This is a genomic window from Robertmurraya sp. (genome assembly GCF_036676585.1).
Taxonomy (GTDB): Bacteria; Bacillota; Bacilli; order Bacillales; family Cytobacillaceae; genus Robertmurraya_A.
This window is the reverse complement of sequence record NZ_JAKFCQ010000076.1, coordinates 1-47035: the sequence shown is the minus strand read 5'-3', so window position 1 is coordinate 47035 and position 47035 is coordinate 1. Positions and strand designations below refer to the sequence as shown.

Annotated in this window: 44 protein-coding genes and 1 riboswitch; of the genes, 11 read left to right on the top strand and 33 right to left on the bottom strand. The window is 38.2% G+C overall.

All coding sequences use genetic code 11. The features are described 5' to 3' along the window. Nucleotides 1-178 precede the first annotated feature (178 nt). Nucleotides 179-3205 (top strand): efflux RND transporter permease subunit, encoded by a 3027-nt coding sequence (locus ACGLXV_RS10935; RefSeq protein ID WP_391558608.1) that lies wholly within the window; start codon nucleotides 179-181, stop codon nucleotides 3203-3205. Nucleotides 3206-3245: 40 nt separating this feature from the next. Here the strand turns inward: ACGLXV_RS10935 and ACGLXV_RS10930 are convergent, their stop codons facing one another. From ACGLXV_RS10930 to thrS, 10 genes are all read right to left on the bottom strand, one after another. After that, entirely contained in the window at nucleotides 3246-5354 is a 2109-nt protein-coding gene (locus ACGLXV_RS10930; protein WP_391558607.1) for an MMPL family transporter, read from the bottom strand. A gap of 108 nt (nucleotides 5355-5462) precedes the next feature. Continuing rightward, the gene (locus tag ACGLXV_RS10925) at nucleotides 5463-6038 is read right to left on the bottom strand and encodes a TetR/AcrR family transcriptional regulator (RefSeq protein ID WP_119706961.1); all 576 of its coding nucleotides are present in this window, start codon (nucleotides 6036-6038) and stop codon (nucleotides 5463-5465) included. Between the two features lie 97 nt (nucleotides 6039-6135). After that, nucleotides 6136-6513 (bottom strand): hypothetical protein, encoded by a 378-nt coding sequence (locus ACGLXV_RS10920; RefSeq protein WP_391558606.1) that lies wholly within the window; start codon nucleotides 6511-6513, stop codon nucleotides 6136-6138. 132 nt (nucleotides 6514-6645) lie between these two features. Next, entirely contained in the window at nucleotides 6646-7371 is a 726-nt protein-coding gene (locus tag ACGLXV_RS10915) for a polymer-forming cytoskeletal protein (RefSeq protein ID WP_391558605.1), read from the bottom strand. Nucleotides 7372-7392: 21 nt separating this feature from the next. Further along, on the bottom strand, nucleotides 7393-8049 hold the full coding sequence (locus tag ACGLXV_RS10910; protein WP_391558604.1) for a translocation/assembly module TamB domain-containing protein: 657 nt from the start codon (nucleotides 8047-8049) through the stop codon (nucleotides 7393-7395). A gap of 1 nt (nucleotide 8050) precedes the next feature. Next, nucleotides 8051-8683 carry a YhbD family protein gene (locus tag ACGLXV_RS10905; RefSeq protein WP_391558603.1) on the bottom strand — a complete coding sequence of 211 codons (633 nt, stop codon included), beginning with the start codon at nucleotides 8681-8683 and terminating at the stop codon, nucleotides 8051-8053. A 215-nt stretch (nucleotides 8684-8898) separates the two neighbouring features. Continuing rightward, the gene (locus ACGLXV_RS10900) at nucleotides 8899-9612 is read right to left on the bottom strand and encodes a Na-translocating system protein MpsC family protein (RefSeq protein ID WP_391558602.1); all 714 of its coding nucleotides are present in this window, start codon (nucleotides 9610-9612) and stop codon (nucleotides 8899-8901) included. 146 nt (nucleotides 9613-9758) lie between these two features. Next, complete coding sequence (locus ACGLXV_RS10895; RefSeq protein ID WP_391558601.1) at nucleotides 9759-10448, bottom strand: Na-translocating system protein MpsC family protein; 690 nt, start codon at nucleotides 10446-10448, stop codon at nucleotides 9759-9761. A 218-nt stretch (nucleotides 10449-10666) separates the two neighbouring features. Further along, complete coding sequence (locus ACGLXV_RS10890) at nucleotides 10667-11776, bottom strand: ATP-binding protein (RefSeq protein WP_391558600.1); 1110 nt, start codon at nucleotides 11774-11776, stop codon at nucleotides 10667-10669. A gap of 256 nt (nucleotides 11777-12032) precedes the next feature. Next, a complete protein-coding gene (thrS, locus tag ACGLXV_RS10885; protein WP_391558609.1) occupies nucleotides 12033-13949 on the bottom strand; it encodes a threonine--tRNA ligase in 1917 nt (638 codons plus the stop codon). Nucleotides 13950-14616: 667 nt separating this feature from the next. Between thrS and ACGLXV_RS10880 the strand changes: the two genes are divergently transcribed. The 6 genes from ACGLXV_RS10880 (at nucleotide 14617) to ACGLXV_RS10855 (ending at nucleotide 19863) form a co-directional block, all read left to right on the top strand. Next, entirely contained in the window at nucleotides 14617-15123 is a 507-nt protein-coding gene (locus tag ACGLXV_RS10880; protein WP_391558599.1) for a CBO0543 family protein, read from the top strand. Between the two features lie 135 nt (nucleotides 15124-15258). Then, on the top strand, nucleotides 15259-16227 hold the full coding sequence (locus ACGLXV_RS10875) for an efflux RND transporter periplasmic adaptor subunit (protein ID WP_391558598.1): 969 nt from the start codon (nucleotides 15259-15261) through the stop codon (nucleotides 16225-16227). 1 nt (nucleotide 16228) lies between these two features. Then, entirely contained in the window at nucleotides 16229-16969 is a 741-nt protein-coding gene (locus tag ACGLXV_RS10870; RefSeq protein WP_391558597.1) for an ABC transporter ATP-binding protein, read from the top strand. Continuing rightward, on the top strand, nucleotides 16917-18086 hold the full coding sequence (locus tag ACGLXV_RS10865; RefSeq protein WP_391558596.1) for an ABC transporter permease: 1170 nt from the start codon (nucleotides 16917-16919) through the stop codon (nucleotides 18084-18086). The genes ACGLXV_RS10870 and ACGLXV_RS10865 overlap by 53 nt, the downstream gene beginning before the upstream one ends. A 67-nt stretch (nucleotides 18087-18153) precedes the next feature. Then, the gene (locus ACGLXV_RS10860) at nucleotides 18154-19509 is read left to right on the top strand and encodes a cadherin-like beta sandwich domain-containing protein (protein ID WP_391558595.1); all 1356 of its coding nucleotides are present in this window, start codon (nucleotides 18154-18156) and stop codon (nucleotides 19507-19509) included. A 30-nt stretch (nucleotides 19510-19539) separates the two neighbouring features. Next, nucleotides 19540-19863 carry a FlxA-like family protein gene (locus tag ACGLXV_RS10855; RefSeq protein WP_391558594.1) on the top strand — a complete coding sequence of 108 codons (324 nt, stop codon included), beginning with the start codon at nucleotides 19540-19542 and terminating at the stop codon, nucleotides 19861-19863. Between the two features lie 1179 nt (nucleotides 19864-21042). Here the strand turns inward: ACGLXV_RS10855 and mmuM are convergent. Together mmuM and mmuP are read right to left on the bottom strand one after the other, a co-directional pair. Continuing rightward, on the bottom strand, nucleotides 21043-21981 hold the full coding sequence (gene mmuM / locus ACGLXV_RS10850; RefSeq protein ID WP_391558593.1) for a homocysteine S-methyltransferase: 939 nt from the start codon (nucleotides 21979-21981) through the stop codon (nucleotides 21043-21045). Continuing rightward, nucleotides 21959-23365, bottom strand: coding sequence for an S-methylmethionine permease (gene mmuP / locus ACGLXV_RS10845; protein WP_391558592.1), 1407 nt, complete (start codon nucleotides 23363-23365; stop codon nucleotides 21959-21961). Before mmuP ends, mmuM begins: the two co-directional genes overlap by 23 nt. Nucleotides 23366-23490: 125 nt before the next feature. After that, a riboswitch (SAM riboswitch) is annotated at nucleotides 23491-23596 on the bottom strand. Nucleotides 23597-23742: 146 nt separating this feature from the next. Here mmuP and ACGLXV_RS10840 point away from each other — a divergent pair. Further along, on the top strand, nucleotides 23743-23961 hold the full coding sequence (locus tag ACGLXV_RS10840) for a YuzF family protein (protein WP_391558591.1): 219 nt from the start codon (nucleotides 23743-23745) through the stop codon (nucleotides 23959-23961). A gap of 12 nt (nucleotides 23962-23973) precedes the next feature. Continuing rightward, nucleotides 23974-24867, top strand: a complete 894-nt coding sequence (locus ACGLXV_RS10835) for a manganese catalase family protein (protein WP_119706946.1) — start codon at nucleotides 23974-23976, stop codon at nucleotides 24865-24867. A gap of 47 nt (nucleotides 24868-24914) precedes the next feature. Here the strand turns inward: ACGLXV_RS10835 and ACGLXV_RS10830 are convergent, their stop codons facing one another. Further along, entirely contained in the window at nucleotides 24915-25586 is a 672-nt protein-coding gene (locus ACGLXV_RS10830; protein ID WP_391558590.1) for a bifunctional 4-hydroxy-2-oxoglutarate aldolase/2-dehydro-3-deoxy-phosphogluconate aldolase, read from the bottom strand. 158 nt (nucleotides 25587-25744) lie between these two features. Between ACGLXV_RS10830 and ACGLXV_RS10825 the strand changes: the two genes are divergently transcribed. Further along, the gene (locus tag ACGLXV_RS10825; protein WP_391558589.1) at nucleotides 25745-26509 is read left to right on the top strand and encodes an IclR family transcriptional regulator; all 765 of its coding nucleotides are present in this window, start codon (nucleotides 25745-25747) and stop codon (nucleotides 26507-26509) included. A 37-nt stretch (nucleotides 26510-26546) separates the two neighbouring features. On the opposite strand, the gene ACGLXV_RS10820 is transcribed toward ACGLXV_RS10825, so the two are convergent. The 18 genes from ACGLXV_RS10820 to ACGLXV_RS10735 all read right to left on the bottom strand — a co-directional run bounded on the left by ACGLXV_RS10820 (nucleotide 26547) and on the right by ACGLXV_RS10735 (nucleotide 45081). Then, on the bottom strand, nucleotides 26547-27500 hold the full coding sequence (locus ACGLXV_RS10820) for a sugar kinase (RefSeq protein ID WP_391558588.1): 954 nt from the start codon (nucleotides 27498-27500) through the stop codon (nucleotides 26547-26549). Nucleotides 27501-27563: 63 nt separating this feature from the next. Continuing rightward, nucleotides 27564-28559: a 2-keto-3-deoxygluconate transporter gene (gene kdgT, locus ACGLXV_RS10815; protein WP_119706942.1), complete on the bottom strand. Its 996-nt coding sequence runs from the start codon at nucleotides 28557-28559 to the stop codon at nucleotides 27564-27566. A 196-nt stretch (nucleotides 28560-28755) separates the two neighbouring features. Continuing rightward, nucleotides 28756-29202: a NanQ anomerase/TabA/YiaL family protein gene (locus ACGLXV_RS10810; protein ID WP_391558587.1), complete on the bottom strand. Its 447-nt coding sequence runs from the start codon at nucleotides 29200-29202 to the stop codon at nucleotides 28756-28758. A 25-nt stretch (nucleotides 29203-29227) separates the two neighbouring features. Continuing rightward, nucleotides 29228-30004 carry a 2-dehydro-3-deoxy-D-gluconate 5-dehydrogenase KduD gene (gene kduD / locus ACGLXV_RS10805; RefSeq protein WP_391558586.1) on the bottom strand — a complete coding sequence of 259 codons (777 nt, stop codon included), beginning with the start codon at nucleotides 30002-30004 and terminating at the stop codon, nucleotides 29228-29230. Between the two features lie 56 nt (nucleotides 30005-30060). Continuing rightward, a complete protein-coding gene (gene kduI / locus ACGLXV_RS10800) occupies nucleotides 30061-30891 on the bottom strand; it encodes a 5-dehydro-4-deoxy-D-glucuronate isomerase (protein WP_391558585.1) in 831 nt (276 codons plus the stop codon). A 175-nt stretch (nucleotides 30892-31066) separates the two neighbouring features. Beyond that, on the bottom strand, nucleotides 31067-31789 hold the full coding sequence (locus ACGLXV_RS10795; protein ID WP_391558584.1) for an amino acid ABC transporter ATP-binding protein: 723 nt from the start codon (nucleotides 31787-31789) through the stop codon (nucleotides 31067-31069). Continuing rightward, nucleotides 31782-32441 carry an amino acid ABC transporter permease gene (locus ACGLXV_RS10790; protein ID WP_119706937.1) on the bottom strand — a complete coding sequence of 220 codons (660 nt, stop codon included), beginning with the start codon at nucleotides 32439-32441 and terminating at the stop codon, nucleotides 31782-31784. Before ACGLXV_RS10790 ends, ACGLXV_RS10795 begins: the two co-directional genes overlap by 8 nt. A 36-nt stretch (nucleotides 32442-32477) precedes the next feature. Next, complete coding sequence (locus tag ACGLXV_RS10785; RefSeq protein ID WP_119706936.1) at nucleotides 32478-33245, bottom strand: transporter substrate-binding domain-containing protein; 768 nt, start codon at nucleotides 33243-33245, stop codon at nucleotides 32478-32480. Between the two features lie 169 nt (nucleotides 33246-33414). Then, entirely contained in the window at nucleotides 33415-34587 is a 1173-nt protein-coding gene (locus tag ACGLXV_RS10780; protein WP_391558583.1) for a M20 family metallopeptidase, read from the bottom strand. A gap of 195 nt (nucleotides 34588-34782) precedes the next feature. Then, nucleotides 34783-35649: a glycoside hydrolase domain-containing protein gene (locus ACGLXV_RS10775; protein WP_391558582.1), complete on the bottom strand. Its 867-nt coding sequence runs from the start codon at nucleotides 35647-35649 to the stop codon at nucleotides 34783-34785. 118 nt (nucleotides 35650-35767) lie between these two features. Further along, a complete protein-coding gene (locus ACGLXV_RS10770; protein ID WP_391558581.1) occupies nucleotides 35768-36076 on the bottom strand; it encodes a hypothetical protein in 309 nt (102 codons plus the stop codon). Between the two features lie 146 nt (nucleotides 36077-36222). Then, complete coding sequence (locus ACGLXV_RS10765) at nucleotides 36223-36951, bottom strand: nucleoside phosphorylase (RefSeq protein WP_391558580.1); 729 nt, start codon at nucleotides 36949-36951, stop codon at nucleotides 36223-36225. Then, entirely contained in the window at nucleotides 36944-37612 is a 669-nt protein-coding gene (locus ACGLXV_RS10760; RefSeq protein WP_391558579.1) for a sulfite oxidase-like oxidoreductase, read from the bottom strand. The genes ACGLXV_RS10765 and ACGLXV_RS10760 overlap by 8 nt, the downstream gene beginning before the upstream one ends. 17 nt (nucleotides 37613-37629) lie before the next feature. Next, nucleotides 37630-38547 carry an ABC transporter permease gene (locus ACGLXV_RS10755; RefSeq protein WP_391558578.1) on the bottom strand — a complete coding sequence of 306 codons (918 nt, stop codon included), beginning with the start codon at nucleotides 38545-38547 and terminating at the stop codon, nucleotides 37630-37632. Continuing rightward, nucleotides 38534-39610 (bottom strand): ABC transporter permease, encoded by a 1077-nt coding sequence (locus tag ACGLXV_RS10750; RefSeq protein ID WP_391558577.1) that lies wholly within the window; start codon nucleotides 39608-39610, stop codon nucleotides 38534-38536. Before ACGLXV_RS10750 ends, ACGLXV_RS10755 begins: the two co-directional genes overlap by 14 nt. Continuing rightward, complete coding sequence (locus tag ACGLXV_RS10745) at nucleotides 39576-41114, bottom strand: ABC transporter ATP-binding protein (RefSeq protein ID WP_391558576.1); 1539 nt, start codon at nucleotides 41112-41114, stop codon at nucleotides 39576-39578. The genes ACGLXV_RS10750 and ACGLXV_RS10745 overlap by 35 nt, the downstream gene beginning before the upstream one ends. A gap of 62 nt (nucleotides 41115-41176) precedes the next feature. Continuing rightward, nucleotides 41177-42196, bottom strand: coding sequence for a BMP family protein (locus tag ACGLXV_RS10740; RefSeq protein ID WP_391558575.1), 1020 nt, complete (start codon nucleotides 42194-42196; stop codon nucleotides 41177-41179). 224 nt (nucleotides 42197-42420) lie between these two features. Beyond that, nucleotides 42421-45081: a putative bifunctional diguanylate cyclase/phosphodiesterase gene (locus ACGLXV_RS10735; protein WP_391558574.1), complete on the bottom strand. Its 2661-nt coding sequence runs from the start codon at nucleotides 45079-45081 to the stop codon at nucleotides 42421-42423. Between the two features lie 203 nt (nucleotides 45082-45284). Between ACGLXV_RS10735 and ACGLXV_RS10730 the strand changes: the two genes are divergently transcribed. Then, nucleotides 45285-45863: a CBO0543 family protein gene (locus tag ACGLXV_RS10730; RefSeq protein WP_391558573.1), complete on the top strand. Its 579-nt coding sequence runs from the start codon at nucleotides 45285-45287 to the stop codon at nucleotides 45861-45863. A gap of 77 nt (nucleotides 45864-45940) precedes the next feature. On the opposite strand, the gene ACGLXV_RS10725 is transcribed toward ACGLXV_RS10730, so the two are convergent. Together ACGLXV_RS10725 and ACGLXV_RS10720 are read right to left on the bottom strand one after the other, a co-directional pair. Beyond that, nucleotides 45941-46396 (bottom strand): GNAT family N-acetyltransferase, encoded by a 456-nt coding sequence (locus ACGLXV_RS10725; protein ID WP_391558572.1) that lies wholly within the window; start codon nucleotides 46394-46396, stop codon nucleotides 45941-45943. 145 nt (nucleotides 46397-46541) lie between these two features. Continuing rightward, a complete protein-coding gene (locus ACGLXV_RS10720) occupies nucleotides 46542-46904 on the bottom strand; it encodes a group I truncated hemoglobin (RefSeq protein ID WP_391558571.1) in 363 nt (120 codons plus the stop codon). Nucleotides 46905-47035 lie beyond the last annotated feature (131 nt).

Here is a 47035-nt window from a genome sequence, read left to right as displayed (position 1 = left end):
TTCAATAAAACGAACAATCTTAACAGAAAATTTTCATTAGCTTCATGAAAACTCTTATATTAAGTCTTTGTAAGTATTACGGTATCGGTCTCTAGACTGTTCTTAGTCATGAACAAATTATGTTAAGATACATCTTGTGATTATTATTAGTTTTTACCATGAGAGGAGAAATTTTACAATGTCTATTTTTACAAGGTGGGCCTTTCGTAACAAAGCTGCAGTATCCATTCTTACGATCTTGGTCCTCGGCTTAGGGATCCTAAGCTACACCACATTACCTATGGAATTCTTTCCTGCAGCTGACCAGCCACAAGTTTCAGTCGTTGTGCTAGGTCAAGGATCAGACTCTGACACGATGGAAAAGCAAGTGACGAATCCAATGGAAACGGTACTCGAAGGAGTAAAAGGTAAAACGAATATCTATTCTACTACAGGAGACGGATATTCAAAGCTTGATATCTTTTACGACTCCAAGACCAATATGAAGGATGCGAAGCTAGAGGTACAAGATGCACTGAGCGCGCTTACCCTTCCACCAAACGTGTCAAAACCAAATATTATTCAACTAAATACGAATATGATTCCAATCTCACAGATTTCAATCACGTTCGAGGACGGATTAACGGCTGAAAATGTGGAGTTCGCAAAAAAAGAAATTGTTCCCGTTTTAAAAGATATTGACGGTATTGCTAATATACAAACCATGGGAGAAGCGAATTCCTATGTATCTGTGAAAATAGATAATGCAAAGCTTGCACAAACTCAGGTTCCATTTCAAACCATCATGACCGTGTTACAAGGACAGAATTCATCGATGGCTGTAGGCGAGCAAACGATAGATGGTAAATCAAGTAATATTAAAGTGATTGGCAGTATCGATAGTCTGGAAGAGTTAAAAAACCTACAAGTATCTCCAGGGGTAAGTTTAAAAGATATCGCAACGGTTGATAAACAAGAACCCAATGATACGTTGAATCACATTAATGGTGAAGATGGTCTTTTCCTAATAGTGACAAAGGATAGTGCATCTAATGCCGTATCTATCAGTAAAGAGCTCGATAAATCAATTAAGGAACTAAACGAGAAGTTTAGCCAATCGGAGACTACAGTGGTTTTAGACTTAACAGATATGGTTGAAAACTCTGTACACACAATGATGAAGGAAGTGTTACTTGGAGCATTGTTTGCAACGATTGTTATTATGCTTTTCCTAAGAAACATTCGCTCCACCTTTATTACAATTGTGTCTATCCCATTGTCCCTAGCCTTTACATTATTCCTCCTGTCACGCTCAGGAATTACACTTAATGTTCTAACTTTAGGGGGAGTGGCAGTAGCTGTTGGTCGTCTAGTAGACGATAGTATCGTAGTAATCGAAAATATATTCCGCAAAATGCAAAAAGAAAAATTCTCAGTACCTTTAGTAATAGAGGCAACAAAAGAAGTAGGAACAGCCATCACATCGTCAACCCTAACAACCGTGGCAGTCTTTCTACCAATTGGTCTTGTAAGTGGATCACTTCAGGATATAATGCTTCCATTTGCATTAACGATTACCTATTCTCTGCTCGCTTCATTAGTAGTAGCTTTAACCGTTGTCCCACTCATGAGCGCAGGACTGCTAAAAAATACAAAGCTACCTGAACATAAGCCAGCGGTAAAGTTCATTAAACTAGTAACTTGGTCACTCAATCATAAATGGGCAGTCCTTCTCCTAGCACTATTTGTTTTTGCTGGCTCGATTGTAACCTACGTAACGCTGCCGAAAGGTGCCATTGATAACTCAAGCTCTGATTTCATCGTGGCCAATCTAACGTACCCGAATAATACTCCTATTGACGAGGTAAAGGAAGGCTCCCTCAAACTAGAGGAGTTCATTCTTAAGCAAGAAGAGGTTGAACATAACTTTACTCAAATGGGGAATTCCGCCGAAGCTGCTCAATACGGAGATGTAAAATCACCAACAGCAACAAGCTTTTCTATTATTCTTAAAGATAAAAACGATACGGATCAAGTGATCAAACTGATTGAAGGTGAAAAAGAGAATTATAGCGATGCCGAGCTTACGGTTTCAGCAAGCTCGATGATGTCTGGTTCATCCTCCCAAATCACCATCGATGTGATGGGGGATTCCTTAGATAATCTAGAAGAAACAGCTTTAAAAGTGAAGGATGAGATTTCGGGTATTGATGGTGTTGAAAAAGTTTCTACCAATTTTGAAGAAAAGAAAACGGTCTTTTCACTTGAAGTGGACTCAAGTAAAGTAAACTCTGAACAAACAGCTCAAGCTGTGGCTGCCATGCTGAATGCTATGCCAATTGGCATGATAAAACTAGATCAACAAGATACGCCTGTATTATTGGAACCAATGCTATCTCCAGCTACAGCTGATGAGATTAATGATATCCCTGTTATTACTCAAACTGGCTTAGTCCCTGTTTCTGAGATTGCTTCGATTACGAAACGTGAAGAATCAACGAGTGTCTTCCATAAAGATGGGGACCAATATGTTCGAGTAACTGCAAATATTGATTCTGCACGCATTTCGGAAATCTCAAAAGAAATGAATGAAGCTATATTTGGTGTTCAGGGAACTGGCGGAATCAAACTTCCTGATGATGTAGAAATTTTTGTAGGAGGAGCTAGTGTTCAACAAGCGAATGACTTCTCTGATTTATTTATGACCATGATTATTTCCATCGGAGCTGTTTTCTTAATCATGGTGATTACTTTCAAAACAGTAAGAGCTCCTATCGCAATTCTATTCTCCCTTCCACTTGCAGCGATTGGTGCTGTGCTTGGACTAGTGATTAGCAGAATTCCTGTGGATATAACGGCTCTATTGGGTGCCCTTATGCTGATTGGTATCGTCGTCACGAATGCAATTGTATTGTTAGACCGTATTAAACAAAACGAACAAAAAATGATCATTCGGGAAGCGATAGTGGAGGCAACTGCAACGAGAATGCGACCGATTTTAATGACGGCTATTGCAACTATCTGTGCCATGCTCCCACTTCTGTTTAAAAAAGCAGAGACAGGTGCCCTTGTGTCACAAAGCTTAGCTGTTGTTGTTATCGGTGGTTTAGCAGTAGCAACCCTACTTACTCTTGTTGTCATACCAGTGATTTATGAGCTTTTACATTTCAAAAAATCTAAGAAACAACGAACACAATTAGCAAACGAACAAAGTATGGAAGCATAAAACAGAGCCAGTCACCGGAACTTGTGACTGGCTCTTTTCCTTATTGCTGACCTTTTTGCATAGACGAATCTTTTTCAAACAAAACAAGTAATGCGGGTAATAAAATCCCTCGAATTAAGAAGGTGTCTAATAAAATCCCGACAGCAACAATAAAGCCAAATACAAATAATAGTTGAATCGGTTGAGTCATTAACACGGCAAAGGTAGCAGCTAGAATGATTCCTGCTGAAGAGATAACACCGCCCGTATTGGCTACAGCAATTTCAACAGCTTTCTTAACAGGGTGAATTTTTCTTTCTTCCATAAATCTTGAAATAAGAATGATATTATAATCAATTCCTAACGCCACTAAAAAGACGAAGGAGTAAAGTGGGACGCGGTTACTAACTGTATCAATATCAAAAAATAGGTTTGTCAGGAACATCCCTAACCCAACAGCTGCCAGGAACGATAATAAAATGGTCCCCATCATATATAAAGGTAGCTTGAACGACTTTGTCATTACAATAAGCATAGCAAAGATGAGAATAGACTCTAATAGAACAATGACGATGAGATCTCTGTTATTCGTTGCACGATCGTCAATTCGGTTGGCTGTTTCGCCAGCAAAGTAAAGCTCACCCTCAAGACCTGCATCCTTAACAATTTGCTTCGATTTGTCTCTCGTTTTTTCCAACGCATCCATCGTTTCACTATCGTATGGACTTTCTGTATAAGTAAGCGTAAATTGAACTACTTTTTGGTCTTCTGTTACACCACTTGGACGAACACTGCTAACAAGGGGTTGTTTTTTCAGCTCTTTCATGATTACGTCCTGTTGCTCCATCGTCACTTGCTCAGAAGCTTCTAACAAGACAGTAGTTGGAGCTAAATCTCCTTTTTCAAACTTCTCTTCTAATATTTCATACCCGATCCTAGATGGCATATCCTCTGGAAAGGACTTCATTGTATCAAACTCGTACTTCAGATTGAACATATTTAATGCCGATATCACCAAGATAATCCCAATCGCTACAGTTGAAACAACTGGTTTCTTCACTACACTTCGACCAATTTTACTCCAGAAAGAATTTGCTTTAACTGATTCTTCCCCAACTCTTGGAATCTTTGGCCAGAACGATTTTCTTCCGAATAGTGTAAAAAGGGCAGGAACTAATGTGACTGAAGCTAACATAATAATAAGCATTGCCGTTGCAAAAATAGGTGCAAAATTTCGGTAATCCCCAAATTCTGCGAAGAATAATACCAACATTGCGGCAAGGACTGTACCACCAGAGAAGAAAACTGGTAATCCCGTCTCCCTCATTGCTTCTTTCATGGCTTCATGCTTACTATCATACGTTTTCAATTCCTCTCTATAGCGAGAAAAGACAAATAATGAATAATCAATGACTGCTGCAAATAATAAAATCGTCATGATTGAAAATGTTTGGTTGTTAATAAGTAAACCCGCTTTCCCCATTAGACCAAGCACTTGATTCACCACTTCATAGACAAATGCTGCTGCAAGAAGTGGGATTAAAGCAAGTAGAGGTGAACGGTAGATTACTATTAACAATACAAGGATAAGGCCAACAGTTGATAAAAGGAGCACAACATCTGCTCGCGAGAATAAATCAAGAGCGTCTACAGAAATACCAGCAGGTCCGGTTATCGTTAACGTCAAATCCGTAGATTCCTCAGTAATCTCCATCATCTTTTCTTGAGAGGCCCTCATCTCTTTCGCTTCAAAGTCAGCCTCAAAAGTAACCGGCAGGATGACTGTACTCTTATCTTCGGAAAAGAAGCTTTCTGTGGCTTGTGGTGGCAAAGTAGTTATTGGAACAATTTCCTTAACTCCCTCTACCTTTTGAACCTCTTTGATAAATGACTCTAATTCAGATACATTCACTATCTTGTCGTCGCTTGATTGAAAAACGAGAATCGCCGGAGTTCCGTCATTATCTTTAAAATATTGATCAAGTTTATTTTGAGCAATAACTGACTTTGCATCACTAGGTAATGAAGTAATATTGGATGATTCGTAATCTTTCGCACTCGGTGCAAGTATGGCAAGAAGGACTGTTACTATGACCCAAACACCTAATGTAACCCATGTTCCTTTTCTGGTGGAAACTCGGTCAGTAATTACCTTGAGAATTGATTTCATGCTTTTCTCCCCTTAGTTAAAATTTATAGTGACACAAGTGTAACTTTGAATAAAAATAAAAACACAATTGCCACCCTTATTATCAAGCGTAAGTGACAGTTGTGTCAATTATGAATGTGCAAACATTCCTTTACTAATGATTTCTTTGATTGAATCCACCCAAACCGACTTTGGTAAACCAAAATGATTTGGAATGGCTATGGATTGAAATATCAATCCGAGCATGACACTATCAGGAATATGTTCCTTAAGTTTGCCTTCCCTTTTCCCAAATGAAATAAAATTTTGCAGATATCGATACATTTCTAAAGGAAGCTTTTCTAACTGTTCTTTATTTTCTTTTGCTTTTTCATTTGAACTAGATCCCATTTGTTGGACAACCGTAATGAGTTGATGAACTTCTGCTTTATCAAAAATAAGCTTCATTAAGAAATCAAACCGGGCTTCAAAGTCTCCCTGATTTTCTATCTGAGCTAAATCTCCAATAAATAACTGCATTTCATACAGCATAAAATCCGTAATTAACTCATCTTTGTTTTCGTAATATTTATATAAGGCTCCTCTTGAAACATCCAGTTGCTCTGCTAACAGGCCAAAATGGAATCCTTCATATCCATGTTGAAGAAGCATTTTCTTTACTAACTGAAACAATTCTTCATTTGAAAATTTCCGTTCACGTGCCATAAGCTTTCACCTCTTCACTAATTATAATGAAACCTTATGGAGGAAAAAAGGATTTCTTTTCTATGTGTACAGTTTGTGGGGTGTCGATAACGACTAATTAAAACTTATTTATCTCAAGGTCATTCTTTTCATTTCTAAAAATCTCTTTGTTTTCATCTTCCTCAGAAAAGGGAGCAAACCCTGGAGGTGTTTCCGAAAGTTCCCCCTCCTTTTCCCCGTCACCTGACTGAATAAAAGGCAAAAGGTCTTGAATCAAATTAGAACCTTGAGCAATAAACTGCTTCCCTTTATTCATCACATCATCAGGAGAATGTCCAAGAAAAACAACCATTACTAGTCCAATGACAACAAATGGAAGTGCCATTCGAAATACAGAGCGAACGATTGAAACGATTATAAATATAAAGACTACACCAATGATAAAAGTCACTAATTGATTATTGGAATGGAAAAGCTCTTGCAGAAACTCGATCATAAAGACACCTCTTTGGAGAATATACTATTATCTTTATGAACGAAGCTATTTGGTTTTAAACATATTTTGCTTGATTCTCTTTAGGGAACAGGTATTGTTTGATAAATAATACTACGGTAGAATCGTACACCTTTATATCTTAACTTTCTCTTTGACTATAGCCTCATCTGATAGATGAAGGTCGCCACTATACTCCAAGACCCCAATTTTACATCCCGGTCCGATAACGATATGATTCCCTCGTACCGTATTTGCCTTCGTATATTCTAGGTTAAGAATGTCACCTTCAATGAGATCCACCTGAAGTTCTTTGCTCAAAGGCTTTATTAACTTTTCTAATAGGAATAAAATTCTATTTTCTCTTTTAACAGTAACCTTTTCTCCACCGATTTCTTTTACAGATGACCTTCCATGCAATTGTACTGAAATTTCATCCGCATTTAGCAATCCAGTTATCGTAAATGCTCCGTTTAAATACGCTGTTTCAACTTCGCAATCACCTTCGATTTTTGTAATGCCCTCCAAGGTTAGTTTTTCACCCTTGATACTACTTTTTAATTTAGTGTGTCCATTGATTTCTAGTTCTCCAAAGTTTACTATTCCTTCAATTGTTGAATGTCCGTGAATCTCCATTTTCTTTGAAACAACATCTCCAATTACCTTTGTACTTCCATTTATTATTGTATTTTGAGCTTTTATATTTCCATTAATTCTCGCAGATCCATTACACCTAAATTCATTGCATTCAATATGTCCATTGACAATTCCACTACCATTAATCACAACTTTTTCAAATGTTCCACCTGCTGTTTCACCGGTTCCAGATAATACTAAGTTCCCTTTTTCTTGTGTAGTCAATTCATTCCCCTCCCATTTCCTCTAAATCTGTATGACTGTTTTTATATTTTCTGAGTGTTTCTGTTTATTTTTGTACGACGATCGGTATTCAACTTGGTTAATGTGACATCCTGGACCGATAACAATGACATCTCCCCGTACCATCTGTGCTGAAGTATATTCGAGATAGATTTCATCGCCTTCAATTAACTCCACTTCGAGAGTACTTGACCTATTAATAAGACTTCTCCTAGTAATCGTGATTTTTTCTCCACCAATTTCACGAACAAAGCTTGGCGCCAACTGTAAATCTATTTTCAGTTCACCCACATTAAGCATGCCATTAATATTGAATCCACCTTTAATATTCATTTTTTCTATTTCAATATTCCCGTTTGAAGTTATATAGCCCCTTGCATGTACGTGACTAGCTTTAAACTTATTCTTTATCTGTATATCACCGGTTAACTTCAACTGTTCACAAGAAATATCTCCTTCTATTTCCCCCTTACCTATTATTGAAAATTGTTCTACCTCTGCATTTCCCTTTATTGTACATTCGCCCACGATCTTCGCCTTTTTACTTGAAACATTTCCAATAATACTTCCCTGACCGGTAACCCGAATAGTTTCATAAACTCCTCCAGAGGCACTACCTTCCCCAACCAACTTTAAATTGGAAGGCTTATCAATTGTCATCCTAAAAACCCCCAATCACTAATTTATTAAGTAATTCATCCATAACCTTTTCGATATTTAGATGTATTGCTACCTTTGTCTTATCGTCCACATAAAAATTATTACTGCTGCCAACAAGTAAGACCGTTACAATACCCATTTTTCTTAAAACAACTAAATAAGCAGGTAGTTCCAATTTCGAAGAATGATCATTTAAGGTTTGAACTACTTGTTTTCCTTCTTCCCATCCAATCTCACCAGTTTCTAACGCCTTTTCTAATAAATACAAGTTTAATGCTGTTTGAAAGGGGATTATTTGAAGTGATGCGATTTGTTCCTCAAAAATAGCTATAGTATTCAACGAAACAATGTTCCGTTCAATAAATTCCTTTTTTAATAGCTTTATTTCTTTCGTCTGAGGTGAAAAAACATTCGCTAACTCATCTAGTGATTTTGTATCTTTAAGATTTTTAATTTGACTAACTCTTTCAATAATCTTATCTTTGGGAAAAAAAGTTTCTTGCCCTGTAAAAGTAGCTTTTCTTATGAACCATTCCTCAGGTATTAAATTTTTCCTTTTCCAACGATAAAGTTGACCATAAGTAATATCTGTTTGTTCTAACAGGTCCTTTTTTGAAATTAACTGTTCTTCCATTTTATTCACCTCTTCTTACCCCAATGTAACATAACACTGTTACGCTGTAAACAACGCACATAAAAATACTTCTTAAGACGTAGCTCAAACTAAAAAGGAGGTAGAACTGGTTATTCGTTCTATCTCCTTTCCAGGCAATATGGTTTCTCTAGGTTTCTCTTCACTAATTTTCATTTATCCTTATGAGCCCTTGCTGTTTCAATAGATGACTCATTTTATTCGCTCCTCCGCTCATTCTTTAGAATAAAACAAATGATGCTGTTATCAGCTTGCAAATCCCAATCTACAAAAATATCCGCAACCGGTAGGCTAAATATATCTTCAAAATGTCCATTATGATGCAAAAATGATTTTTCTAATTCATCTTTTGTAACCATTAGAGTTTGCTCATAGCCTTTGTCAATTAAAGACTTTTCAATTTCAACCAAAATTCCCTCTCTCTTGACCAAATACACCCTTGGCGTGATAAAAAACGCTTTTGTATTTTCCGGTTTTTTCTGTACGATAATGCTTATTCGGTCTACCTCATCAATTAGATTTTTAAAGATTGGATTTTCTTCACTATTTGCAACTGCCCCTGTTACATTACTCTCAAATTCAATTGTGACCATACCTGTATTTTGATTATAATTCCAATCATGATAAGCTGATTTTACATCAGCCCCTAATTCAATTTCGAGAATTCCCTTCAGTTGAGTTAAAATTTTATTCATGACTATTGTGCGGGACATGTCTACCTTGTCTGAGTTTCCACTTTCAAGCAATACAGATTCCATTGGGGAAAGAAACCTTCTTATGTAAAGAACAAGATATGGACCGTTTGCAAATGCAAAGCAAGAGTCTGGACCACGTCCAAAATTCTTCCGTAACATCTTACTTGTTAGGCTACTTATTTTCATGAGTTTTTCTTGAAAGGGTTCTGTAGACATACAGTTAACCTCCCTTTTGATTTATTTATTCCAAAATCTTACTATTTGAAGATGTATATTTAGGTTTCCCATAGCTCCTCGATTTTATCTTTTTTCCCAAAACAAAAGAGAAGTGGATCTAAAATCCACTTCTCTCTATTTGACAGCTAATTTATTCTTCCAAATATTATAATTAAATAATGCTTGTTCTCCCCATAGTCCCACATCATAAATATATCTTCAACGGAACGGTTCAATATTTCTTCAAATACACTCTTATGCGTCCAATACCCCTTTTTAATATTTCTTGCTTGGGTAAGTAAAAGATCCGTTTGTCCTCTTTCATAAATTAACTTTTCAAGCGGTAGCAATATTCCTTTTGATTCAACCACATAGCAATTGGTAGGAGAAGGTACAGTTCGTAAAGTAACTGGCAGTTTATGAAAGCGAGCACCGACCGTTCGAATCACTTTGTACACTCCATCACTCACCATTTCCTCTGTCTTTATATCAACTTTGACATTGGTAGAAACAAGGAGTAACATACCTGAATTCGTATCATAATTCCAATCTTGATAAAAGGATTCGAACTGAACACCTAAGAGTCTAGACGATTCCTGTAAGAGCTCTTTGGAGAGTGATTGAATTACGGAGGTTCGAAATTCTGTAAGTAAATTGTTTTGGTGATTCCCATATAGAACCTCTTCAGCAGGTGTCATAAAACTCCGTAAATAAACGTAAAGTTTGTTTCCTTTTAATACGGCATAACACGTTTCAGGTCCTTTCCCGAATCCTCTCTTAAGCAGCTTGCTAAATGAACTACTGAGAGCATGCAAATCATCTTGCGTAGCTAGCATTCAAATCCCCCTTACATAAATAAAAAGGCCTAACTTCTCAAAAAAGAAGTTAGGCCACGGTTAAGACGACTATATAATAGTTTCTACCATTTACCATTTTAAATAAAAAGTCATAATAAAATTGTATATAAATGTATTATTTCTTATAAAACTAATGACAGCAAGACATTAGACAAGGAGTATCATACCATTTTTCTCAACGGTTCACAAGATTTAATTCAAATGCCTAAGAGGTTCTCACCAGGCATAAATCGTACTTTCACACATGTACCCTTGGAGTCGCTCTTAATATGAATCGTTCCTTTATGTTCCTTTATAATCTGTTGACTAACAAGCATCCCTAAGCCCGTTCCATTTTCCTTTGTAGTAAAAAATAGCTCCCCCACCCGATCAAGAACTTCCTTCGGCATTCCACTTCCTTCGTCAACAATTGACACCTCTATGCTCATGTCTGTTAATACTCCACCTTCAATACGAATAATTCCTCCATCCGGCATTGCCTCTATAGAATTTTTTATAAAATTAATAAACACTTGTTTTAATTGATTGTTATCGCATAAGAGGAATGGGTTATCAAAATAAAAATTTCTCTGTAGCTGAATATTGTTTAATAGCGCCTGTGGTTCCATGAGGGTCAGCACCTGATCAAGTAGTAACTGAATATTCACCTTTTCATACTTTTGCGTATTTGGCTTTGCTAGAACCATCAACTCTCTTAGGATAAGTTCTATTCTTTCGATCTCAGAATCAATAACTCCGTAATAAATTTCATTTCCTTCATACTCATCCTTTAATAGCTGTAGAAATCCCTTTATAGCTGTAATAGGATTACGTATCTCATGTGCAATGCCAGCTGCTAAGTGACCAGCAGTTGCACGCTTTTCTGACAATTGCGCTAACTGGTCGATGACATCATTACTATCTTTATTGTTGATAGACTGCTCGAGAATGATATACGAGCCTATCCATTGATCTTTCAAGTAAATCGGTAGAAGTGTTACCGTTACATCAGTAGTCTTGTCGCCCTTCCCCTTTACCCTTGATTCAAGTGTCATTCGTTTTCCCTGTGATTTTCCTTCATAAAAAGAGTGACCTTCATTTAATACATCTGTATCGAATAGGTCTTTTAATCCTAGCCTCTGCAAATGATTGGTTGAATAACCAAAAAGGTCTTCACAAGGCTGGCTGGCATATTCAATATTTCCTAGAGAGCAGATTACCAAAAATGTATCCTTGCTCTTTGAGAGGATAGAAAAGCCTTTTTTTATGTTGATATCTATGAATTCCTTCAATAGAATGCTTTTAGTTTCATCTCCAATATTAGCCATTGGGCAGGACACTCTCCTTTCTTATATATATTTTTGTAAACTACATATAAAAAGCCACCGTAAGCAATAGGAGAGATTCCTATTGCTTACGGTGGCTATAAAATCTAGCGTATATATCTAGAGTCCGTTAACCTACATTATTATTTTCCTACATTTATCATTCAATAGATCAAGGCGATAAACCTTGTATCCAACATAAATACTATACTATTCTCTTCCATTTTTCAATTCGTTTTCAGTATTTTCTTAAAGTTATTCAATATGTTAATAACTTCTTATCATCAATCATCTTTCGAAGCATGTTAGTAAATTGTTCAAAATCCATATCTACCGAATTCTCTGAACCATACTGCCTCACGCTAACCGATTGATATTCCTGTTCACGATCACCTACTACTAGCACATAAGGAATCTTTTTCATTTGTGCTTCTCTTATTTTATAGCCTAGCTTCTCATCACGGAAATCAACCTCCACGCGAACTTCTTCCTTTTTAAGTAGCTGTTTTAATTTCTCCGCATATTCGCGATGAACATCATTCGAAACTGGTATTACCTTGACTTGAACTGGTGCTAGCCATGCAGGAAAGGCTCCGCCAAAATGCTCTATTAAGATACCAAGGAAGCGATCAATAGATCCAAATACAGCTCGGTGAATAACAACAGGTCGGACCTTTTTGTTTTGTTCATCAATATAGGAAAGGTCAAACTTTTCAGGCATTTGAAAATCCAGCTGAACTGTAGCACACTGATGACTCCTTTTTAAAGAATCCTTTATGTGGATATCGATCTTAGGCCCATAAAATGCACCGTCCCCTTCATTAACTTGAAAAGGAAGACCCAGTTTATTCAAAACATTTATCAAAGACCCTTCTGCTCGATCCCATAACGCCTTCTCCCCCATATAATCTTCCGGTCTTGTCGATAACTCGATGCTATAATCAAACCCAAATACTTTATATACATAGTCAATTAGTTGTAGAGCAGAAGAAATTTCATCTTCTATTTGCTGGGGTGTTACAAAGATATGTGCATCATCTTGGCAAAAGCTTCTTACCCGTAACAACCCATTTAGTGCACCACTAAATTCGTGCCGGTGCACCTGACCAAACTCCGCCATACGAATCGGAAGGTCACGATAGGATCGCAGCTTATCCTTAAATATTAGCATATGTCCAGGACAATTCATCGGCTTTAAAGCAAAGCTTTGTTCATCCACTTCTGAGAAATACATATTGTCTTTATAGTGATCCCAATGACCAGATTGCTCCCATAGTCGCTGATTCATCATAAAAGGAGTTCGAACCTCTTTATAGTCAAAAGAATTTTGAATCTTCCTTAAAAATGTTTCCAGTTCATTTCGAATCAATTGTCCGTTTGTTAAGTAAAATGGCATTCCAGGTGCTTCTTCAGAAAACATGAACAGTTCAAGTTCACTTCCTAGCTTCCGATGATTACGCTTAGCAGCCTCCTCTAAAAAGTGGAAGTATTCATCGAGTTCTTCCTTTGAAGTAAAAGCAACTCCGTACACACGTTGTAACATCTTATTATTGCTATCCCCTCGAAAGTAAGCTCCCGAAACATGAGTTAATTTAAACTCTTTAACATATCCAGTGGACGGTAAATGCGGGCCACGACATAAATCATAGAACTCACCTTGACGATACACAGTTATTTTTTCTTCAGAAGGAATGGCATCAAGCAATTCAAGCTTATAAGGGTCATGGGCAAAAACTCGCTTCGCTTCCTCTCGTGACCACTCTTCCCTTTCAATATTTAGGTTTTCAGCAACGATTTTCTTCATCTCTTTTTCAATTTTCCCCAAGTCTTTTACTGTAATGCTTTCTGGGACATCAACATCATAGTAAAATCCATTTTCAATCACTGGGCCGATAGATAAATGGACATGATTATACAACCGTTTAATCGCTTGAGCTAACACATGGGCAGTTGAGTGTCTCATAATCTTAATACCCTCTTCTGAATTTCTTTCAAGCAATTGAATACTTGCATCGTTATGGATCTCTCTTTTAAGATCAAACATCATTCCGTTCACCATTCCGGCGATCACTTTCTTGCGCAAACTTGGGCTTATCCCCTGAGCGATTTCCTCTAAAGTTACACCCTCTTTATATCTTTTCATACTTCCATCAGGGAATTGAATATTTACTTCCATTAATATAGCCTCCTTTATAAAATAAAAAAACACACCTGTCCCTCTAACAAGGGACGAGTGTGTTTGTCTCGTGGTTCCACCCAACTTCCCACCTCTAAAAAAATCTGAGGCGGCTTCGTTTTGCTGTATCGTAGCGGCTACGGTATTGATTACTGTGATTTCACCAATACTGCTCCAAGGTGGTAAATGCAACTTCTGTGTTAGGAAGATTCCAGCCTTGTCTCCCCTCTCTGTTAACCGTTCAGTCGCACTCATGTCCTTTTCATTGCATGAATTATTTATTTTTAAAATACAAAAAACACACCTATCCCTCTAACAAGGGACGAGTGTGTTTGTCTCGTGGTTCCACCCAACTTCCCACCTCTAAAAAAATCTGAGGCGGCTTCGTTTTGCTGTATCGTAGCAGCTACGGTATTGATTACTTTGATTTCACCAATACAGCTCCAAGGTGGTAAATGCGACAGCTGCGTTAGGAAGATTCCAGCCTTTGTCTTCCCTCTCTGTTAACCGTACAGTAGCATTCATGTCCTTTTCATCGCAAAATGAATTGTAATTTATTAGATAATATATAGAATAAATTCCCTTTCGTCAACACTTTTAACATATTTTCTCAATCAATTGGAAAAATAATGTCAAAACAAACATTTTTACTTGTAGGGAGACAACTATGCACTTGCTATTATTTATCCTATTATTCTTGCTCGCCTACGGGTTCGGAAATTGGCGAGAATGGTTGAAATATAACCACACTATTTTCTATGTGATCACAAGCAATTTACTATATAACTTCTTTTGTCATGACAAATTGCTGTGGGAATATAAGCCGGATTATTTCCTGATGTCACACACCATTATTGATCTTTTATATACGTTTATTGCTTTGCCCGCGATTACACTTTTGTACTTATCATTTTATCCGTTTGATAAGCCAATGTTTAGACAAGTTCGGTATATTGGCCAATGGGTCCTTTCTTCCATGGCTATCGAATATGTTTTCTATAAATTCGACAGGCTTCTTTTACATAACAATTATTACTATTGGATGGATCTCCTCTTTTATCTGGTCATGTATAGCATGATTCGATTACATTATTCACGCCCAATTTTAACCTATGTGTTATCGACGGGTATTATTAGCTTTATGTTGTGGTATTTTCATATTCCACTCAAATAATTACCTTCCCTTTAACTGGAATCCCCCTTACTCTTGGAAATTCCATTCTCCCTTTTCAAATCTTTAAGGATTTTTTAAGGTTTCCTCGTAATAATGAACTCATAACAATGTTTTCATATTGAGGAGGTAAAAGGTTTGAAGAAATGGATGTCTATTGGAGTTGTTGTGATTCTGTTAGCTGGAGGGGGCTTTTGGTTTTATAAAAGCAACCAAACAGTTGCTACTGCTGAAGCACAAGTAATGACTTCTACCGTACAAAGAGGAGATATTGAAGTACAAGTTAGTGGTTCTGGCACTGTTGCTTCCATTAATAGCAGCGACGTGACTGCAGCCTCTAGTGGAGAAGTGGACGAGGTTCTTGTTAGTGAGAATGATGTCGTCGAAGAAGGAACAGAGTTAGTTACTTTTACGGATGGAAGCGATCCGATTACTGCCCCACATGCCGGAACGGTTACCACTCTTGATGTGAAAGCTGGAGACAACCTACAGAACGGACAAGTTGTTGCACATGTGACCGACTACGTTACTCTTCAAACTGTGATTGGGGTAGATGAGTTAGATATTGCAAGCATTAAAGAAGGGCAAGTAGCAAAAATCACCGCAAGCGCGTATCCAGATGAGACATTTACAGGTACGGTTACAAAGGTGTCTAAAGAAGGAACTTCTACAAATGGTGTTTCTAGCTTTGAGGTAACTGTCCAATTTGATGATCCAAAAGATCTTTTAATAGGAATGTCAACTGAAGTAAGTATTACAACCGAAAGCAAACAAAGTGTTCTTTATGTTCCAATTGAAGCTGTAAAAATAAATGGTAATGAAAAATATGTAACTATCCAAGAGTCTGACACAAGTGAAAATGAAGAAGCTGTGACTACCCAACAAGTTGTAGAAACAGGAATCAATGATGACCAAAATATTGAGATTGTTTCCGGACTAGAGGAAGGACAAATTATTCAATTAGCTATTACAATCTCTTCGAGCAGTGACTCCGCTACCGATCGAGGTGCAATGAGAGATTTCTCTGGAACTGGCGGTGAAAGCGGCTTCCCAAGTGGGGGAATGGGTACACCTCCTACTGATAGAGCAGGAAGAGGCGGCGAGTAATATGAGAAAGCCAGTCATTGAAATCAATCAAATGTCCAAATCATACGAACTAGGCGGCGAAACGGTCAAAGCACTACAAGAGGTCTCCCTCCAAATTAATGAAGGGGACTTCCTTTCTATCATTGGCCCATCTGGTTCAGGAAAATCTACCTTTATGAATATGATCGGCTGCCTCGACAAACCAGACTCAGGTGAATATTTGCTTGACGGAAAAAAGGTCAATAATATGAAGGATCATGAGCTTGCAGCCATAAGAAATGTGAAAATCGGGTTTATTTTTCAAAATTTTAATTTACTAAATAAATTGACCGCCCTTGAAAATGTCGAACTTCCTCTTGTTTATAGAGGATTAAGTGTAAAAGAACGTAGAGAAAAAGCAATTAATAGTCTGGAAAGAGTGGGCCTAGGTGAACGAATCCACCATATGCCAACACAACTTTCAGGTGGACAGCAGCAAAGGGTTGCCATAGCAAGAGCCTTAGCAGGAGACCCTCCTGTACTTCTTGCTGACGAGCCTACTGGTGCACTTGACAGCAAAACTAGTAACGAGTTATTGCAGATGTTAAAAGAATTAAACAAACGCGGACAGACGATTGTCATTATTACCCATGACTTAGAGGTTGCAAAGGAAACCAATCGCATCGTTCGAATCCATGATGGACAGCTTTACGAAAATGGAGGTGATTGGTTTGAACCTAGTCGAATCTATCAAAATGGCACTCAAGAGTATCAAGAGCAATAAAATCCGAGCCATTTTAACGATGTTAGGAATTATTATTGGGGTTGCCTCAGTTATCACACTTGTCGGGGTTGGACAAGGATCATCACAGTCTGTAACGGATGAAATCGGAAGCTTAGGAACAAACCTGATTACCTTGAGTGTGAATGATACAGAATCAGTCCAATTGAAGGACGACCAAATTCTAGAATTCCAGGAATTGAACGGTATTTCAGAGGTGGCCCCTGTTGTTACTGGGCGCATAAATGCAAAAAATCAGGAAAACACTGCACAAGTATCAATAACAGGTACAACCTCTTCTTACTTATCCGTTAGAAATTTAACACTAAGTCAAGGTCGATTCATTACCGATATGGATGATGAACTACGACAGAAGGTGGTCGTCCTCGGGTCAACTACTGCAGACACTTTGTTTCCATCTGAAAACCCAGTTGGACAGAGTGTACAAATTGAAGGTGTATCCTTCCAAGTAGTGGGAGTCCTAGAGTCTGTTGGTACCTCTCTCGGTACGAGTGGGGATAATGTTATTATCGCTCCCCTTTCAACCACCCAGAGAATAACGCAGAGTACAACAATTGGAACAGTCTACTTTCAAGCTGAGAGCGAAGACTATGTAAATCGTGCCATGTTCCAAGTACAAGGTGTGATGACTACCCTTTTCCCGAATTCAAATGACTATTATTCTGTATCAAGCCAAGAAGATTTAATGGAGACGATGACCTCTGTTTCCGATACTATGACTCTTATGCTTGGTGGTATAGCAAGCATCTCCTTGCTGGTAGGCGGTATCGGAATCATGAACATCATGCTCGTTTCAGTTTCTGAGCGAACGAAAGAAATCGGAATACGAAAAGCTATTGGAGCCAATCGTAGATCAATATTATTGCAATTTTTAATAGAGGCAGTTGTTTTAAGTACACTCGGAGGTTTAATCGGAGTTGTAATTGGATTAGGAGTTTCAAAACTAATGGAAGTATTCTCTAGCATCACCATTTCATACTCCCCATCCGTTACATTACTTGCTTTCCTATTTTCCCTATTAATAGGAGTCGTTTTTGGGGTGTTCCCAGCTAACAAAGCATCAAAACTAAATCCGATTCAAGCGCTTCGTCAGGAATAACTTATCACTGGCCGTGAATATCATGGCCAGATGATATTTTACGAGAAACTACGAAATGAGGTGCAACATGCATATAAAAAAAGGGCTAAACGTAGCTATTGTTGGATCCATGATTACCTTCGCAACTTTTTCTGCTTCCCCAATTAATCACGCTAGTGCCGAGGAAAACGTAACAATAGAAAGTACAACACGATTATCAGCACTCGAAATACTCGAGTTTGAGCTCGATCAAACGTTTTCGAAAGATGTAACCACATACACAGCAACTGTATCAAATGATATAAATAGCATGAGTTTACTTCTGGACACTGAAATCGATGGCACACTTGTAACGATAAATGGAGAGGAAGTTACAAGCAAAGAGCAGCTGATCTATTCACTTAATACAGGTGAAAATACTATTACAATAACGCTCACAAATGGTGGTGAAGTAACTACATATACACTAACAATTTTCCGAGCATTAAATGAAAATAGCAGTCTATCTAATCTTACTCTTTCTAGAGGAGATCTTAATTTTTCACCTTCTATTACAAGTTACTCAGTCGATGTAGAAAATTCCATAAGCTCAATAACTATTAAACCTGAAACCTCAGTCGACACAACTACTGTTAAAGTGGGAGAAATTACTGTGGATCCAAAGAATGGCCATACCATTGAACTCCCAGTAGGTAAAACCACCGTGTCATTCGTTATTATAGCAGAGAATGGTAATCAGTCTACGTATACTGTTACGATCACAAGAGCGGCTATGGTAAACAGCTCTACTGATACTAATACGTCTGACAATACAAAAACAAATACCAATCAATCTACAACAACTAAGGACCAACCGACTATTACCAATCTTGTATCAACTTCACAAACTGGGTCTGGTTCTACTCGAACATCATCGACTGCTCAGGGAACTTCGACAAGTAGTTCAGGAGCACAAGCGGAAACTCCAACTACTGCTAATTTATCAGCACTATCAGTTTCATCAGGAACATGGAATAAAACCTTTGATTCAGATACCTACACATATCATATTGCTGTCGGTACAGACGTAACTAGTGTTACGATCGCGGCTACAACTGGTGAAAGTGATGCAGAGGTTGAAATTGAAGGAAGCACGAGTACGACAGTTGCTCTTCCCGATCAAGCAAAAACTGCGATATCCGTAGCCGTTACAAACGGAGATGACCGTAAAACATATGTTTTAGTTTTTGATAAAGAGATCGAAGAAATAGAAACTACCGAAACCTCTAATACTGATGAATCTACCGAAGCTTCTGTATCAAAAACAACCGATTCTACAATTGCTCAGTCAAACATGTCAGGAAATCAACGAGGACAAAATAAACAAGCAATGCAAACGTCTGATCAATCATCAGAAAGTTCGGGATCATTTTGGGACTGGATAAAATCCCTATTTAATTTTTAATATTATTGTTTTAGGAGCGTGTACAAAGTTATGCAAGTATCTTCCATTGCATCAAGTTCTACAGCATATAATTCTATGAATCAATCAAGCACTTCCATTACAGCATTAGAAAAGCAAAAGCAACAACTTCAAAATCAAATGGAAAAAGTAAAAGCGTCTAAAGAAGACGAGGACAAAAAGCAAAAAGAGATACAACAGCTTGAAAAACAAATCCAACAAATTGAATCGGAAATTCAAAGACTCCAAGGAAATAATTCTAACTCAAATGTTCAACAAACATCTTCTGCTAGAACACCACTAGAGGATACAGTTGAGATAAGCGAGGAGGGACGGTTATTAAATCAAGGGCTGTAATTCATAAGCTATTCTGACTGAAATTCTAAGAAATTACCTTGGGGTGTCTGAATCCAGTGGCTATTGGGACTGGAATTCAATGATATTACCTTGGGGTGTCCGAATCCAGTGGCTATTTGGACTGGAATTCCATGATATTACCTTGGGGTGTCTGAATCCAGTGGCTATTCGGACTGGAATTCTAAGAAATACCTAGGGTGTCCGAATCCAGCGGTTATTTGGACTGGAATTCAATGATATTACCTTGGGATGTCTGAATCCAGTGGCTATTCGGACTGGAATTCTAAGAAATTACCTTGGGTGTCCGAATCCAGCAGTTATTCGGACTGGAATTCTAAGAAATTACCTTGGGTGTCCGAATCCAGCGGTTATTCGGACTGGACTTCAATGATATTACCTTGGGGTGTCCGAATCCAGCGGTTATTCGGACTGGAATTCCATGATATTACCTTGGGGTGTCCGAATCCAGCGGCTATTTGGACTGGACTTCAATGATATTACCTTGGGGTGTCCGAATCCAGTGGCTATTTGGACTGGAATTCTAAGAAATTACCTTGGGTGTCCGAATCCAGCGGTTATTCGGACTGGAATTCCATGATATTACCTTGGGGTGTCCGAATCCAGCGGTTATTCGGACAGGACTTCAATGATATCACCTTGGGGTGTCCGAATCCAGCGGCTATTTGGACTGGACTTCAATGATATCACCTTGGGGTGTCCGAATCCAGCGGTTATTCGGACTGGACTTCCATGATATTACCTTGGGGTGTCCGAATCCAGCGGTTATTCGGACTGGACTTCCATGATATTACCTTGGGGTGTCCGAATCCAGCGGTTATTCGGACTGGACTTGATGGAATTTACCTTTGGAAACCGCACCCGATGCTTTAAGTTTAAGTGGTTTAATGCATTTAAAATGACATTCTATTTGACATTAAAATTGAAGACATATTTTAACTGTACAAACAAGTATTATCATTGTAAATAAGTGTGTCCTTTCGAATGCCAATTAAACTAAAAAAGAAAAATAGCGTGAGTCAAATTCTCACGCTATTTTATGAGTCATTTTATACGTATGCACCCGAAAACGAAACCCTTTGCGTTTTTTGCAATATGGATGTATATATTTTTAGCGAATCATGGTAAATCTCCACGAAGTTTTTGATATTTCCTCGGAAATTAGCGCCACTTCCCCGCAATCGCTTCAATATCCCTTGGTGATGTTCGGCAACATCCTCCAATTAATCGAGCCCCAGCTTCGTACCATTCTATTGATTTCGACTCGAGTGTATTGCATGATTCTTTACCGTGCCAAGTTTTTGTCTCGGGATCATACGTTTCCCCAGAGTTTGGGTAAACAATGATAGGTTTTTCTGTATGGTTTCTAAGATTGCTAATGGCTTCTGTAACATAATCTAATGGAGCACAGTTTAATCCAACGGCAGCAATCTGTTCACATTCATTTGCCAATTCAGCACATTCTTGTAACAACGTACCGTCACTTATTGACCTTTCGTCCTTCAAGGAGAAGGAAAGCCATGCATAAGTTCCAGGAAACTCCTGCAATAAAGAAATTAATACTTTGGCCTCCTGAAGGGAAGGAATGGTTTCAAATGCCAAAATATCAGCTCCAGCTTCTATAAGTACCGCCATTCTCTGACGGTGGAAATCTTTAAGGAGATTATCGCTCACCCCATAGTTCCCAACATACTCTGAGCCATCTGCTAAGAACGCACCATATGGACCAACAGATGCAGCTACCAATGGTTTGGGTCTAACCAGTTGTTGCTCTTCTTGCCAAAAGTCATCTCTTGCACTCTTCGCAAGCACTACTGTCTTTTTTATCAATTCCAAGGCTTCTTCTTCTTGTAATCCACGTTTTATAAATCCTTCAACTGTTGCTTGATAGCTTGCAGTTATCGCACAATCTGCACCTGCCTGAAAATAGTCTAAATGTACCTGATAAATTAGCTGTGGATTCTCAAGTAACACACGCGCTGACCATAGAGGATCATCCAAATTGCATCCATAGGATTCAAGCTCGGTAGCCATTGCTCCATCTAAAAGAATAAGTGAATGCTCTTGTAAAACAGCATCAATTGGGTTGGTTTTTTTCAACGTAAACTTCTCCCTTCTTGTTAAACCCTTGTTTTATATAATAACTAGCATAGCAAAGCAAGATAAATGGAATTCCACAAAACAGTGCAATTCTCTGTGTTGGATCAAAAGCAATACCTATACAGGAAGCCAGACAAAGAAGGAACGCTGCAATCGGTACGATAGGATACAATGGCGTTCGGTAAGCTAGGTCTTGCACGGAATGGCCTTCTTTTACATATTGTCTACGGAATAATAACTGTGAAACACTAATACTCATCCATACAATAACTACTGCTAGTCCTGAAATGGACACAAGTACGATATATACAGTATCAGGTGCAATAATACTAGAAAACAGCGCTAAGCCACCACCTAGCATACTGAAAATAATAGCATTAAGTGGTACACCTCGATTTGTTAGCTTTGCAAAGATTGGAGAGATTGTTTCTTTTTCTGCAAGTGACCAAAGCATTCTTGAGGAAGCGTATAATCCAGAATTCGCGGCCGATAAAATGGCCGTTAAGATAACAAAGTTCATAATATCCGCACCATATGGTACCCCTATTCTATCAAGAACAGCAACAAACGGGCTCTCCAATACCCCAGCAGCTGAAAAAGGGAGTAGAGCTGATAACACAATGATGGTTCCGACAAAGAAGATAATTAATCTCCACAGAGTCGTTCGAATAGCCTTCGGAATTGCCTTTTCTGGATTTTCAGTTTCTCCAGCAGCAATCCCAATTAATTCTGTCCCAGAAAATGCAAAATTCACTGCCAACATGGTCATAAAAATAGCAAATACACCGTTTGGAAATAACCCTTGGCCAATGATATTTGAAAACACGGGTGCTGTCTCAGAACCCTCTATTGGCAGAATACCAATCATAGCTGCTGCACCTAAAATAATAAAGAACAAAATTGCAAGAACTTTTATGGATGCAAACCAAAATTCTGATTCAGCAAAGAATTTAACAGTTATAGCATTTAATAAAAAAATTAAAATAGCAAATAGAGCACTCCAAATCCATACATTCACATTTGGGAACCAACGCTGCATCAATAACCCAGCAGCTGTGAACTCTGACCCTAGTGCCACTGTCCAAGTTAACCAATACAACCAAGCAACAGTAAAACCTGTTGCGGGTCCAATATATTTGGCTGCGTAACTATGAAACGCTCCCGTTTCTGGCATATGTACAGATAGCTCCCCCAAACATAACATAACTAAGTAGACCACCAAGGCACCGATTAAGTACGAAAGAATCGTTCCAAACGGTCCTGCCTGTTGAATCGTATAACCTGAACTTAAAAACAAACCGGTCCCAATGACCCCACCTAAGGATAACATGACTAGATGTCTTGCTTGCATTTTCCTTTGAAATCCTTGTTCTTCCACTTTCACAACTAACTCTCTCCTTAACCTACATCCAGAAGCAACCATTACAAACGATCAATGAATACTATAGTGAGGGAAACAAAAAAGCGCACTCAGGAAACGAGTGCACTACTGACAAATAAAAACGTCCGCTCCTATCTATCGAGGAAAAATCACCCGCTGGAATTAGCACAGTATCCTAGTTGATCTGTTGCTGAGGCTTCACAGGGCCAGTCCCTCCACCTCTCTGGATAAGAAATATTTCTATCAACCTTACCAATCTATAAAAATAATGTCAAGAAACTTCTGAATAAATTAATAGTTTGCATTCTATTATGTATAACTATTACTGTCTCGTCATACATATAACTGTTTGATATACAAAACAAAGGAGCGAAAACTTCATGAATCAACAAACACCATCTTTTGTCAGTCATATTGACTCGTATGTGTATCATGCACTCCAAGGGATTACAGGGCGAATGGTTGCCGTCCAAACTGTCAGAGGGACTGTAACTGGATTACTTAAGTCTGTTATGCCTGACCATATTGTAGTGGAATCAGGAGGTTCTCCATTCTTTATACGAACTCAACAAATTATCTGGGTTATTCCTAGAGGATAAGGAGGTCATTTGATGTTTAAACGCGAAAATAAATTATTGATTGACCTTCCTGTTCCAGAGCATGGTGATCCGAATGCTGCCGCTGCAGTTCAGGAGTTGTTAGGTGGAAAATTTGGAGAAATGTCAACATTAAACAATTACATGTATCAGTCTTTTAACTTCCGTCAAAAGGATAAATTAAAACCTTTTTATGACCTCGTAGCAAGTATAACAGCAGAAGAATTTGGTCATGTGGAGCTCGTTAGTAATACAATCAACTTGTTATCACGCGGAAACACCTTTCCTGGGGACCCTGATGTTACCCCTTTACGTGAAGGAATGGATGCACGCAGTACGTATCACTTTATAGCTACTGCTCAAACGGCATTAGCAGGTGATTCTATGGGGCGTCCTTGGACCGGAGACAATGTATTTAGCAGCGGTAACTTAGTGCTAGATTTACTTCATAATTTCTTTTTAGAGGTAGGAGCACGCACACATAAGATGCGAGTATATGAAATGACAGAACATGAAACTGCTCGTGAAATGATAGGGTACTTACTTGTCAGAGGTGGGACGCATGTACTCGCTTATGCTAAAGCTTTAGAAATTGCTACGGGCGTAGATGTTAAAAAAATGGTTCCGATTCCTAATCTATCTAACAGAAAGTTTGATCATGCAAAAAAATTTGAGGATCAAGGCTTATCAAATGTTTTATATACATGGAATGATGTAGGCCATTATACAGATATCTCAAAAATTTGGAAAGGAACAAACCCTGAAAATGGAAACCAGCTCAAAGTAATTACTGGAGCTCCTAAGGGGGCACCTATTCCAAATTTAGAAGAGCTACCTGAAGAATTTGCTCCAGGGATCGATCGAGATGATTACGCAAAAATCGCCAAACGTTTAATGGAAAATATGTAAAATAGTTAAAGGGTATTCATGTGTCCATGAATACCCAACTTTCATATTTATATAGTTTTTGCTTCTAACACATCTTCCCCACGTGCAGCTCTAACTTTTTCAACATACTGCTTTGCATACTCCGTAATAAGGTCATAATCTCCCGTCTTAGCTGGTGCTAATAGATTTCCTCCTACTCCTACTGCTACACAACCGTTTTTAATCCATTGGTCCACATTTTCAAGGCTAACACCACCTGTTGGCATAATGTTCACTTGTGGAAGTGGCGCTTTTACTCCCTTAACAAAATCAGGGCCAAAGTTGTTCCCTGGGAATAACTTCACAATATCAACACCAGATTCAAGAGCACGCTTCATTTCCGTAATTGTCATACAACCTGGCATATAAGGGATTTGATAGAGGTTACATAATTTTGCGGTTTCTTCATCAAAGGAAGGACTGACTACGAACTGTGCCCCTGCAAGGATGGCTATTCTAGCAGTAGTTGAGTCAAGAACCGTACCAGCTCCAATCACCACATCATTGCGTTCATTATATAGAGACGTTAACTCTTTAATTACTTCATCCGCTTCTTTGACAGTAAAAGTTACTTCTATCCCCTTAATACCACCTCGAATACATGCATTAGAGATTGTTACTGCTTCTTCCTTCGTCTCTGCTCTCACTACTGCCACTACTCCACACTCTGAAACCTTTGATAGAACATTGATTTTATTCATGTGAATCCCCACTTTTTATATATTTTATGAAACATTTTTTATTAAATTTACAAAACTATCGTGCTGCCGTATCATATAGTAGAACGGCGTTTTAAATTTTAAAATAAAAAGTTCTATGCATTCTACATATATAAATCCATTGAAAGAGGTAACCGACTGTGTCAAACGTCCAATCACTTGAAAGAGCCTTAACTATTTTGAATAAGCTTTCAGATTATCCCGATGGAATACAAATTGCCCGTTTATCCGAACAAGTTGGTCTATCAAAAAGTACCGTCCACAGGCTCTTAGCAACATTATCCAATATGAACTATGTCGTAAAAGATTCGGAATCCGATAAGTATAAATTAGGATTGCAAGTCCTATTTCTCTCAAGAAATATTTTAAATAATAATGACATTGTGAATACGGCAAAACCTTACCTAGAAAGGCTTTCCCTTGATGTAAATGAAACCGTCCATTTATGCATCGAAGACCGTGGTGAAATTGTGTATATTGATAAAATTGAAAGCAATCAAACCATTCGAATGTTCTCACGTGTCGGAAACCGCGCACCGATGTATTGTACTGCTGTCGGGAAAATCTTATATTCTGGTATGGAGTCAGACCATTTTGAAGAATTAGTTTCAAAGGTGAATTTTATCCCTAAGACAGAATCAACCATCACAACCCCTGAGGGACTTCGGGAAGAAATAAATAAGATTAAGAAACAAAAATATGCCTTGGATAATATAGAAAATGAAGAAGGAATACGATGCATCGCCGCACCGATATACAACCATACAGGCAAGATTATTGCTAGTTTTAGTATCTCTGGTCCTAGTAATCGTGTGACAATGGATAAAATAAACGATACATTAATAGATAAGATGAGACAGACTAGCTTAGATATCTCTAGAAATCTAGGTTACATCGGTTCTTGATAAAGCCATTTCCTTCCCTGACTGGGAAGGAAATTTTTTACTTTATGTTTATTCTCCTTGTTTCCATAAATGAGCTTAGTTCCGCTCGATCTGGTAGCCCATCATTATCTCCTGGAGACATAACCGCTAAAGCTCCAATTGCTGTTCCACGTATCACTGCATCCTCTATTTTTTGTTCTTCTAACAAAGCACTCACTACACCGACGGCAAAACCGTCACCAGCCCCAACCGTATCAACGACTTTTTCTACCGGGAAACCCTCTGTATAAAACTGCTTTCCTTCAGAACTTGTGAAAGCTCCCTTTGCACCTAATTTTATAACCACTGTTCTCACTCCAGCAGCATGATAAAACTGTGCAATCTCAGTCTCATCTTCACAGCCTGTCAATAGCTTTCCTTCTGTAATGCCTGGCAGAACAATATCCGCCTGACAAGCTAAATCATTAATAATCCTCACCATTTCTTTTTGGTCTGGCCATAATCCTGGACGTAAATTCGGGTCAAAAGAAATTTGAACTCCTTTCTCACGTGCCACTCTCAATAACTCATAGACAGCTGCTCTGCACTCTTCCGATAATGCTGGTGGTATTCCAGTTAAATGAATATGATCAAATCCGTCCCAGCTTACATTATTAATTGTCTCTATATTCATATGAGAAGCTGCAGAGTTTTTCCTTGCAGAGAACACTTCTGGGTCTCCCACTTCGACTTTTTGCTTCCATTGCATACCCGTTACATATTTTGATTCATATTTAACATAGGTTGTATCAATCCCATTTTGTTGAAGAAACTTCTCTATGTTTTTACCGAAAGGATCTTTCCCAAGTTGCGTAATATAGGTAACCTCATGACCTAAGCGGGACATTCCGATCGAAAAGTTCACCTCTGCCCCGGCAACAAACCGACTAAATCGGTTCACTTCTTCTAAAGAACCACTTTGCTCTGCTACGAAGAGAGCCATCGGTTCACCGATTGTAATGATTTTACTCATACTTCCTCTTCTCCCCTTTATTTAAAGAGAGACATACTGTGCTATGCCTCTCTTTAGCTACTTTTAGACAGCAGTTGCGTTGATATCTTCTTCTTTTACATTTCCTTTGTTTTTCTTTTTCATATATTTAGACCAATAGGCCGTTAAGATTGGTACTAGAATGGATGTGACAATTACGGAAGCGGCCACCAATGCAGTTGCTGATTGAGCAACATCCATAAATTCCGGCTTCATATTGGCAATAATCATAGGATTAGCAACAGCTGCGCCAGCTGTACTAGAAGCAGCTAGTCCTGCCGTACCATTTCCGCCACCAATATACTTATCTGCTAAGATTAACGGAATACCAGTTACAATGATTACAAGAACACCTAGGATAATACCGGCAAGACCTGTTTTTGCAATGACCGTTAAATCAATTGTGTTTCCCAGGGCAAATCCGAAAAACGGGATCATTGTATGAGTAGCTTTGCTAAAGAAATCTTTTAAATCACTATCTAAATTTCCAAGAACAAAACCGACTAAGAAAGGTAGAACTGCCCCTACGAACACATGTGGTTCAAATGCTGCTAAGCCCGTTGAGCCAAGAATTAACATCGTTACTAATGGTCCTGATTCAAGTGACATTAATACAAAAGCTCCCGCTTCTTCTTTCGTACCGTACTGTTGCATGATGGAAGCATATAGACCACCGTTTGTCATATCCATTGCAGCAATTAAAGCAAGAACTGAGAAACCAGCAAATAATCCTGTTTGAATTCCGCCTTCTGGCATAAACATGGAGGCAATAATAGCTATAACCCATGCAACTGCAATTTTCGTTAATACAAGTGTTCCAGACTTTCTTAATACTGTACCTGTTGCTTTTATGTTGATGCCTGCACCCATACAGAAGAACCATACCGCTAAAATTGGAACTGTTCCCGTCATTAATCCGTTGGTAAACGACCCGAAATATTCTCCTGAGGTTGGAGCAAGAGTGTGTATAATTGCTCCTAAAAATAGTGGAACAAGCATTAGTCCGCCAGGGATCTTTTCAATTGACTTCATGATTTTCATTTTGCATTACCTTTCCCTTCTAATTTTTATATAGGTAAATTTCACGCAAAAGAACTTGAGATGATTGAATAATTGTCAATTTTATGCTATCTTTAAGTTTCAAAAAACAATTCGAAATGTTACAGGTGGCTATTCCTTTGGTCTGCCAACCATTGGCCGCCTTAACGTTTCATCCCATATTCTTCTGTGTTGGTCTCTATAACTCCACTTTAAGCACTACTTTTCTCACCTTTTGTTTTTCTTGAGCAATTAAGCCCGTCATATGTGAATCTTCAGGGAAGCAAATCATAACATCTCCAGGATTCATTGTGATTCCAGAGAGGACATCACCTTTAAAAAAGATGGCATCCTTCTCCGCATCGTACTCTTCCTTCACTTGCTGGCGTCCAATATGGTCAACCCCAATTTTCTCTTGTCCTTCTAAAATATAATGGATATCTAAATACTTTCTATGTGCTTCCCAAAAACAGCTTTCTTCCTCTTTTGTTTCGTATTCATTTAGGAAAAAGAACGAGTTATTATCAACTTCATAGCGCCCGGCTGTATATTGTGAAAAGTCACCTTTTAGGAACTCTAACTTTGATAAAATCTTATCGTCTAAAACGGCCTTTTCTCTGATATCTTCTAGCTTTCCTGTAATCACTCTAATCTTTCCTTTCTGAGATTCTTTAACGTGCTAACCAACCACCATCAATTGCTATGATTGATCCATTCATATAATCTGAAGCTCTACTTGATAAGAACACAACAACCCCCATTAGATCAGAAGGATCTGCCCAACGTCCGGCTGGTATGCGTGAAAGAATTTCTGCATTACGCTGTTCGTCTGCACGAATAGGTGCTGTATTAGCTGTTGCAATGTAGCCTGGAGCAATCGCATTAATTTGAACATTATATTGTCCTAACTCATTAGCAAACGCTTTCGTAACACCCGCAACTGCATGCTTACTTGCTGTATACGGCGGAACAAATTTCCCACCTTGGAAGGAAAGCATAGAGCAAATGTTAATAATCTTACCGCTCTTTTGCTCTACCATCACTTTTGCGACTTCCTGGCTTAAAAAGTAGACCGCGTTTAGGTTAATTTCCATTACCGCATCCCAATCTTCTTGCTTGTACTCTAGTAAAGGAGCACGTCTAATGGTTCCCGCATTATTTACTAATACATCAATCTTTCCATACACATTTAGACAGTCCTCTACTACTTTCTTCAAGGAGTCTCTATTCGTTAGGTCAGCCTGGTGGAAATGCACCTTTCTTCCCGTCTCTTCAATAAATGCTCTCGTTTCATCCCAATTTGTATCATGCGTAACAATAAACAAATCTGCTCCAGCTTTTGCTAACGCGACCGCATACCCTTGGCCAAGACCAGTATTTCCACCTGTTACGATAGCTACCTTATCTTGTAGGCTAAAAAAGTCTAATGAGAAATCTTGTAAACTCATATTTTATTACACTCCTATTTCATTATTTTTATATTGTTAATGTGACTAGTTTTAAATTACTTTAGTTGATCCATTGTCACTTGATCCATATCATTGTAGGTCTTATTTTCGCCAGCCATTGCCCAAATGAAAGTATAATTACTTGTTGCAGCACCACAATGAATGGACCATGGCGGAGAGATCACCGCTTGTTCATTTTTCATAACGATATGTCTTGTTTCAGTTGGCTCCCCCATAAAGTGGAACATTCTAGCATTTTCATCTAAATCGATATACAGATAAGTTTCCATTCTGCGATCATGAGTATGAGTTGGCATCGAGTTCCATACACTGCCTGTATTTAACTGAGTCATCCCCATTACCACTTGACAGCTTTGGATTCCCTCATTGTGGATCATTCTACGAATTACGCGATCGTTCGCACTTTCAAGAGCGCCTAACCGATCACCTTCAATGGATTTAAAGGAAACATGCTGCACAGGATACTCTTTGTGAGCAGATGCTGAGAATAAATAATACTTTGCTGGATTTTCAGCTGATTCACTTGTAAAAAGAAGTTCTTTCTTCCCTAATCCCACATACAAGCAGTCTTTATTCTCCATCTCATAAACTTCACCGTCGACAGTAATGTTTCCGTTACCTCCAACATTAAAGATTCCCACTTCTCTTCTCTCTAAAAAGTAGTTAGCCTTAATTTCGTCGTATCCTCCTAAAGAGATCGTTTCTTTCGTTGGGGTAATTCCACCGATAATTACACGGTCTTCCATGGAATAGGTAAGCTTGATCTCACCAGGCACAAATAAGTCTTCAACAAGATAATGCTTTCTAAGGTCTTCAGTAGTAAATGTTTTAGCATGATCAGGGTGTGTCGAGTATCTAATTTCCATAAATTACATCTCCTTTATAAGTCGTTCCACATCGTGGTATGTTGTTCCATAAATCAATTATAGCGTTTTCACAAATAAAATACCATCTTTAATTTGGCAAAAATATGAACATTTTTACATTTAATAAAAAATAAAAAGAGCCATCCATTTGGATAGCCCTAAACACAACTATATTTTATAATACCTTCTCTAAGAAATCTTTCGCTCTTGCTGTTTTTGGATTACTAAAAAACTCAGCTGGACTTGCGTCTTCAAGCAATACTCCACCATCAAGGAATAATACTCTGTCAGCCACTTCACGTGCAAATCCCATTTCATGGGTAACGATCGCCATCGTCATACCTGACTTTGCTAGGTCCTTCATTACATTCAGTACTTCCTTAACCATTTCAGGGTCAAGTGCGGATGTTGGCTCATCAAATAGCATTAAGTTCGGCTCCATCGCTAAAGCACGAGCAATAGCAACACGCTGTTTTTGTCCACCTGACAGGTTACTAGGAAATGCTTTTTCCTTTTCTGTAAGTCCCACTTTCGCAAGCAAATTACGAGCCTTTTCTTCCGCTACTTGTCGCGTTTCTCCTTTTACTTTGATTGGAGCGTACGTTAAGTTTTCAAGTACATTTAAATGCGGAAACAAGTTGAAGTGCTGAAAAACCATCCCAATTTGTTGACGAACCTTTAGTATATTTGTATTTTTATCTGTAATACTTTGACCGTCTATCGATATAGTTCCCTTTGTTGGCACTTCTAATAAGTTGATACAGCGAAGAAAAGTTGATTTTCCAGACCCAGATGGTCCAATAATCGAAACAACTTCACCACTATTAATATTAGTCGTGATACCCTTTAGTACTTCATTATCACCGAATTGTTTATAGAGGTTTTCCACTTTAATCACTGAACTTCAACCTCCTTTCAACAACTTTCCCAATGATCGTTAACACCATAACAAGTAGCCAATAAATGACCCCTACAAAAATTAGAGGTTCAAAGTTTCGATAAATATCAGCACCGACTACTTGAGCTCGGCGCATAAGATCTAAATACCCAATAGTTGAGACAATAGCCGATTCCTTCGTTAATGTAATAAATTCATTCATGAGTGCAGGTAAAATATTTTTTAAAGCCTGTGGTAAAATGATGTCCTTCATCATCAACCGATAAGGTACCCCAAGAGCTTGAGCAGCCTCTGTTTGTCCCTTATCAACTGCTTGAATTCCAGCACGGATAATTTCCGATACATATGCAGAGGAATTCAGACCAAATGCAAGGATAGCTGATAAAAATGGAGAAATATCATAGCCTGTTAATTGTGGAATCGCAAAATAAATAATCATTAACTGCAAAATTAATGGTGTTCCACGGAAAATAGATGTATATGCATCCCCAAACCAGTTCAATGCTTTAATTTTTGAAATTTTACATAATGCTAGAACCGTTCCTAAAATAAAACCAAAGATAATTGATATAATGACAAACTGTAATGTAACCCATATTCCTTCTAAAATAAAAGGAATATAAGGCACAATTTGGCTAAAATCCAAATTCATGCCTTACACCTCACTTTAATATTTTTCTGGTTAAACTTATTCTTCAGATAACCATTTCGCTTTTAATTCTTCTAGCTTCCCGTTCTCTTCCATTTCCTTTAGGACTTGATTTACTTCGTCAACTAGTTCACTGCCCTTTGGAAAAGCAACCGCCATTCCTGGTGAGCTCGAAGTAGGATCATCAAATCCTGCTAATCCTTGCTCATTAATATATCCTGTAGCTACTGACTTATCCAAGTACGCTAGATCAATACGGTTCGATTGTAATTCTTGAATCAAGATCGTTGCGTTGTCAACAGCCTTGATTTCAAAATCAACTGTTTCCTGAAGCTTTCGAGCACCCTCTTCTTGAATCGTACCTAACTGAACTCCAACCGTTTTTCCTTCTAATTGATCAAGGGATGTCACTTCAGAGTCCTTTAATGTGATAAACATTTCACCTGAATGATGATACTGAGTAGAAAAATCAACATTCTGAGCACGCTTCTCTGTAGCAGACATTCCTGATAATACTAGATCTACACGATTCGCTTGAAGTGCGCCAATTAGTCCATCAAATTTCATATCCTCAATTTTTAGCTCATAGCCTAATTCTTCTGCAATGTATTTAGCTAAATCAATATCGAAGCCTTCTACTTCGCCTGATGTGTTTCGAGATTCAAATGGAGCAAAATCTGCAGAGGTTCCCATGGTTAATACTTTTTTGCCCTCTTCTGCTTCACCGTTTCCAGATTCGTTATTTTGGCCACATGCTGCCAATACTAACGTTAAAATTAAAGTAATAAATAAACCGAACTTTTTCATGTTGTTTCCTCCTTATATAACGTTTATATGATATATACGAATAATTATTCAACTGAATGAATAATAACACATGCATATAATTTTGAAAAGTAGCTTTTTTAATATAAAAATATTCAGATTATTCTTCGAACTGTATTTATAATTTTATTATTTTAACAAATCAATACGATTATCCATGGATTCTTTTCGTTTCTAGGAATTCGTTTACCACTTTTTCAAAGATCTCTTTATTCGTAAGTAATTCATAACCAGTTGAAGCAAGAGCAAGTGCGCCTTTACTCAAGATTTGATGAGAATTCTCCGTAATAGTAATATCTGCAAACTCCTTTGTATGGGCAACAAGGCCCGGTGAATCAAGTCCAATATACGGATGAATGGCAGGGACAACATGACTTACATTGCCCATATCAATAGATCCATATGTGTCCTTTGCTTTTAAAACCTTTTTTACCCCTGTAGCAAGTAGGTTTTCTGTAAAAAGTTCGGATAGCGTTTGATTGGTTAGCATGTTGTCGTAACTAAGTTCATAGTTGGTAATTTCAACTGTTGCCCCTGTTACTAATGCCGCACCATGGGCAATATTTTTCACTTTCTGAACGACTTCATCTAGATAGCTACGGTTATTCGCACGTACATAAAATTGGGCAATTGCCTTATCGGGAACGATATTTGCAGCAACTCCCCCTTCTTTAATAATCCCATGAATTCGTACATCGGATGTCACATGCTGACGAAGGGCATTAATACCGTTAAAGAGCTGAATCACTGCATCAAGAGCATTGATTCCTTTTTCAGGAGATGCAGCCGCATGGCTTGACTGACCTGAATATTCAAATTGAATCGCATCCATTGCCAAGGAATCTCCACTTTCATATGATTCGTCAGCTGGGTGCAAAATCATAGCCACATCAATATCATCAAAAATCCCTTGTTCAGCCATCGGAACCTTCGCTCCATTTGTTTCTTCAGCAGGAGTTCCAAGAACAACCACTCGTCCACCTATTTCATCAACCAATTTGCTCAACAACACGCCAGCACCTGCACTCATTGTTCCTATCATATTATGTCCGCATCCATGTCCTACTCCAGGTAGTGCATCATATTCGGATAGATAGGCAATCGTAGGTCCCTCTTTTTTACTGTCGTATACCGCTTTAAAGGAAGTCGACCGCCCGACAATTCCTGTTTCCACTGCGAAATGATGCTCCTTTAGAAACGTAACTAGTTTTTCCATAGATTTATATTCTTGATCACCTAGCTCAGGGTCGTGGTAAATGGAATCGCTCATTTCCCATAGCTTGTTTTGTATCGTCTCTAAATATTGTTTTAATTGATTGTTCATTAGTAACACTCCTTTATATATGGAAAGAGGTATATTCATAAAATTACATAGCATTAAATATTTATTCAACATTTTTACTATTTTTCTAATATAATATATGTCGCTCCGAAATTCCAGCATATTTATTAGATAATATTATTAAATATACAAAATAACCTCTTTCCTTAAAGGAAAGAGGTTATTTGATTCGTATTATTACCAAAGAAAATCGAATAAACTACCTTTAAAAAGGTTTGTATCTATATTACATGTTGCTGCATCAATTCCATATTGCCAACCATACAATAGTGAACCTTCAGGAGCCTCTGCAGCATTTGCTGGTGCATTTGCTTGAGTGGTAACGTCTACATGAGGATAGGCCGTCCACAGAATTACCTTATTTTGAATCTCTTGATTTTCGTTTATAGAAACTTGGTATGCCTCAACTAAAGCACTACCCGGAGAGAATACACCATAAATACCTGGCTCATAAGGAGAACCCATCATCGTATCAAACCAGCCTTGAATAAATGCAGAATCGACAGGATAATTTGGTTCAATATCTGCAAATATAGCTACACCCTCTGGCGCATTTAACTCCCCTGCCAGAGAGATCCCAATATTCGCTTGCTCTACCCCGTTTTCATATCCAGTTGCATTATTAAATTGATTATTGATCAGAAGGATTTTTACTCCATTTGCATGCAAATATTCTACTTCCTCTATTGTTAACCCACTAGAAACACCATCAATCGTCCCTAGATATCTCCCCCAAACAGTAGGCTTTCCGAAATTTTCATTTACACAGGCGTATAGCTCTTCTGTCGTATATGACGCAGAATCGACTCCCCAATAATCAGCGATTGGATCGATAATTGTGTTAGCTTTTTGATTTCCATCTTCATTATTTCCGTTTTCTACTGTAGTATTATCGGGTTGCTCGTTTGTACTGGCGGTTGTAGTTTGAGTTTCGTTATGACTAGTTTCATTTGAATCAGACTGAAAATAGAAGATTGGAAGCAATAATAAAACTAACGCACTAATGAAGATGAGCAAGAAATTCCCCCATTTCAAATGATTCACCCCCTTGACAACAGCCTATTCAAGTAGGAGAAAAACCGTTTGGGCGGAACTGAACTTTAGAAAAATCAAAAAGGGTATTCAAAGCACTTTGTTATGCTTTGAATACCCACCATTTTTACTAATACTTCAATTGATTGACTTTATAGATATCTCTTCGATGAACCAGTAGCTTAAGAATGGATGAGCTGGCATTTGGATCCACATGATTGCTTACCACTGGATTTACTCCAGTAACAATAGGGGTCTGCACCTCTTTTTTCAACCGGCAACGTATATTTTCAGATTTATATAGTCTATATTTATCTTTAATTGATTCCTCCGAACGAATGTCTGAACCGACCATGATGGTTTTCCAAGTCAGTTTTGACCAAATCATCCACCCCACTAAAAGGATAATAAGTAACCCAATTACAGAGAGTACTTCCACTTTAATCCCTCCCTTACGAGTGTTAAAGACTTCTTACCCATGAGAGGTCATAGGTTAAACCTAATTCTAGAAAGTGTACGAGCCTAAAAAAATGACCTCCACTTTATAAGTGAAGGTCATTTCCTCTTCAACATACGTCAGTTGAATTACATTTGTATAATTGCTTCTAAAGCAACTTTCATTCCTGCGTTCACTGCTTTACCAACTACCTCGTTATGAGGATTATACTCTTCTCTAAGTTCCGCATCTGCAAAGCCATCAATCGCTAAAATAGCTCCCGCTTTAATCCCTTTCAAAGAGGAGATGACAAAAAGAGCTGAGTTTTCCATTTCAACTGCGACAACTCCTGCTTTTTTATATAATTGATGAGGAAATTCGAGAACACCAGAATAAAACGCATCAAGAGTAAGCGTCATTCCTTCTTTCACCAATAGGTCTTTAACATTTGATGACGCTGCATTTGTTAATGCCTCTACAATGGTCCGATCAGCAATAGCTGGAAACCCAGGAGGAACAATTTGTTTCGTTAGCCCATCACAGCTTACAGCAGCCGTACTGATGACAAGACTGCCAGGCTGTACGTCTTTTTGATAAGAGCCAGCCGTCCCTACACGAATGATTGATTGGACACCACCCATGATCAACTCCTCAAAGCAGACGGCTGCTCCTGGTGCTCCTACTCCGTGACTAACCACAGCTACTTTTGTTCCTTTCCAGCTACCTGAAAAACTATGGTATTCACGGTTTTCACCTAATTTAGTTGGATTGTCCATTAATTCTGCAATGATTTTCGCACGTGCCTGATCTCCACATACAATGACTCGCTCTGGTAAACAATCAGACGCTAATTTAAGGTTTGGCAGAAAGTTAGTCAAAGTCTTTTCGCTCCCATTCATCCTCCGGAATAGGAAGGTCCTCTCCCGAAAATCGTTCCTCTTTAAAAGGGTCTCCATTAAGATGGAATCCATTTTGTTCCCAAAATCCAGGTTTATTCTCGTCAATAAACTCAATTCCTCTAATCCATTTCACACTCTTCCAAAAATATAGATGAGGGACAACAAGCCTTAATGGCCACCCGTGCTTATCCGTTAATGGCTCCCCTTCAAATGTATGGGCAAGAAGTACGTCGTCCTGTAACAAATCAGCCAATGCAATATTCGCTGTATAGTCATGGTCTGCATGAAGCATCACGTATTTGCTCTTAGGAGTGATGTCTATTGCCTTTAAGAAATCACTGAACTTTACTCCCGTAAATTGATTATCAAATCTAGACCAGCGAGTAACACAATGAATGTCAACGGTCACGGTTGTTTCAGGCATTTCTTTCATTTGATTATAGGTGAGTACGACCTCTTTATCTACCTCACCAAAGACCTTTAAATCCCATTTTTCCAAATCATAAACAGGAACGTCTCCTTCATGCAAAATCGGAAAACGTTCCGTTAACGCTTGTCCTGGCGGAAGCCGTTTCGCATGCTTGGGATCGGCTACTGGTACTCTTGTTCGTTTAATTCTGTCTGCTTTATTTAAGCTCATGTGTTTCACTCCTGTTCTTATCTAGAGCTTTGCTGTCCTGATGCTTGTGATTCTAAGCCACGATCCTTTAAAAAGAACATTGCGATAATCGTAATCACGTATGGAAGCATGGACGTGAATTGCGTAGGCATAGAAAACCCTTGTAGCCTGATACTCATCGCATCCATCAGACCAAACAATAAGCTCGAACCAATCATGCCAATCGGATGTGACTGACCAAGCATCATCGCTACTAACGCGATAAATCCTCTTCCAGCCGTCATTCCCTCAGTAAACATGGTAACTTGACCAAGTGATAGCTGGGCACCTGCAAGACCGCATAAAACTCCACTTGCCACAATTGCTCCATACTGAAGAGCGGTAACCTTTAATCCTAAGCTTCTTGCCGCTGCTTCATTTTTTCCGACTGCTAAAATACGGAACCCAACGACGGTTTTAAACAAGAAAATATATAATAGTATCGCTGCAATAAAGGCAGTATACACAAGTGGCGAGTGACCTGATAGAAGCTTTCCAATCACAGGAATATTTTCAATAAGTGGAAGGTCCCACTTCGGAAGTCCATTCATGTCCTTATCATAAAAGGCTCCTTTTACTTGAAAAATGGCTCGGAGGCCAAAAGTAGTTAATCCTAAAACAAGAAAGTTTATAGCAATACCGGCTACAATCGGATTAGCTTTAAACTTGATCGTCGCTAGTCCAAATAATAAAGAGACTAGAACACCACCGAAGGCACCGGTTAAAACAGCTACTATCACACTTCCACTATAATAGTTACCAACGATTGCGGAAAAGGCACCTGCTAGAATTAAGCCCTCAAGACCCACATTAAAGATTCCGACTCGAGCACATAATGCTCCTCCTAAGGCAGCCAATAGAATAGGGCTAACCATACGGATAGCAGAAGCAAAAAGGGAATAATCAAACAGCTCCATTCACGTCACCCGCTTTCTTTTTAACTTTCCACCAGCTTAAGGTGAATTTTGCAGTAACGAATAAAATAAGAACACCTTGAATGACACTAGCAATTTCCAAAGGTACTTCTGTGTTTCGTTCCATCCCCATCGCACCCGTTTGTAAGGCTGCCAGTAAAATCGCAGCTACTGCTGTACCTAATGGATTGGAGTTGGCTAACAGTGCTGCCATTAAACCTGTCCATGCATAGCCCGGTACGGTTAGGGCTCCCTCTACATATCGATACTGAGATCCGAGAACCTCAACTGTTCCAGCTAACCCAGCAATCCCTCCGCTAAAAAACATGCTAAAGAGGAGAACCTTCTGTTTATTAATACCGCCGTATTCAGCAAAGAAAGGGTTCTTCCCGAGCATTCTCACTTCATATCCAGAAGAAGTAAATTGGAGAACCACATATAAGATGACCGCACCAATAACGGCTATTACAAACCCCATATGCACGCTCATTCCAGAAAACAGTTTAGGAAGCCAAACTGCTTGATCAATCATAGGCGTCTGAGCTAGGGCAGCAGAGCCTGACTTATCCTGGAAAGGTTCCGCCACCAAGTAACCTGCGAACAAGACAGCGACATAGTTTAAAAGAAGGGTAGAAATCAATAGCTGTACTTTGTATTTCACTTCCATCCAACCGGCTAACAATGACCATAATCCCCCAGCTATAAAGCCTGCCAGAAACGCCGAAAGCAATTTAACGATCCCAGAACCTGGTACATAAAGGGCTGCAAGCGCCGCGCACACGGCCCCTAATACCATCTGACCTTCTGCCCCCATATTAAACACACCTGCTCGAAAGGCGAGAGCTAATCCCAACCCTATCAATATGATAGGAGTAGCCCGAGCAAGAGTAGCTGTTAGGAAGTAGAAGTTTCCAAACGCTCCATCCCACATGACTTTGTACGTATCGAAAATAGACTCTCCAATAAGAGCTATGGCAAGTGCTCCGGTTAACAGTCCAATCAGGACCGCAATCATTGGTTGGAATAAAGGCTTAAGCAGTTGTTGTATTTTTCTCTGAAGATTCATCTTCTTTTCCTCCTGCCATAAGTACACTCAGACGTTCTTCTGTTGCATCTTTTCTTTCAAGAACATCAACGATTTTCCCTTCAAACATGACCGCAATTCTGTCTGATAGTAATAGAATTTCCGATAGCTCCGAAGAGACAAGTAAAATTCCATCCCCACGGTTACGCTTTTCAAGGATTGCCTCATGGATATATTCCATGGCACCAATATCGACACCACGAGTTGGTTCAGCTGCAATGAGAAAATTGGTTTCAAATCCAAGTTCACGTGCAACAATTAATTTTTGAAGGTTTCCGCCAGAAAGGTTCCCTGACTTGTCATCTACCGATTTAACCTTTATCTCGAAGCGGTCAATCCAACCTTTTACAACCTCTCGAAACGAGCTTTTCAAAATAAAGGAATACTTGTTAAAGGCTTTTTTATTGTAATATCCCATTACACCGGTTTCTTCAATCGTAGCATCCTTCGCAGCTCCCCATAAAAAGCGATCCTCTGGTATATGAGCGAGCCCCTCATTTCTTCTAAATGCTACAGATTTACCAACTAGATGGGTATCACCTAAACGTATGTCCCCTTGATCAACCGATGTTAATCCCGAAATCGCTTGAATCAACTCAGATTGGCCGTTGCCTGATACTCCCGCAATTCCTACTATTTCCCCGCGATGAACCGTTAAAGAAAGCTGATCCAATATAGGTTTTGAACCTTTCCCTTTTATCGAAATCTCTTCTAGTTCTAGCAAGGGCTCTCCATTTAGTTGATTACGCTCTGAAAGCTGTTGGAGCTCTCGTCCTACCATCATCGTAGCCAGTTGATCAATCGAAGTGTCCACCTTTTTTACATTCCCTGTTACACGTCCATTTCGTAACACTGTCACATGATCGGCTACTTTCATGACTTCTGGTAACTTATGAGTGATAAGAATGATACTTTTTCCTTGATCCGCTAGAAAGCGAATCGTTTTTAATAGCTCATCCACTTCAAAAGGGGTTAACACAGCTGTCGGCTCATCAAGAATAATAATTTCCGCACCCTGATATAGCACTTTTAAAATTTCAATCCGTTGCTGTTCTCCTACTGAACAATCTCCAGCTTTTTTACTAGGATTCACTTGAATCTTATATTGATCACTCAACTTTTGAACCTGTTCCGCTGCCATTTTTCTATTAAAGAATCCATTCTTGATGGGTTCATGCCCAATCACAATATTTTCGGTAACAGTAAAATCACTAAATAACATAAAATGCTGATGAACCATTCCTATTCCTTGTTCGATCGCATCTTGAGGTCCATAAAATTGGGCTTGTTTGCCATTTAGCTTAATTTCTCCACTCGTTGGCTGTTCTAACCCATAAAGCATCCTCATGAGCGTTGTTTTACCAGCACCATTTTCACCAACAATCGCAAGAACTTCTCCTTTTTTTAATTGAATGGAGATGCCGTCATTCGCAAGGAAATCGCCATATTTCTTGGTCATTTCCTTCATCTCTAAGCGATAAGTCATTGTTTTCCCCCCTGTAAAAATGGAAACCGACTACAATCTGCAGTCGGTTTGATTTTTTCAGTTTACTCACTTAATGGATTTTCAATCACTTTACTACCTGCAATGATCTCATCATAAAGTGCTTTTACTTGATCAATAGCTTCCTGACCAACAAAAGAATGTAGTGGTGTGTTGCTTTCATGTGTCACATATGTTAAGCCAACACCTTTTTCCTTTAGACCATACTCAACCACTCCAGGTTCAAAGCTACCATTTGCATAAGCTTTTACCGTTTCATAAGCTGCTGCATCCGTACCTTTAAGCTGGGAAAGAACGACATGCTCAGGATCTACTTCTGTACGATCAATATCTTGACCTGATGTGAAGAAACCTTGCTCCTTTGCTGCTTCAAATACTCCTAAATCACCAACTGCTGAAGCACCAGCAACAAAATCCGCCCCTTTCGAAGCTTGAAGCAACGCTAATTCCTTAGCTTTAGCAGGATCTGAGAAGCTTCCCACATAGTTTACTAGGAACTCAGCGTCTTGATTCGTTTCCTTAAGACCTTGTTCAAATGCTACCGTCCACTTTTTCATTAATGGAATATCCATTGCAACTACCATACCAACTTTGTCCGTCTTCGTTGAAAGTCCTGCAGCAGCTCCTAAAAGATAAGCCGCTTCGTGTTCACGGAAGTTAACACTTTGAACATTAGGTAAATCTACTACTGTATCAATAATCGCAAATTGACGATCTGGATTTTCTGCTGCTACCTTTTTAAGGGCATCTTCTGATTCAAAAGAAGACGTAATAATTAGGTCATAACCTTCAGCAACCGCTACACGAAGATTTTCTTCAATAGCCGAATGATCAGTTGATTCAATCGTCTTTAACTCCACTCCAAATTCCTCAGCCGCTTGTTTCGCCCCTTCATCCATTTGCTGGAAGAAAGGATTCACACCCATTTTTTCAGGTAGTACTAAGGCAATCTTTTTCTTTTCTTCATTTGTTGAACTACTATTATTCTCTGATTCTTCAGCTCCACCACAACCTGCAACTAGTAGAATCAATCCTAAGATCAATACGGAAAATAACTTTTTCATGACGTTCCCCCTATGTGTGTTTTCATTATATGCATGTTTAATACCTGATTAATAATCTACCAAATTACATATGAAATAACAATACAAATATCGAACATTTTATTATTTTTTTATTCAAATGTTCGTGTTTTATCCATATATTTAATTTTCAGACAGTTTTTAACAATAAAAAAATACCTTTATGAATGTGTCTTTTTCTATCATAAAGGTGTTCTTTTATTGATCTATTTTTTAAAACCTAACTTTTCAACATACAACATCTTCTCAATTTCATCTACAGGAACCGGTCTACTAAAATGATACCCTTGCATCATATGACACTTCATTTTTTCTAGTATTTCCTTTTGTTTTTGCGTTTCTACCCCTTCAGCAATCACGTCTACCTTCAACCGTTTTCCTAATGCAATAATGGTTTGAATAATGGCCTTATATGCTGCATGGTGTTCCATTTCGACTAGAAACTCTCTAGGAATCTTTAACTCTGTAATTGGTAATTTCGGAAGATAGGAGAGAGAAGAATAACCTGTACCAAAATCATCAATGGATAGATTAACACCTAACATTCTAATAGCTTCCAGTTTTTTTAAAGTTTCATTCATATTACTCATTGCCACTGCCTCAGTGATCTCGATATTGAGAAGATCTGGCCTAAGTTTTGTTTCTTCTAAAACACGCTTAATGGTTTCAATCAGTTGCGCTGATTGAAATTGCTTCGGAGAAATATTGACTGAAATCCTTAATTGCTCTCCCCATAGCTTTCCTTGTTTACAAGTTTCTCTCAGAATCCATTCTCCAATAGAGATGATTAGATCTGTATCTTCTGCAATTGAAATAAAATCACCGGGGTATAATAATCCAAATGTAGGATGCTGCCAACGAATAAGTGCTTCTACACCGTACATTCGATTTTCTTCAGTATCAAATTGTGGCTGGTAGTGTAAAACTAGTTCATTGTTATGAACAGCTTTACTAAGGTCACTTCCTAATACAAACGTGTTTCTTGAGTCTTCTTCCATTTTCGGTTCAAAGATTCTGAATTGATTTCTTCCATTGTTTTTAGCTTTATACATAGCTAAGTCTGCTTTTTTCATAAGAGAAATAGCCGTTTCTGAATTCCCAGGCTCGAAAATGGAAATCCCTATACTAGGTGTAGCTAAAAATTCATAGTTTCTTATCGAATATGGCTCACTTAATGCACGACAAACAGACTCCGCCAGTGTAATAACATGATCCCGATCTACAATATGATTAAATAGTAGCGTGAATTCATCGCCACCTTGTCTTGCTATTATTGCTTGATCACCAACACAATTCGAAAGACGCTTAGCCATATCTACAAGTAACTCATCTCCTGCATCATGACCAAGTGTATCATTTATATTTTTAAACCGGTCTAAATCAATATACATAACGGCTAACATATTATTATCTGTAGTACCGTCTTTGATTTCTGCATCTAACACGCTCTCAAACAAAGCTCTGTTAGGCAACCCTGTTAACAAATCATGATACGCCATATAATTAATCCTATCTATACTTTCCTTTACTTCCGTAATATCTTTCCCAACTCCATAAATTCCTTCAATCTTACCATTAACTACAATTGGTACAAGGGTAATGACTACAGAATAAGCACTTCCATTCTTACTGTTTAAAGTTACTTCGAACACCTGTGGTTCTTCTTCTATCTTTGAAAAATGAGTGGCAACTCGATCAAGGTCTCTCGGATTGATAAACAAATAAAATGATTTTCCAATTAGCTGAACGGTTTCCATTCCAACTAATTGTGCACAAGAGGCATTTGCACTTTGAAAGGTTCCATTCAAGCGAAGGGAGAACACTGCATCTGGATGATATTTAAAAAGAGACAGATATCGTTCTGTACTAAGTAGTAAATCTTTATTATTTTTGTCATATTTCAAAAGTAAACGGTTGTTTTCCACCAAGATAAATACTAGTCGAACAATGATTAGAAAAATGATAAACGTTGTACTTAACGTGAATAGAGTAAAATTAATTCCTTCTATTTTATAAAAAATGAGTAAAAGTGCCATTAGGAACGTATATAAAATAATTAATCTCCATAACCCCACTTTTGAAGGACTATCTGTATCCGATTGCTGTTTATTAACTGGTTTCATATAAAAACTAGAAAATCCGACTAGTAATAGAGCTAGAGTAAATAATGGATCAAGTAAGGTACCTGTCTCATATTTTTCTCTTAGTGTTAAATATACGTATCCAGAATCAGCAAATACTTGAAAAACTAGTCCAACCAAAATATAAAATAACGCATTTCTTTTACCAAAATCATCTGAATCAAAATATAATATCAGTGCACTAAATAATAAAATTAAGTCCCCAATTGGGTATCCAAGGGAAACTATTAGGTAGGCTCCTGTGATCTCTGGGTTCACAATTAAGCTTTTCATAATGAAATGATAGCTGAGTGTGGTAGCGGATATCATAACAATAAGTACTTCAAATATCCAGCGCATTAACCGATGAATTGTTTTTACCTGGTAAAAGTAATAACCTAATGCAATTAAATAAAACATAATTTGAAGCATGTAAAAGATATCAGGTGAACCAGGATAAGGAACATTAACAAACAAGTAGCTCTCATAATACATCCACAATATTTCTGCTATGAAGTAGCTAAACGTTCCAAGAGAAAGAAATAACGAAAAATAATCTCTTTTTCCATCACTTTTTAAGAATCCAGATAACAACCACATACTGGAAATTAGTGGTCCAATTGTAGAAATGATATTTCTCATTACTACTGTCAAGCGAACACTAGGATCTCCGAACAAGACGACAAAATAGTACAAAAGTATGTAAACAAAAATGAAAACGCCAATAGATTTCTGATGCTTCACCATGATCTGTCACTCCTCTAGGCGTATAGTCCTGTCTTTCATTATACTCTTAACAGAAGTTCAGTAGTAGGCTACCTTTTTAGATTTTTCAAGCATTTTGTGAGAAATATTTACCAATAAAAAATTCACTTCAAAGAATCAGGAGATTTATGGTTAATCATAAATTTGGGTAGACTGTAGGTATATGAATAAGTGTGGTGAACTCATTGTCTGTCATTTTCGATTTTCTTCTGTATTCCGTTTCTATGGATCAAGTCATAGAGGCGGAGAAAGAGTTTTATGAAACTCTTCGCGAGTATTGGCGGGATCATAACTACTTAACCTTTAACTGGTGGTTGCTCGTTTTTTTAAGTATTTTATCGCCTATTGTATGGTGGAAAACGATTGATACAAAAAGAATTACTGAAATTACTGCTTTTGGGTTGTTTTATGGTATTACGGCAATTATCCTAGATTCCATTGGCAGCAGCGCGCTTGTTTGGGTATATCCAGTTCGGCTTACCCCTTACTTGTACCCACAATACTACCCTTATGATGTAGGGGTTGTAATCGTCCCGTTTATGTATTTGTATCAAAGGTGGGGAAATCACTTTAAACCGTTCCTCATATCAACGGGAATCCTTTCTGCCTTTCTTGCTTTTGTTGCAGAACCCTTTATGGAGTGGTTACATATTTACAAAGAATTAACATGGAAGCATATTTATTCTTTTCCTATCTATTGGCTACTAGGGCTTATTTGTTGGATCATTTTAAAACGATTCAAAAAACTTGAAAGCAAACCATAACAAATCCCCCCTTAACAAGGAGGGATTTGTTATATATCTTATCATGAATTACCCGATAATAATTTCCTTAACTCATCTTACAATTCCTTTGTCATAAAGACACTATTTGGATCTTCTTTGTAATCAGCAAACGGCTCACAATACGTAAACCCAAACTTGGTATACAATGTTTTGGCGGCTTCAAACGCCTCCATTGACCCTGTTTCTAAACTTATTCTTTTATAACCACGGCGCTTTGCTTCTTCAACCAGATGCTCAAGTAACTGCTTCGCTACCCCTTTTCTCAAATGTTTGGGTGATGTTTTCATTGACTTCACTTCCCCATGATGAGGATTAAGCTCTTTCAGTGCTGCACAACCAAGCAACTCCGTACCTTCCCATGCACTCCAAAACGTTATATCTGGTTTTCTTAATTTTTCTAAATCAAGCGCATGAATGCTTTCTGGTGGAGAATGTAATGTCATGCTGTGTAGATGATCACCTATTAACTCAGCAATCTCCGAACCTCTTAAATCATCTAGTCTAATATCCATCACACTCACTCCTTATCATTTGTTATTTTTCTCCATTATCAACATTAAAACATAATACGGATCCTAGTTTAAGATATAATTCCAGTTTTTTTATATATCTTTTTATAAATTAGAAACAAAAAAAAGCTACCTAATAGGCAGCTAATCATTTATAAATAATGTCATCTCTAAGCGATGCTACTTTTGTTAAAGCCGTATCGATGTCTGCTTCGCTAACACCAAAATGAGCAAGCGCATCGTGGAGATGCTTTGCAATCGCATCAAAATGAGCTGGTTGCAAATTCATCCCTTCATGGGCTTTTGCCATTGATGATCCCGAATATTGATTTGGACCACCTAAAGCAAAGCTAATAAATTTAGTTTGATGGCGACGCTGTTTTTCCATATCGGTGCCCTTAAAAAAATGATTAACAGAATCATCTTTAAGAACTAACTCAGAATAAAAATAGTCTACTACCTTTGCAATTGCCTCTTCTCCGCCAACTTTTTCGTAAAGTGTTTGTTCCATGGTTATCCTCCTTTATATTCCAACAGAGGTATTTTTCACAGTTTTTTATAAATTATTCATCCTAGTTATTTCTGAGTTTGTAGCGCCAGTTTAATTCCTAAACCGATATACACTAAGCCAACCACTTTTCC

Excerpts from the sequence above, each read along its gene's own strand:
- ACGLXV_RS10935 (WP_391558608.1), top strand. The coding sequence starts at position 179 with ATGTCTATTTTTACAAGGTGGGCCTTTCGTAACAAAGCTGCAGTATCC.
- ACGLXV_RS10930 (WP_391558607.1), bottom strand. The coding sequence starts at position 5,354 with ATGAAATCAATTCTCAAGGTAATTACTGACCGAGTTTCCACCAGAAAA.
- ACGLXV_RS10925 (WP_119706961.1), bottom strand. The coding sequence starts at position 6,038 with ATGGCACGTGAACGGAAATTTTCAAATGAAGAATTGTTTCAGTTAGTA.
- ACGLXV_RS10920 (WP_391558606.1), bottom strand. The coding sequence starts at position 6,513 with ATGATCGAGTTTCTGCAAGAGCTTTTCCATTCCAATAATCAATTAGTG.
- ACGLXV_RS10910 (WP_391558604.1), bottom strand. The coding sequence starts at position 8,049 with ATGACAATTGATAAGCCTTCCAATTTAAAGTTGGTTGGGGAAGGTAGT.
- ACGLXV_RS10905 (WP_391558603.1), bottom strand. The coding sequence starts at position 8,683 with ATGGAAGAACAGTTAATTTCAAAAAAGGACCTGTTAGAACAAACAGAT.
- ACGLXV_RS10900 (WP_391558602.1), bottom strand. The coding sequence starts at position 9,612 with ATGTCTACAGAACCCTTTCAAGAAAAACTCATGAAAATAAGTAGCCTA.
- ACGLXV_RS10895 (WP_391558601.1), bottom strand. The coding sequence starts at position 10,448 with ATGCTAGCTACGCAAGATGATTTGCATGCTCTCAGTAGTTCATTTAGC.
- ACGLXV_RS10890 (WP_391558600.1), bottom strand. The coding sequence starts at position 11,776 with ATGGCTAATATTGGAGATGAAACTAAAAGCATTCTATTGAAGGAATTC.
- thrS (WP_391558609.1), bottom strand. The coding sequence starts at position 13,949 with ATGGAAGTAAATATTCAATTCCCTGATGGAAGTATGAAAAGATATAAA.
- ACGLXV_RS10880 (WP_391558599.1), top strand. The coding sequence starts at position 14,617 with ATGCACTTGCTATTATTTATCCTATTATTCTTGCTCGCCTACGGGTTC.
- ACGLXV_RS10870 (WP_391558597.1), top strand. The coding sequence starts at position 16,229 with ATGAGAAAGCCAGTCATTGAAATCAATCAAATGTCCAAATCATACGAA.
- ACGLXV_RS10860 (WP_391558595.1), top strand. The coding sequence starts at position 18,154 with ATGCATATAAAAAAAGGGCTAAACGTAGCTATTGTTGGATCCATGATT.
- ACGLXV_RS10855 (WP_391558594.1), top strand. The coding sequence starts at position 19,540 with ATGCAAGTATCTTCCATTGCATCAAGTTCTACAGCATATAATTCTATG.
- ACGLXV_RS10840 (WP_391558591.1), top strand. The coding sequence starts at position 23,743 with ATGAATCAACAAACACCATCTTTTGTCAGTCATATTGACTCGTATGTG.
- ACGLXV_RS10835 (WP_119706946.1), top strand. The coding sequence starts at position 23,974 with ATGTTTAAACGCGAAAATAAATTATTGATTGACCTTCCTGTTCCAGAG.
- ACGLXV_RS10830 (WP_391558590.1), bottom strand. The coding sequence starts at position 25,586 with ATGAATAAAATCAATGTTCTATCAAAGGTTTCAGAGTGTGGAGTAGTG.
- ACGLXV_RS10820 (WP_391558588.1), bottom strand. The coding sequence starts at position 27,500 with ATGAGTAAAATCATTACAATCGGTGAACCGATGGCTCTCTTCGTAGCA.
- kdgT (WP_119706942.1), bottom strand. The coding sequence starts at position 28,559 with ATGAAAATCATGAAGTCAATTGAAAAGATCCCTGGCGGACTAATGCTT.
- kduD (WP_391558586.1), bottom strand. The coding sequence starts at position 30,004 with ATGAGTTTACAAGATTTCTCATTAGACTTTTTTAGCCTACAAGATAAG.
- kduI (WP_391558585.1), bottom strand. The coding sequence starts at position 30,891 with ATGGAAATTAGATACTCGACACACCCTGATCATGCTAAAACATTTACT.
- ACGLXV_RS10790 (WP_119706937.1), bottom strand. The coding sequence starts at position 32,441 with ATGAATTTGGATTTTAGCCAAATTGTGCCTTATATTCCTTTTATTTTA.
- ACGLXV_RS10785 (WP_119706936.1), bottom strand. The coding sequence starts at position 33,245 with ATGAAAAAGTTCGGTTTATTTATTACTTTAATTTTAACGTTAGTATTG.
- ACGLXV_RS10780 (WP_391558583.1), bottom strand. The coding sequence starts at position 34,587 with ATGAACAATCAATTAAAACAATATTTAGAGACGATACAAAACAAGCTA.
- ACGLXV_RS10760 (WP_391558579.1), bottom strand. The coding sequence starts at position 37,612 with ATGAGCTTAAATAAAGCAGACAGAATTAAACGAACAAGAGTACCAGTA.
- ACGLXV_RS10755 (WP_391558578.1), bottom strand. The coding sequence starts at position 38,547 with ATGGAGCTGTTTGATTATTCCCTTTTTGCTTCTGCTATCCGTATGGTT.
- ACGLXV_RS10750 (WP_391558577.1), bottom strand. The coding sequence starts at position 39,610 with ATGAATCTTCAGAGAAAAATACAACAACTGCTTAAGCCTTTATTCCAA.
- ACGLXV_RS10745 (WP_391558576.1), bottom strand. The coding sequence starts at position 41,114 with ATGACTTATCGCTTAGAGATGAAGGAAATGACCAAGAAATATGGCGAT.
- ACGLXV_RS10740 (WP_391558575.1), bottom strand. The coding sequence starts at position 42,196 with ATGAAAAAGTTATTTTCCGTATTGATCTTAGGATTGATTCTACTAGTT.
- ACGLXV_RS10735 (WP_391558574.1), bottom strand. The coding sequence starts at position 45,081 with ATGGTGAAGCATCAGAAATCTATTGGCGTTTTCATTTTTGTTTACATA.
- ACGLXV_RS10725 (WP_391558572.1), bottom strand. The coding sequence starts at position 46,396 with ATGGATATTAGACTAGATGATTTAAGAGGTTCGGAGATTGCTGAGTTA.
- ACGLXV_RS10720 (WP_391558571.1), bottom strand. The coding sequence starts at position 46,904 with ATGGAACAAACACTTTACGAAAAAGTTGGCGGAGAAGAGGCAATTGCA.